A 57,671-nucleotide genomic window follows, 5' to 3' on the forward strand; every position below is an offset into this window, starting at 1 on the left:
CCTAGACACCCACTCGGTGTAGTGACCTCTGTCCCAACTCAGGCTCTTGCGAGGGCGGATGACCGTTTGTTTATCAGGTCGAGCAAACTCGTTGGCGTGACTTCTGCTTGAGGCGTTCGGTGGCTAGCCGTAGGGCGGTCAGCCGCTGAACGCCTTGTTCATATCGAATCGTTCGCCCTTGGCGATCACCACCCAGGCGATCCGGGCAAGTGTAGAGCGACACCCTAATCTGCCGCTAAGGCGACACCCAGATTTACGCGCCCCGGGGTGATTTTCTACGCTGCCTTCCTGTCCACTGCAGTACGGCGTTGCCAAGCCCGTGGAGGGCAGCGAGGCGGGACGAAGTGGGCGACGCGCTGGAGCGCCAGGATGAAGACGAGGACGAGGCGTAGTAGAATGAATCTCATGGCTGCCAATCTCCGAGAAACCCTGCACACCCTGGCCGAGCAGTTGCCGGAGGATGCGAGCATTGAGGATGTCATCGAGCGTCTGCGCTTCCTGCGCGCGGTCGAGGAAGGCAAGCGTGCGGCCGATCGTGGCGAGTTCGCCAGCGATGAGGAGGTCCGGCGCGTGTTCGCCAAGTACGGGCTCGAGGCTTGAAACTACGCTGGACCCGGCTGGCCCTGGCCGACTTCGAGCAAGTTCACGACCACATCGCCCAAGACAATCCCGAGGTCGCCCGGCAGATCGCCCAGCGTATCCTGGATGCCAGCGAAACCCTGCTTGACTATCCCCGCATCGGCCGCGTCGGCGAAGACGAAGACTCGCGTGAGTGGCGCATCGACAAGACGCCGTACTTGCTGGTCTACGCGATCAAGGGCGAGGTGATCGAGCTGTGGCGGGTCTGGCACCTGTCGCGCGATCCCTCAACCCGCTGATCAGCACCGCTAAGCTGACGCTCTAGCGGAGGCCGGAAGGCGCGGCGCCGACTCTTTCCTTAGTTGCCAGACCCGGATGCCGTCCGGCTCCGGACCGCTTGTCACGGTGCGGCATTGCCAAGCGGCGGCCATTTGCATCCTGAGGTTCCGGCCAAATGTAGCCTTAGTGCGACTTATCTGCCAGATTGGGCTGTGGGAGAACGGGACAAGGGTGATTGGTGCTCAGACTGAGTCCTCCAGGCCCGAGGGGAACTGGATGAAGGGCGTTTGTTGTTCCCTTGCATAGCGCTCGGCTCCAGGCATGGCGATAGACCCGCGCAGCGGGTGCCCGGTTAGTCGTCTCCAGTGCCCGGTTGCGGCATTCGAAACCCGGCTTGGGGGCCAACCTAGGAGCTACTCGGCGGAGGTGCCGGGGCACCGGTTGGAACAACGGTTTAGCGGTGCCCGTTCGCGAAAGCCGTTCGAAGCGGCGTGGAACCAGTAAAAATGTAGATACATTTGTTGACACGTAGCCCGAGGGCAGCTAATGTAACCCCCTAATCAGCTACAACCGTCAGCGAGAGGTTAACCATGCATAGCCGAATCAAGCGTTGGGGAAACAGCGCGGCTGTCCGACTTTCCAGCAAGATTATGGCCCAGGCGAAACTGGACGTCTCCAGCCCCGTCACCATTGTTGTGAAGGGGGGAAAGATTGTGATTGAGCCTGCGGAAAACGCGACACGCAAGGTCAATCTTCCGTTCTCGGAAGCTGATTTGCTGAAAGGGCTCGATGCGCACGGGGTTCATGCAGATGAGCTGGCCCAACCCACTTCAACTGAAATGGGGGGTTAATGGCTCGGTACGTCCCTGATCGAAACGATATTATCTGGCTGGACTTTGAGCCCACCAAAGGGAAAGAGATTGGTAAATACCGGCCAGCCCTCGTACTGTCGTCCAAACAGTACAACAAGCAAACCGGTCTCCTGATTTGCTGCCCAATTAGCACTAGCATTCGAGGTGCAGCCACTGAAGTTACCGTTGATAATCTGGATAACCCTTCTGTAGTGGCCGCAAGCCTCATCCAAACGCTATCCTGGAAAAATAGGAAGGCTGCCTTCATCACAAAAGCCGAAAACGGTGTGATGGATCAGGTGTTGGTCCGCCTTATCCCCCTGATCGGGGCGGATCGTGTGATCGAGAAATTCGTCGAGTAGTGGACTTACCTCGCTTCATAGACACGTTGAGCACTCACCAAAGGGTCCGCAACATCAATGCGGACAAGAGGTGCATCAGACGAAGCGATTCGCGCAGCTGATCTGAGCACCACTCAGCGAGCGGGTGGGCAGGAGTCAAAATTTCTCGTCTGGTGTCACGCGCCGGGCACGATTTGGGCACAAGCGACAATCTGAGGCCCGGGTTGGAGGCGCAAGGGGTGTGGTCGCGCTTCGGCCGGACACAAAAAAGCCCCTGAAAATCAGGGGCCTTTCGCGGCCTGGCGGCCAGATTCGGTGGTGGGCGATGCTGGACTTGAACCAGCGACCCCTGCCGTGTGAAGACAGTGCTCTCCCACTGAGCTAATCGCCCGAAGACCGGGTATTTTAGGCCCAATCGGGGTCGAGGGCAACCGCCGTGACTGCGCTGCGTGTTTTGCCCTGTCGCGATTTGCGCGCGGTTTTCGTAGTGCTAGGCTGAAAGCTCGTCAAATTCCGTTGTGGAGGGAAAAATGTCCAAGAAAACGCTTGTGATGCTGGTTCTGGTCGCTTTCTGGCTGGTCGGTTGTGCCACGACCGCCCCTGTGCTCGACAGTCCGCGCGCGATCGACGTGCCGGGCAACGCCAGCATGGAGGAAATCGAGGATGCCATCCTGGACGCCATGCGCAATCGCGGCTGGGCGGTGCACGAACGCAACCGGGGCGAGATCATCGCCGACCTGCATGTCCGAAGCCATTTCGCCCGCGTCGGGATCACCTACAACACCGGGGCGATCGCCATCGAGTACATGGACTCGGAGAACCTGGAATACGAGGTCGTCGACGGCCAGCAGCGCATTCACGGCAACTTCAACAGCTGGCTGACCAACCTTTCCAACGACATCCAGCGCAATCTCAGCTACGTCGAGTGATCTGTGCTTCGCCGCCTACCGGGCTGAGGGGTTGATCAGCCGGTAGGCGGCGGGAATCACCACCAGGGTCAGCAGGGTCGCGGCCAGCAGGCCGGAGATGATCGCCCAGGCCAGCGGCGGCCACAGCGTCGATTGCGTGAAGGTCAGGGGCAGCAGCCCGACGATGGTGGTGGCGGTGGTCAGCAGGATGGGCCGGATGCGCCGGCCCACGGCGCCGGAGACGGCCTGCTCGACGGTCAGGCCCTCGGCCTGGTTGGTCTGGATGACGTCGATCAGGACGATGGCGTTGTTGACCACGATGCCGATCAGGGCGACCACGCCCAGCGTGGCGGTGAAGCTGAACGGCTGACCCGACAGGATCAGCCCCGGGACCACGCCGACGGCCGCCAGCGGCACGGTCAGCAGGACCAGGCCGACCAGGCGGAAGGAATTGAACTGCCACAGCAGGAAGCCGATCAGCAGCACGACCCCGATCGGCAGCGAGCTGAACAGCGCGCTGTTGGCCGAGTCCGCTTCCGCGGCCGATCCCCCTTGTTCCATGCGCACGCCCGGCGGCAGCTCCAGCGCGTCCAGCCGGGGCTGGAGTTGCGTGACGACCTGGTTGTAGGTGACCTCGTCGGTGGTCTCGGCCAGCACCGAGGTCATGCGCTGGAGGTCGCGGTGATGGATCACGGCCGGTTCGAGGCCGAGCTCGATTTGCACGAACTGGTCGAGCGGTACCGGGCCGTCGGCCGTGGGCACCTGCAGGCCGGCCAGGGCGCGTTCGGGCAGGCCTTCGCCCTCTGGGCTGCGCAGTCGGATCGGCACGGGCTCGCGCCCGGCCCGCCAGGTGGAGACCTGGCGCCCGAAGCTGGCCTGGGTGAGCACGGCCGCAATATCGGATCGATTGACGCCGTGGCGCGCTGCTTGCGCGTCGTCGATGGTGAAGGTCAGCGTGGGCATGCCGTCGCCGAGTTTGTGGCGAACGTCGCGCGCGCCGGGCGTGGCGCGCACCGCGGCCATGACCTGCCGGGCCGCGCGGGCCAGTTCGGCCGAATCCTTCCCGTAGAGCCGTACTTCGACCGGCGCGTCCACCGGCGGCCCCTGGCCGAGGCGGTGGGCGACCACCTGCGCGTCTGGAATGCGCTCGGGCACGTGGCGATCGATCCAGTCCATGACGGCGGGCAGCTGGGAGTCGTTTTCGGTAATGACCACCAGGCGCGCCAGGTGGGGCGAGCGCGGAATCTCGATGAGGTTGTAGTAGAAGCGCGGTCCGCTGAAGCCGGCGAAGTGATGCACCGCCCGGACCTGGGGCAGCCCTTCGACGGAGGCCGCCAGGTCGCTGGCTTTCAGCGCGGTGTGCTCGAGTCGCGTGCCCTCGGCGAAGTAGAGATCGACGATCAGCTGGTTGCGGTCGGTGCTGGGAAAGAAATCGCGCTGCATGAAGCCGCTGATGGCGATCGCGCCGACGACCAGGAGGGCGGTGACGGCCATTACCGGCCAGGGGCGCGAGACGGCCACGCCGCCCAGCCGGCGGCCGACGCGCTCGAGCCCCGCGGAGGTATCGCCTTCTCCGGGCTTGAGGACGGCGGCCGCGACCGTCGGCGTGACCAGTACGGCGTAGACGTAGCTGACGACCAGGATGAGCATCACCATTGCCGGGATGGCGCGGGTGAAGTCGGCCGTGTCGCCGGTCGACAGCAGCAGCGGGGTGAACGCGGCCAGGGTCGTGCCGGTGGCCGCCGCCAGCGGTCCGGCCAGCTCCGTGACCGAGGCGACGGCGGCCTGTGCGCGGCTCTTGCCCCGGTCGAGATGCCACTGCAGGTTCTCCACCATCACGATGGCGTTGTCGACCAGCATGCCCAGGGCGATGACCATGCCGGCGACCGCCATCTGGTGGAGCACGCCGCCGCCCATGGCGTAGATGGCCAGGCCGCTGAGCGTGACCACCGGCAGCAGTGTGGCTACGACGAAGCCCAGCCGCGGCCCCATGGCCAGCAGCAGCACGACGGCCACCACGCCGACGCCGAGCAGCAGTGAGCGGCCCAGCTCGGTCAGGCGCTTTTCCACCCACTGCGGCTGGTAGAACATCTCGCGAATCTCCAGCGGCGCGTAGTCGGGGCGCAGCTCGTCGATCAGGGCCCGGGCGTTGCGGCCGAAGGCCACGGCGTTGAGCCGGTTCTCGGGGATGACGACGCCCAGCCCGATGGCAGTCTCGCCGTTGAACCACATTCGTTCGACGGCCGGTTCTTCCGGCCCCAGTTCGATGCTGGCGATTTCCGACAGCGGCACCATCTGCCCGGTGCGCGTGCGGATGGGCGTTTCGGCCAGCGCTTCGAGGTCCTCGAAGTCGGTCAGCGGCCGCACGACGAGGCTGCGCCCGCCGCTGGCCAGCGTGCCGCCGGGCAGGACGCGGTTGCGCTCGGCGAGTTGGTCGGCCAGTGATTGCACGTCGATGCCCGCGGCCATGGCCTCGGCGTCGTCGAGGCGGATGACGAGCTGCTCGCCGGGATCGGCCAGCAGGTCGATGCGGCCCACGTCGGGGATGCGGAACAGATCGCGGCGCAGCTTGCGCGCACCTTCGAGCAGTTCGAGCAGGTCGTCGGAACCGGTGACCGCCAGCACGATGCCGTGGGTCTCCATCGAGCGGTCTTCGATGGCGGCGGGTCCGGCGCCATCGGGAAAGCGGCGCTCGGCGCGCTCGACGGCGACGCGAATGCGATCCCAGACCGCGTCGGTGTCGTAGACGTGCTGGTGCATGCCGACGATGATGTGGGCGAAGCCCAGCCGGGCGGTGCCGCGAATCTCGTTGACTTCCTCGACTCCGGCGATCTCCTCCTCGAGCGGGTCGAGCACCAGGCGCTCGATCTCGGCGGGCTCGGCCCCGGGCCAGGCGACCTGGACATTGCCGTAGCGATACGGAAAGAAGGGGTCTTCCTGGCGATCCATGCCGAACCAGGCGGCCAGGCCGATGAGCGAGAGCATCACCACGCCGGTCAGGATCAGGCGCCGGCGGTTGAGGGCGGCTTGCATGACCTTCATCGCAGCACCCGCACCCGTTCGCCGTCGAGCAGCTGGCCGTGGCCGGCCACGATCACTTCGTCGCCGGGCTCGAGTTCGCCGTCGACGCGAACGCGGCCGGCGTCCAGTTCGCCGGGAATCACGCTGACCAGTTCGGCGTGCCCGTCACGCAGTCGAAAGACGTGCGGCAGACCGTCGCCGGTATCGATCAGGGCATCGAGGGGAACGGTGAGCATCTCGCCGTTGGTCCAGGACAGCTCCACGTGCACCGCCTGGCCGGGGGACCACTCGGGCCAGGCGCCTTCGGGCAGCTCGATGACCGCCGTGGCGGGCTGCCCGGGTTCGGGCAGGCCGATCTCGCGGACCCGTCCGGTCAGTCCCGAGCCGGCCTCGAGTCGGCGCACGGTTGCGGAATCGTCCACGGCCAGGGCGCGTGCCTGGCGGGCCGAGAGGTCGACCGCCACTTCGAGACGCTCGGGTGCGCTGATCGAGACCACGGCCTGACCCGGGCTGACGAACTGGCCCGGCTCGACCGGGAGGGCCACGACCCGTCCCGAAAATGGCGCGCGGATGGTGGCTTCGGCCAGTTGGTCGCGCGCCTCCTCGAGGCTGGCCTGGGCCTGGCTGCGCGCCTGGCGGGCGGCGTTTCTCTGCGCCCGTACCCGGTCGAGTTCGTCGGTGGCGATCAGGTCGCGCTCGTGCAGGTCGTTCAGGCGCCGGGTTTCGCGCTCGAGCCGCTGCAGTTGTTCGTCAAGCTCGCGAACGCGGGCCTCGGCGGCCGACACACCCGGCATCAGGGCGGGGTTGTGGAGGATGGCCAGCGGCTGGCCGACCTGTATCCGTTCACCGCGTTGAACCAGCCGTTCGGCCAACTGGCCGGCGTGCAGGAAGGCGAGGTCGGCGCGCTCGACCGCCCGCGTAACGCCGGGCAGGCGTGTTCTCACCGGCGGCCGGCCGTCGTCGACGGCGGCCACGCGTACCGGTTGGCCCGGCTCGGGGCCGCGGGCGGCGGCGTCCGGCTCAGCCGAGCAGCCGGTGGTGCCGGCGATGATCGCCAGAAGGGCGAACAGCCCCGCGGCAAGCGGCCCCGTGCCGTGCGAACTGGTCGGCCGGTCAGTTATTTGGGCGAGCGATTGGGTCGTGGCTTTCATGATTCGTCGAGCCTCAGTTGCTGTCGGTTTCGGGTCCCGCCGCGCCGGGCGCCAGGCCGTCCATGAAGATCTTCATGAAATCCTCGAGATATTCGTCGTCGCTGCCGATGCCTTCCCAGTTCTTGTGCTGGGGGCGCACCTCGAACCACTGCGAGCAGGCATGGATGAAGATGGTGACCACGTGCGTCGGGTTGACGTCGGCACGCAGCAGGCCGGCCTCCTGCGCTTCGCGCACGCGACGCGCGCCCAGCGCGACCAGCTCGGCGTCCATCTCACTGCAGGTCGAGTCGTTTTCCAGGTGCATCCAGGTGAACAGCCGGACGACCTGCGGATTCTCCTGGAGAAACCGGAAGTAGCGAATGACGCCGTTCCTGAGCAGGTTGGAGTCGGGCGCGTCGGCGCCTTCGAGTTCGTCCTTCTGGCCTTCGTAGTAGCGCGAGAAGGCGGCCTCCTTGACGGCGTCCCACAGCCCTTCCTTGGTGCCGAAGTGGTGGTGGATCAGGCTCTTGGTCACGCCCGAGCGCTGCGCCAGCTCGCGCATGCTCACCGCGGCGAAACCCTTGTCGACGAACAGCTCGAAGCCCGCCTGGAGAATGCGGGAACGCGTCAGGTCCGGATCGCGTGTGGTGGCTTCGTTCATGGCGGTGAACACTATCATTGATTGACCGACCGGTCAATTCGAGTCAGGTCGAGCGCGAATGGCAGGATTTGTCGAACTGCTTGTCATGTTCGGCGTGGTGTTCTCGTAGGGGGAGTCTGAAAGGCAATAGTTCCAGGCTTTAGCTAGGGAGGAGAAAGCGTGTCCAAGTATCAGTCCTCGACGAAGTATGAAATTCGACAGAACATTCGACCTCGAATCGCGCCGCTGACGGCGGCGGTCAGCGGCGCGATTGCCGCCGGCTCGCTGCAGGCTGCGACGATTACGGTCGATACCCTCAACGACGGCCTCAATTCGGGCGAATGCACGCTGCGTTCGGCGCTTTACGCGGCGACACGCAACAGCACCTCCAACGATTGTTCTGCCGGTGACGTCGGGGCGGACACGATCGTTTTCGCCTCCGGGCTGAGCGGTACCATCGCGCTCGGAACGGGCGGGCTGTACTACGACGGCTCGACGCTGCCCATCGGTGAATCGGTCACCATCGACGGCGACAATGAAATCACCATCCAGGGTACGGGTGATGCGCCGGTCTTCTACGCCAAGTACGACGACACGGCCGCCTACAATGCCGATATCGTCCAGATTGCCCAGGTGACCATTACCGGAGGCGGTGGCGATCGAGGCGGCGGCATTCTGTCGCGCGCCAACTCGCTGCAGCTTTCAGACGTTACGATCGACAGCAACGTTGCCACTGAAGCCGGCGCTGGTGTCTGGCACGAGCCCTACAACGGTGAAGGCGAGCTGCTGATGCTTCTCACCGAGGTCACCGGCAACACGGTCACCGGAGCCGACGGCTACGGTGGTGGTGTCGGGGTGAGCATGCTGACCGGATCGGATATCCAGATTGCCAGCAGCACGTTCTACGGCAACTCCGTCATCAGCGGCGGCGGTGGCGGTCTGCACCTGCAAGTGAACGACTATGCCTATGTCGACATCAAGTACAGCACTTTCGAGAACAACTCGGCCAAGTACGGTAACGGCGGCGGCATGCAGGCTGATCTTCGCTATGCCATTGTCGACCTTACCGACAACACATTTACAGGAAACGAGGCCTATTACAGCGGCGGCGGCCTTTACCTGAAGGAAGACGGGGCGGCCTTCCAGCGAGCGGAGATTTCACTCGACGAAAACAACTTTACTCACAACCGTGCAGGATCAAGCGGCGGCGGCGCGTCAATCAACGTGCTCTATGGCAGCGACGGCACACTTGCCGAGCCGGTCAAGTTCGTTGACTTCAGCGGTCTCAATATCTTCGACGATAATGAAGCCGGATCGGGTGGCGGAGCGCTGTTCCTGAATCTTGACGATACCATTAGCGGCAGCCTGGAGGGTGCTTCGTTCGCCGGTAACGTCAACGACGTCGGCGGCGGCGGTGCGCTGCTCGCCCAGGTCCAAGCCTCCGAGATCACCATGCAGAATGTCGCTTTCTTCGCCAACGAAACGTACTCCGGTGATGGCGGCGCTGTCCTTGCCGATGTCACCGACGGTGCCCTGTACGGCAGCGAAGTCGCCATGAGCCAGAACTCCGCCACCTCAGGTGCGGGTGGCGGCTTACAGGTCACCGCCAACAACTCCGATTTCGGCCTTGAATATTCCGAGTTCGTCGGCAATCAGGCTGACGGTTGCGGGGGCGGGCTTCGCCTGACGGGCACTCCACTTGAAGTCGGTCTCGGTCACTCGAATATGTACTACAATTCGGCCAGTTGCGGTGGCGCCATGAGTTTGTTCGCACCGTCAGCGCAAAATGTTCTTGTCGAGGTCAAATACAACTCGATGGTCGAAAACTACGCGACTTCCAGCGGAACGACTGGAGGCGGTGCAATCTTTGCCGACTTCGGTTCAGGCAGCCAGATCTTCGTCAAGAATTCGACCATTTCGGGCAACGACTCGGCGAACATCGGTGGCGGCATTCGCCTGCGCGGTGACATGACCGGCGAGATCAAGTACTCCACCATTGCCAACAATTACACCTACCAGGACGGCGGCGGCATCTACAACAGCCTGACCGGCTGCAATATCAACAACTCGATTCTGGCGGGCAACACGAACGAGACCGGCCTGTACCAGGACTTGCGAGGAACCGAGGATTGCACCGTTTCCAATACGGCCCTTGCCGGCGCCAAGTACTCCGACTACGTCGACGGCGGCAACAATATTCTCAACACCGATCCCTTGATCGAGCCGCTGGCGAACAACGGCGGCAACGCCGGATTCACCCATGCCCTGCAACCCGCCAGCCCGGCGATCGACGCTGGAGATGCAGGTGATTTCGCCCCCGACTACGACCAGCGCGGGCCGGGCTTTGCGCGAATTCAGGGCGGCGCCCTCGATATGGGGGCATTCGAGGCGGGGCCCGAGATCGACGAGATCTTTTCCGACCGCTTCGAGCAGCCCTGATGCGATCCGAAAGCCCCGCCGGCTGGGCGGGGCGGCGATGCTGGAATTATCATCGATGTTTTCGAGGGAGATGGGACTGATGCGCTTTGCCTGGATTTTTCTGATCGTTCTGACCATCGCCGCCTGCTCGTCGCAGGACGGCGCGGAGTCTGCCAAGGAGGCGGGGCAAGCGACCGAAGCCGATGATCCCGCCGCCCGGGCGGATGCCACTGAACCCGCGATCGACGACCTGTCCGAAGAGGATCTGCGAGCCTTGGCTCGCGATCCGGAGGCCCTGCGCGAAATCATGGCCGACCCCCAGCGGCGCCAGGCGGTCCGAGAGCGCATGCGTGAGCTGCGCCAGCAGCGTCGGGCCGAGTCCGGCCGGGAAGACCCCAGAGCCGCCATGCGCGAGCGCGCCCAGCGCCATCGCCAGACCCTCGAAGAGGGCGGTGACCGACAGCGGGGGCGCCGTTCGAGAACGGGACGTTGGTGGGAGAACGACGTCATTGCCCGTAATGTGGGGCTGTCCCCGGAGCAGGTCGGCGACATCGGCACCGCGCACGACCAGTTGACGGCCGCCGCGCGCGAGTCCCGCCAGCAGCTCGCACAAGTCGCATCGTCCATGCAGGAGGCCCTCAAGGCCAGTGATCGCGACCGGCTGGTGGAACTGGTCGACGCCCGTCAGGAAGCGCTGCAGGTCCGCGCGCAGGCGGAGGCCGAGTGGATGAAGCGCCTGCTCGAGATCCTCGAAGACGAGCAGATGACCAGGCTGGCCGAGGAGCGGCCCGAGCTGGTCAGCGCCTTGCTGGCGCCGGTTCGTTGACCCCGGCTGCCGTCGTGGCCGGCTACCGCGCCGGGTCGACCTGTCCGCCGACCGAGGCGTTCAGTCGGAACCAACCGGCGATGCTCGTGCGGTCGGTATGCGAGGTCAGGACCTCGTGGGGAATCTCTTCGCTGAGAAACAGCACGAACGTCCCGGCGCGGGGCTCGACCGTGGCCAGGATCTCGTCTCCCTGCTCGCCGTAGATCACCAACTCCCCACCGTCGCCCGGCTGCCAATCCTGCGTCAGGTAGGTCACGGAGGAGACGATCCGGTTGGCCGCTCCGCGAAAGCTGTCGAAGTGCTTGTTGTAGTGTCCGCCGGGCGGATAGTGGGCAAAGTGGGCCTCGAACTCGAACAGACCCAGGAAAAGCTCACGATTGAGTGCCAGGCGCAGTTCTTCCATGCGGTCGAGGAAGCGCGATTGGACGGGGCGCTGCCGGGTCAGCCAGAACACGCGGTCGCTGCGGATGCTGCGATCCAGGTGGAAATCGTGATCCCGCCCGATCCCGGCACGATGCAGGCGGTCGGCCTCCATGAGCTCGGCCAGTTCCGATCGCAAGGCTTCGACCAGGTCGCTGTCGAGGGCGTTCTCGCCGACCCACCAGCCGCGCTCGCGCAGCCCTGTGGCGGCGGATTCGAAAGCGTCCCGGCCGACGGGCAGGGCGGCTTCAGACATGTTCCAGGCTCAGGGGCGGTTCGGATAACTCGGCGAGCTGCTCTCGCAACTGGCCGATGACGGTTTCCCAGTGGCGATCGTCGCCGAACCACGGAAAGGCGGCCGGGAAAGCCGGGTCGTCCCAGCGGCGCGCCAGCCAGGCCTGGTAGTAGATCATGCGCAGGGTGCGCAGGGCCTCGACCAGGTGCAACTCGCGCGGGTCGAAGTCCTGGAAGGCGCGATACTCCTCGACCATCCACCCCAGCTGCTGCTCGCGGTCTTCCCGGCTGCCGGAAATCAGCATCCACAAATCCTGCACGGCCGGTCCGGTCAGGCAGTCGTCGAGGTCGACGAAGTGGGCCTGGTCGTCGCGCCACAGGATGTTGCCCGGGTGGCAGTCCCCGTGCAGCCGGATACGGCGATAGTCGCCGGCCCGCTCGAAGGCGGCGCCGATTGCTTCGAGAAGATGTTCGGCCAGGCTTGAGAAGGCCTGCTCCAGGGGAAGCGGCAGCCACTGGTTGTCGAGCAGCCAGTCGACCGGCTCGCGGCCGCGCTCGACGATCGTCAATTCCGGCCGATGCTCGAAACGACCGGCGGATCCGACGGCATGCAGGCGTCCCAGCGTCCGGCCTAAGTGACGCAGCGTGGGCTCGTGGGCCGGCTCCGGCGCGTGACCGCCGCGGCGCGGGAAAACGGCCAGGCGAAAACCCTCGTGCCGGTGCAGCGTGGTTTCGTGCAGCCGCAGCGGGGCCACCACCGACAGGCCGGCCTCGGCGAGTTCGAGCGAAAACGTGTGTTCTTCCTCGATCGCCTCGTCGCTCCAGCGCCCGGGGCGGTAGAACTTGACGACGACCGGCTCGGCCTCTTCGAGACCGACCTGCCAGACGCGGTTCTCGAAGCTGTTGAGCGCCAGCAGCCGGCCGTCGGTCACCAGCCCCAGCGCCTCGACGGCGTCGAGAACCACCTCCGGTCCGAGGTCGTCGTAGGGCCGCGTGTTGTCGTGCTCGTCGTTCATCGGCGACGCGCTCGAGGTGCCCGGTGTGCGCAGCCGCTCTGTTGTCGTATGATGCTTTGCATGCAGCTTCTATCCAGGATCTTGCCTGTCGTTTACCGATGTCCGGCGGGGATTGTGGCATGAAAAGCCGTGGCCTGGTCATGAGCCTGGCGGTCCTGCTCCTGGCGACCTGTCTGCCGGCTGTGGCGGCGGACGATCAGGCCGGAGAGGAAGCGCCCGCCGCTTCCGAACAGGCCGAAGAGGAGAAGCGTGCTGAGCGCAAAGCGCGCCAGCAGCGCCTCATGGAGATGTCTTGCCGCGACGAGCAGGGCCGACCCCAGAGCTGGCTCGACCTGACCCATTCCTACATCAACCAGCGCCTGTGCGAACCGGCCGCCTGGTTCGACGGCTTTTTCGGCGATCCGCGCACCCTGGAAGAGAATCCGGTGGGCAGCTTCATCCGCCTGCGCAATGCCGTGCGCTGGGACGAGACCGAAGGCCTGAAGTATCGTGCCTCGGTGCGGGCCAACCTGATCCTGCCGCGCCTGTCCGAGCGCGTTCGCCTGCTGGTCGCCCGCGACGAGGATCTCGAAGGCGATTACCCGGATACCGGCGCTTTCGACGATCCAGAGAATCGCACTCGCCTGGGCCTGCGCTACATTGCCAGCGAGCATGCGCGCAGCCGTTTTGATATCGACGGCACCGTTCGCGTCAGCAGCGGCTCGCTCAATCCTCGCATCCGTGGCCGTTATCGCTATGTACGCGGTCTGACCGACCGCAGTCTCGGTCGCTTCACCCAATCGGCCTTCTGGGAACGCGAAGAGGGTTTCGGCCTGACCACTCGCTTCGATTGGGAATGGCTGCCCGACCGTGACCGCCTGGTTCGCTGGAGCGCCCGGGGGACCTGGTCGCAGGAGTCCGACGGCATCGACTGGCGGACGGGGCTGGTTTCCTTTCGGCAGCTCGACATGCAGAGCGCGGTCCGCGCCGAGGTCGGCGCCTGGGGATACACCGAGCCGCGCTTCGAGACCGAAGAATACTTCGTGGCCGTGCGCTACCGGCGCCAGTTCCTGCGTCCCTGGCTGTACTGGGAGATCGAACCCGAACACGCCTGGCCCAAGGATTTCGACACCGGCGAGCGCCGCAGCGACTGGCGACTGACCTTTACCATCGAGATTCAGTTCGAGAACCAGCGCTCAAGGCAGCATCGGCTTCGCCAATACCTCGATGAAGATGCCGAAGCCGAAGACTGGGAAGACGAGCCCATTCCCGTCGACGCCCCGGGCGACCGCGTCGAGGATCCGCTGCTGGAAGGCGAGGAACAAAGCGAGGAAGACGACGGGAACGGAAACGGCGGCGGCTGAGGTTCTGTCCGGCGCCGTTTCGTTCCGGGATTGTCCCGCCGCCGCTTACGAACCGGCCCGCACGTGCCGTTCGAAGATTGTTTCAATCCTTTCCCGGTAGGCCTCGCGATCGAAGGGCGCACCGTCGGCGATTTCGTCTGCCATTCCGAACAGGGTCATCATCATCGACTCGCCGTCGACCTCGGCTTCGAGGTGGATGCGGTCGTGCGCCTCGAACTGCGCGGCCCAGGCGTCGCGGACCAGCGTCCAGAAATCGGCGGTCGCGTCCCAGTATTCATCCCCGGCGCTGAAATCGAAGCCGCTGACGCGCTCATATCGATTCACGCCGATCTCCCGCGCCAGGAAGGGGCGTTCTGGATCGAACCGGCCGTTCTCGTCGGTGATCGCCTTGAGGTTGTCCTGCTCATGGGTCCAGCCGGTGGGCAGGACAGTGTGGCGGTTGCTGCCGACGAGTACGTTGTAGTCGTCGCGCACGCTGAACTCGCGCCGGGGCAGGGGGCGGCGCGCCTCGCTGCCCAGCCAGACCGAGTGGGTCGGGTGATGTTCCCATTCGCCGTGGGATTCGTAGCGCGGCGAGTCGTCGACCTGGAACACCGCCTGGGTCCACTGGCCGTCGGCTTCTTCCTTGCTCAGCATCGTGCGTTGCCAGTTGCCGTGGCTGACGAACTCGTGCAGGTCGCGGTCCTCGTAACGCCAGTCCTGACGCCAGTGCTTGGTCACGAAGGGATCGCTCAGGCTGCCGTCTTCCTGTTCGAGAACCATCACGAGGACGTGCTGCAGGCTGACGAACCCGGGCTCGTCGGCGACGACGTAGACGTATTCCGTGCCCCAGGAGCGGTAAGGCTTCGCGGGCTCGAAGCCCGCTTCGAAGCCCACGGTTTCGAGAAAGTCGAAGCTGACGCGGTAGGCGCCGGCCATCGCCAGGATGGCGCGCCGGTCGCGCTCGCGCTTGTCGAGGTCGTCGGCCTGGAGCCTCTGCCAGGCCTCGGTCGGCTCCGTGACGGCTTCGGGTCGCGGTCCGGTCGTGGTGCCGCCGCGGGGCGCCATGTCGTCGGTTTCAATGAAGGGCCAGGCAAAGAGGTAGTCGATGGCCTGGTCTTCTTCGCCGGTCTCGTAGGCGGCCGCTGTCGGGACCGCGGCCAGCAGGAGAAGGGTGGTGGCGGTGGTCAGAAGGTATCGCATGATGTCGTCCATCCTGGCAGTTTGAAAAGAAGGCTGCGCCCCGGAAGGGTGAGGAGAGTCAGGCAGACGGAGAGATCCGGGGCGCAGGTGAAGCAAGTCTTTAGATTTGCCATGTCAGGCTGATGCCGGCGTTGAAGCCGGGCTGGGTGTAGCGGTCCAGGCCCGGGTCGCTGGCCGATCGGCCGCGAACGGTCGACCAGGACCAGTACTCGCGGTCGGTCAGGTTGAACAGGCCCAGGTGCAGGTGGCTGGCGTCGGAGATCTGCCAGCCGGCGAGCAGGTCGAGGGTGACGTAGCCCGGGGCCTGGAAGTCGGCCGGGTCGGCCACGTCGTCCTTGCCTGCCACGGCGGTAGCGACCAACTCGATATCGAGGGGCAGGCTCGTGGGCAGCCAGCGCAGGCCGACCACGCCGGTCAGCGGCTCGACGCTGTTGAGCGGCACGTCGCCGGAGAGATTCTCGCCATCCGACCAGGACGCTGAACTTCGCAGCTGGAAGTCGTCCAGCGCCGGCGTCAGGCTGCCCAGGTTCAGCGTGGCCGCGGCCTCGATGCCTTCGATGCGTACGTCGGTGAGGTTCTGCGACTGGAACACGAGCAGGCCGGTTTCGGGGTCGACGCCCAGGCTGACGAAACTCTCGATGAAGTCGTCGTAGTCGTTGCGGTAGGCGGCGAGGCTGAAGTGGCCCCAGCCGCCGCGGCCACGCAGGCCCAGTTCCCAGCCGCGGGATTCTTCCGGGTCGAGATCCGGATTCGGGATGGCGGTATAGCCGAACTGCAGGTTGGTGAAGCCCACGTTGACGTCGTTGTAAGGCGGGGAGCGGAAGCCGCGGGCGTACTGCGCGAAAACGTCGAGCTGGTCGGTCAGGGTATAGATGGCGCCCAGGCGCGGTGTGACGCTGGTCTCTTCGATATCGACCGGCTCGAAGCCGGGGTTGTCCCCGACGAAGATCGGATCGAGTTCCGGGTCGAGGTCGTAGTAATCGACTCGAAGCCCCGGAATCAGTCTGAATCGCTCGCCGAAGGCGATCCGGTCTTCGAGGTAGAGGCCGGCTTCGAGTGTGGTGCTGTTGGGGAAGTCGCGCACCGGGAAGTCGTCGGGTCCCACCGTGGTGCTCGTGGAGCCGTCGGTCAGGTCGCGCTCGAAGCCGTCACGGCGCTGCTCGGTCCGGGTTTCGAATACCTCGAAACCGCCGACGAGGTCGTGTTCGACCTGACCGGTGTTGAAGACCCACCGTGCGATCGCTTCGGTGCCCACGATCTCCTGTTCGAATTCGGCTCGACGAAAGCGGTAGACGGGGGCTGGCTGACCGTAGACGATCGTGTTGCGGCTCTCGAACGTCTCTTGCTCGGTCAGCGCGTCCTGGTAGTAGACCTGCCAGGAAAAATGGTCGGCCCAACCGGGTTGGCGCGCCTGGTAGTCGATGCTCACGCGGCGGCGGCGTGTGCCGTCATCGCCGCTGAGCGAGGTGGTTTCGACGATGTAGGGAAAGCCGAACATGGCGGAGAAGTCCTGCGTCCGCACCAGGGTGAGTACGTCGGTTTCGCTGTCGGTTTCGTTGTGCTCGAGGGTCAGGCGCCACTGGTTGTCGGTGCCTTCGTCGAGGAGGAGTTTGGCCAGGATGTTGCGGCCGTCGTATTCGTGCGGGTTCGGTTTGGTGCGGGTGGGCCCCGTGCCGCCGGTCTCGCCGGCGTTGTCGAGTTCGTTGCCGCTGCGTTCCACCCACTGGATGGCGCCGGACAGTCGTTCGCCGCGCGCGGCCAGGGTGCCGGAAGCGACCCAGCCCTCGTCGGCGCCGTAATAGCCGGCCCGCGTGCGAACGGTGACGTCGTTTCCCGTCTCGGCGAGCCAGTCGGCGGGATCCCTGGTGGTCAGTGCAACGACGCCGGCCAGTGCGCTGGAGCCGAACAGGCTCGAGGCCGGGCCGCGCAGGATCTCGACCTGCTTGAGCGAATCGGTGTCGATGTAGTTGCGCGAGGCGTTGGAGTAGTCGCCGATGGCGAAGCCGTCGGGAATGCGCACGCCGTCGACGGCCACCTGGACGCGGTTGCCGCCCAGGCTGCGGATGTTGAAGCCGGCCAGGCCGAAGCGCTGGCCCTGGAACGGCACGGTGACGCCGGGAATGTAGCGCACCATGTCGCGGATGCTCTCGGAGAGCGTGCGGGCGATTTCCTCGTCGTCGACGACGGTGACGGTGGCGGCGATCTCCGCGACGGGCCGTTCGCTCTTCGAGGCGGTGACGGTCATCGTCCCCAGGTCGGCCGAGTCGGCGGCGATTGCCGCGAAGCTGGCCGGAAGCAGCAGGGTAGCGCCCAGCCGGCGAATGAAGCAGGTCATATGAAACTCCTGTCGGTCATTCGGGTTGGCTGGCCGCATCCGCGGTTGGCTGGCCCAGTCGGTGGATTACTTGGTCAGAATCAGTTTGCCTTTGCGCGTGACTTGCAGCAGGTAGAGATCGCCGTCGTGCTCGAGACGTGCCTGTCCGTTCTCGTCCAGCAGTCGGCGCACCGGGATGGCCCGCTGACTACCTTCCTCGCGACGGTCTGGCGCAGCGGACGGCTTGGGCTGTCGTTCACGCATTTGCAAATAATAACGATTCGCATTACGTTTGACAAGCCTTCTCGGCTGGACGACCGTCCTGCGGCATGGCCGGTGAGGGCGGGTCGCCTCCCGGTGGATGGATGGGCGCAACGCAGGAAGGGGCTGCGCCCTTCTCGCCGGGGTCAGCGCGTCGGCGCCTCGAATCGATCGGAGAAGAGGATCTGGATTCCCGTGCCTTCGGTGACCGTACCGAAGATCAGGGAACCGATTTCGCCGCGGGCGTTGGCGAGGGGCTGGGGAACGACCACGTCGATGAGCGTGGCGGTGCCGCCGCTGAGGGTGGTGCCCCCGGCGTCGAGTTGTGCGGCGTCGATTTCGGCAATTGCGCCGACTTCGAGCAGGTCGAAGAACTGCTGCTCGGTGATCGGGTTGCCCAACTCGTCGGCGAATGTGCTGGAGGCGGTGTCGACGGTCAGCGTCAGAATGTCGAACAGCGGCTGTGCGATGTTGGACACCGGTCCACGCAGGGTCAGGGCGGTCGGCTCCGGTGCGCCGCGCTCGCGCACGCGATTGGCGAAGAGTTGGCCGGCCGAGTCGATCCAGCCGCGAATTTCCACCTGGGTCGGCTGACTGAGGCCGTTGGCGATGATGCCGTCTTCGTCGCGCAACTGCGGTCCGGCCTGGAAATCCAGCCCCAGCGCCGTGATGGACGCACCCACCGTCACGTTTTCGGGGTCGACCGGCGCGCGGACGCGCACGATGGGCCTGAAGAACTCGATTTCGCTCGCCAGCACCGTCGAGGCGTCCGAGAACGTGCCTTCGAGTTCGATCACTGCGCCGGGTTCCAGATCGTCGACATTGCCCTGGCCGAAAACGGTGGCGTCATCGTGCTGTATGGTCAATGCGCCCAGGAAGAAAGAGGTGTCGTCGATGATCTCGCCGACCACGCCTTCGAGTCCGCCGCCGGCGCCGGGCGTGCCCGGCGGCACGGGATCGGCGCATGCCAGGCGGGTGACCGTGTCGAGGGGGTCGCCGGCGCTGAATCCCGGGATGTCATCGGCTCTTGCGGTGATGAAATCGCCCGAGGCGAGCGGTCCCTCGCAGCCTTCCGGTGCGATGCCGGCATAGTCCAGCAGCTGGCCGCCGATGCTGAGCTGCTCGGCACCTGGCCCCAGTTCCGTGACGTAGCCGCCCAGCCGCCAGGTGCCTGGTGGCGCCTCCAGTCGCTCGACCAGGGTCGCGGCCAGGCTTCCGTTGACGTCGAACTGCCCGCTGACGACGACGGGGTCGCCGACCTGGATGTCGCCGGGCTGCTGGTAGCCGCCGAGCTCGGTGTCCCCGGTAATCGATAGCGGCTGTCCCAGGACTTCGACCGGCGCGAGCCCGGTGACGACGCCGCGCAGGTCGAAACTGAACACCAGGGTAAGGACCGGATCCGCCACGCCGCGCACGTTGCCCAGTTCGGCCGTGACCTTCATGCCCGGTCGCAGCACCAGCTGGCCGGCCGGGATGGCCTGGCCCTCGACGATGACCGTGGTCTGGTCGTCGATCTGTAGCGTGTGGCGGCCACTGACGGTGATCTCGACTGCCCGTGCCGGCAGCGCCATGCAGACAGCGGCGAGCACGATGATGGAAAAGCGAGCGACTGGGTTCATGCGTGCACCCCTCATCCGGGCGGCAGGCGTGTGCGAACCGATAGATTAGCCTTCAGCAGGACGAATTACTACATAAAAACGTATTCCGAGCGCCTATTTGCGAGACACAACAAACTGGCGCGGCGGAATGGAGACGGTACTCCCGAAAACTCCGGTTACTCAGCCTGTTTCAGTCGGTCACTTCGATCCCCACCAGCTGGCGGGATTTGATGACGGGTGCGCGCATCGTGTCGTCGTTGGCCAGCACCACGATCACCCAGCCTTCGGGGTCGACCGTGATGTCGAGGTTGGCGCTGATGCCGGTGAACCCGCCGCTGTGGCCATAGAGCGCCCGGCCGGGGTGGATGCCGAACCCGTAGCCGTAGTGTTCGGAGTTCAGTTCGGGCTTGCCGGTGGTCAGTGCTTCTGCCATCTCCTCGCCGACCAGCTTGCCGGCTTTCAATGCCTCGGCGAAGTGGAACAGGTCGCGGACGGTCGAATAGCAGCCGCCGGCCGGGCCGCCCTTGACGACGTGTTCGAACACGTTGTTCCTGAGCGTCATGCCGTCGACCGACCAGTCCTCCCAGTAGCCGACGGCGAGGTTGTCGTTGACCTCGTCGAGTGCGAAGCAGCCCGAACGCGTCATGCCCGCCGGCGTGAAGATATGTTCGGCGACGTAGCTGTCGTAGTCCTGCCCGCTGGCGAGTTCGATGATCCTGCCGGCGAGCATCATGCCGGTGTTGGAATACTGCCAGCCCTCGCCCGGCTCGAAGGCCAGGTCCTGGTCGGCCGAAAGCGCGAGAAAATCGTCGACCGTGCGCATGTCCTTGCGTGCGGTCGATGCATACTCTTCGGTGAAGTAGTTGCCTAGCCCGGAAGTGTGCGTCAAGAGGTGTTCGATCCGGATCTTCTGCGCCGCCTCGGCATTCGGGTAGTCGATGAACTTCGATACGGGATCGTCGAAGGCCAGCTTGCCGGCTTCCACCAGTTGCGCGACGGCGACCGCCGTCCAGGTCTTGTTGATCGAGCCGAGGTTGAAGCGGGTCTCGACGGTGTTGGGCGCGTCGAAGTCCCGATTGGCCAGTCCCCAGGCGCCTTCGCCGAGAATCTCGCCGTTGCGCCCGATCAGCACCGCGCCGGAGAACAGGCCCTTGTCGGCCAGGCCGGCGGTGTAGTCGATGAACTGCTCGGCGGCGTCCCGGTCGGAAAGCGGCGGGTCGATCACGGGCAGGGGAGCGCGGCCGAGCCGGATGGCCTCGATGCGATGCGGCTCGTCGCTTTCGACCGTTACCGAGAACAGCCACCGCTCGTCGCTGACCGGCTGGTGCATCACGGCTTCGATCTCGTTCGACTCGGAGCGGCGCACCTCGACGAGGTTCATGCCGCCGCGATCCTTCCAGTTCATGTAGCCGTCGATGCGGCCGCCCAGGGGCAGTCGCCCGGCGTATTCCTCGGTGTAGTGCGCCCCGATGTAGTCGGCCACGGTCTGCGGCGTCGCGTTGTCGATCAGTGTCATCAGCTCGCCCAGGCGCTGGCCGGCAGGGGTGTCGGGCAGCTCTTCAGCCGCGGCGGATGAAAGGCACAGGGCCAGGGCCAGGACGGCCGGCGCGAATCGCATCATGGAGGCTCCCTTCTCGATCGGCGTGTCTGTCCATCTTAGACGCACGCCGCGTCCGAAAGGTCGCACGGCCCCTGGCGAATCGACCCGGCAGCATGCAGGTGGCTGCCGGGGCCACGGAGCGGTCAGCCGGCCGCCGCGGCCGTTTCGTGCTGGGCGGTGGGGGCTTCGATGCCGAGGTTGGCCAGGATGCTGTGGGCGGCTTCGCGGCCCTCGTAGACGGCGGTGACCACCAGGTCGGCGCCTCGCACCATGTCGCCGCCGGCGTAGATCTTTTCGTGGCTGGTCTGGTATTCGCTGCGGCCCTCGGCGGCGACGATCAGGCGGCCGTCCTCGTGCGTTTGCACGCCGGCGGCGGTCAGCCATTCGGGCGGGTTGGGGCGAAAGCCGAAGGCGATGATGACGGTGTCGGCCTCGACCACCTGCTCGCTGCCTGCTACGGGCTCGGGGCGGCGGCGGCCGGCTTCGTCGGGGTCGCCGAGCTGCGTTTCGACCAGCTTGACGCCGGTCACCCTGTCGTCGCCGACGATGGCGACCGGCTGGCGGTTGAAAAGGAACTGCACGCCTTCGTCCCTGGCGTTCTTCACCTCGCGGCGGCTGCCGGGCATGTTTTCCTCGTCGCGGCGGTAGGCACAGGTCACCTCGCTCGCGCCCTGGCGGATGGCGGTGCGCACGCAGTCCATGGCGGTGTCGCCGCCGCCGAGCACGACTACGCGCTGATCCTTCAGGTTGACGTAGTCGAAGCCTTCCAGCGGTTCTTCGAGCACCTGCCCGATATTGCCGATCAGGTAGGGCAGGGAGGCGATCACGCCGGGCAGGTCCTGGTTCTCGAGCCGGCCGTCGACGTACTTGTAGGTGCCCATGCCCAGGAACACGGCGTCGTAGTCGGCGAGGAGCTCGTCGAGCTGGACGTCCTTGCCCACTTCCACGCCCAGATGGAAGCGGATGCCCATGCCTTCCATGATCTCGCGACGCGTTTCGACCACGTGCTTTTCGAGCTTGAAGGGCGGGATGCCGTAGGTCAGCAGGCCGCCGATGCGCGGGTACTTGTCAAACACGTGGGCCTCGACGCCGTGGCGCGTCAGGCGGTCGGCGCAGCCCAGTCCGGCGGGGCCGGCGCCGATGACGGCGACCTTCTTACCTGTGGGTTGCACGTCCGAAAGGTCCGGGCGCCAGCCCTGCTTGATGGCCTCGTCGGTGATGTACTTTTCGACCGAGCCGATGGTGACCGCGCCCAGGCCGTCGTTGAGCGTGCAAGCGCCTTCGCAAAGCCGGTCCTGCGGGCAGATGCGGCCGCACATCTCGGGCAGGGCGTTGGTCTGGTGGCACAGGTCGGCCGCCTCGAACAGACGACCCTGCCGCACCAGGCGCAGCCAGTCCGGGATGTAGTTGTGCACCGGGCATTGCCATTCGCAGTAGGGAATGCCGCAGTTGATGCAGCGCGCCGACTGGTCGGCCGCGCCTTCGTCTTCGAACTGCCCGTAGATCTCGCCCCATTCGCGAACGCGAATGGGGATCGCCACCTCTTCGGGGTTGCGGCGCGGGCTTTCGAGAAAATGCAGGTTGCTAGGCTTGTCCATGCTTGCTCGTCGGTAGGCCAGTTTCAGTGTTCTGTGCCGGGTGCCAGTGATTCCATTCCCCAGAACTCTGCTGCTTTGAGCAGCCTCTGGTCGAGCGTGACGAGGCAGTGACCGTGCCTGTGCGCGCAGGCCAGGTGCAGGGCGTCCAGAGTCCGCAATGCGGTCTTGAAGCTGCCCAGCCACTCCCTGGCCTTCTGAAATTCCGGCTGTCCGATCGCCGCTGTCAAGAGGCGCCCGGCGCGACGGTCATCGTAGAGTGCTGCTTCCATGCGGTGCGCCTGCGACTCTTCGAGTTCGCCGGTGCGAACCCAGCGCGCCAGGGCGGAGGCAAACTCCACTTCCACCAGATCACTGATCCATACCGGTTGCGCCTGGGCGCGCAGCAACCGCTCGACCGCATCGCTCGCCGCCTCGGCCCGGTAATAGGGCAGTAGCGCGCTGGTGTCGAAGTAGAGCAGCGAGGGGTTCACTAGAACCGTTCCTCGTCACGCAAGCGGCGCACCAGATCGCCGGCCGATTCTTGCGCTGGCGGAAGTTTGCTGCGCAATTCAGCTCGGCTGGGGAATCGCACGTTCTCTTCGTCGTACACGTGCACGAGCCTTGCGATCGGCTTGCCGCGCCGGCTGATGATCACTTCCTCCCCACGTTCGGCCTGCTCGAGCAGGGCCGAGAGATTCTTGCGGGCGTCACGAATGTTGGTTGCACTCATCTGCGGGCTCCATGTGTACACATAAAGTGTATCACGCTGCGTTCCTCAGAGACGCGATCAGGTCGTCGAGGTCGGCGGCCTTGGGCTTGACCAGCCAGAACTTGGGCAGCATGCGGCGGAAGTCGTCGAGTATCTCCGCGGCGTGGCGGCTGCCGGTCAGCTCCTGATGGCGCATGACCAACTCGCGCAGGTGATGGACGTGGTTTTCCATGCTCTCCGGCGCGATGTGGTGAATATCGATCAGCTCGTGGTTGTAGCGGTCGACGAAACCACGGTCGAGGTCGAGCACGTAGGCGAAGCCGCCGGTCATGCCGGCGCCGAAGTTGATGCCGGTCTTGCCCAGAACCACGACGACGCCGCCGGTCATGTACTCGCAGCAGTGGTCGCCGGCGCCCTCGATGACGGCCACGCAGCCGGAGTTGCGCACGGCAAATCGTTCTCCGGCGGTGCCTTCGGCGTAGAGCTCGCCGCCGGTGGCGCCGTACAGGCAGGTGTTGCCCATGACCGGCGTCTCGCAGGCTCGGTAACGGATGTCGGAGGGCACGCGCAGCACGATGCGGCCCCCGGTCATGCCCTTGCCGACGTAGTCGTTGGCCTCGCCGGTCAGCGTCAGTTCCAGCCCGCCGGCGTTGAAGGCGCCGAAGCTCTGGCCCGCCGTTCCCTCGAAGTCCAGGGCGATCGGATTTTCGGCCATGCCCTGGTTGCCATGATGGCGGGCAATGAAGCCTGACAGGCGCGCGCCGATGGAGCGGTCGCTGTTGCGAATGTCGTACTGGAAGCGGCCGCCGGTCTGGTTCCTGACCGCCTCGGCGGCATCGGCTTCGATGCGCTGCGCCAGTTCGCCCTTGTCGTGCGGCGGGTTGCGTTCGGCTACGCAGAATCTCTCGGCGCCAGTCCCGAGGCCGGTTTCGGCGAGGAGCGGAGCGAGGTCGAGGCGGTTCTGCCGTTCGGTCAGGCCCTCGATCCGCTCGAGATACTCGGTTCGCCCGATCAGGTCCTCGATTCGCGCCACGCCCAGTTCGGCCAGGATGGCGCGGACGTCTTCGGCCAGGAAGCGGAAGAAATGGACCAGCATCTCGGGCAGGCCGATGAAATGCTGTTTGCGCAGCACCTCGTGCTGGGTGGCCACGCCGGTGGCGCAGTTGTTGAGGTGACAGATGCGCAGGTATTTGCAGCCGATGGCGATCATGGGCGCGGTTCCGAAGCCGAAACTCTCGGCCCCCAGAATGGCGGCCTTGACCACATCCAGCGCGGTTTTCAACCCGCCGTCGGCCTGAATCCGGACCTGGCCCCTGAGATTGTTGGCCATCAGCACCTGGCGGACTTCCGACAGGCCCAGCTCCCACGGCGCGCCGGCGTACTTGACCGAGGTCAGCGGGCTCGCCCCCGTGCCGCCGTCGTAGCCCGAGACCGTGATCAGGTCGGCGTAGGCCTTGACCACGCCGGCGGCGACCGTGCCGATGCCGGGTTCGGAGACCAGCTTGACCGACACCAGCGCCTCGGGATTGACCTGTTTGAGGTCGAAAATCAGCTGCGCAAGGTCCTCGATGGAATAGATGTCGTGGTGCGGCGGCGGCGAGATCAGGCCCACGCCGGGCGTGGCGTATCTGAGCCGGGCAATCAGCTTGTCGACCTTGTGGCCGGGTAGCTGGCCGCCTTCGCCGGGTTTCGCGCCCTGGGCAATCTTGATCTGGATGACCTCGGCGTTGATCAGGTATTCGGGCGTGACGCCGAAACGGCCCGAGGCGATCTGCTTGATCTTCGATCGCTTCTCCGTGCCGTAGCGGTCTGGATCCTCGCCGCCCTCGCCCGAGTTCGAGCGCGCGCCGATGCGGTTCATGGCGATCGCGATCGCCTCGTGCGCTTCCGGCGACAGGGCGCCCAAACTCATGCCCGCCGAGTCGAAGCGTTTGTAGATGGCCTCGACCGGCTCGACTTCGTCGAGGTCGATCGGCTTGTTCGGGCTGGTCAGTTTCAACAGGTCGCGCAGGGTGGCCGGGTCGCGTTCGTCGACCAGGCGCGAATATTCCTCCCAGGCCGATCGGTCGTCGAACTGCACGGCCCGGTGCAGGGCCTTGACGACGTCCGGGTTCCAGGCGTGGTACTCACCGTGGTCGACATAGCGGTACAGGCCGCCGTGTTCGATCGGCACGCGCTTCTCCCAGGCCCAGCGGGCGAGCTTGCCCTGGTCTTCGTGCAGGTCGGCGAAGGTCGCACCCTGAATCCGGCTCACCGCGCCGGGGAAGCAGCGGTCGACTACCTCATCGGCCAGACCGACGATTTCGAACAGCTGGGCGCCGCGATAGGAGCCGATGGTCGAGATGCCCATCTTGGACATGATTTTGTACAGGCCCTTGCGGATGCCGCGGCGATACGCGCGTCCCAGCTGCAGCGCCTCGTTGCGCGGATTCTCGAACTCGCCGGCCGTCGCCATGGCCTGCAGAGTCTGGTAGACGAGATACGGGTACACGGCGGTGGCGCCGAAGCCGATGAGGCAGGCGAAGTGATGCGGATCGCGGGCGGTAGCGCTCTCGACGATCAGGTTGCACAGCGGCCGTTGGCCGGTCTCGAGCAGGTGGTGATGAATGGCGCCGGTGGCCAACAAGGCGTGCACCGGCAGGTGGTCGCGCTTGAGGTAGCGATCGGAGATCAGCAGTATCAGCGTGCCGTTGTCCACGGCCTCTTCGGCCTGGCGGCAAAGGTCGGCGAGCGCTTCATCCAGCGGCTTGTCGGCCGGGACGTTGAGATCCAGAAATTCCGATGACAGCCCGAACTGCGGCGTGTTGATCAGCTGCCGCAGTTTGCGTTGCGACAGGACCGGCGAGTTGAGTACCACGCGGTCGGCCAGATCGGGCCCGGGTTCGAACACGTTGCCCTTGCGGCCGATGCCGGTTTCGAGCGACATCACGATCTTCTCGCGCAGACTGTCGATCGGCGGGTTCGTGACCTGCGCGAACTGCTGGCGGAAGCAGTCGTAGAGCGAGCGCACCTTGGTCGAGAGCACCGGCATGGGCGTGTCGTCGCCCATCGAGCCGATCGCCTCGGCCTGGGTGTTGGCGAGCACGGCGATCACTTCGCGCCGCTCCTCGCGCGAGAGGTTGAACATTTTCTGGTAGCTCGCCAGGGTGTCGGCGTCGAAGGGCTCGGCCGCCATGTGCACATCGACTAGCTCGGAGTCGAGGTACTTCACGCCCGACTTGAGCCAGTCCTGCCAGGGATGGCGATTCTTGAGCATCTCATCGACGCCCTTGTGATCCAGCAAATCGCCGGTTTTCAGGTCGGCGACCAGGATCTGGCCCGGGCCGAGGCGGCCACGGGCGGCGACCTGCTCGATGTCGACGTCGACCACGCCGGTCTCGGAGGCGACGATCAGGCGGTTGTCGGTGGTGCGCGTCCAGCGGGCGGGCCGCAGGCCGTTGCGGTCGAGCGCGCAAACGGCGTGCCGGCCGTCGCACATCACCAGCCCGGCCGGGCCGTCCCAGGCTTCCTGATGGAAGGCGTAGAATTCGTGGAATGCGCGCAAGTCGGCGTCGAGGTTGTCGGCCGTCTGCCAGGCCGGAGGCACCAGGATGCGCACGGCCTGCGGCAGGTCCATACCGCCGGCGACCAGCAGCTCGAGCATGTTGTCGAGGGCGCTCGAGTCAGAGCCCTGCATGCCGACCGGCGGATCGATCTCGCCGAGCTCGGTGAGCAGGGGCGAGGCCAGCAGCTTGCGCCGGGCCCGGGTCCAGTTGCGGTTGCCGCGGATGGTGTTGATCTCGCCGTTGTGAGCGAGCATGCGGAATGGCTGGGCCAGCGACCACTTCGGCAGGGTGTTGGTCGAGAAGCGCTGGTGGAAGACTGCGACCGAGCTGGCCATGCGCTCGTCGGCCAGGTCCGGGTAGAACGCCTCCAGGTACTCGGGCATGACCATGCCCTTGTAGCTGATGGTCTGCCCCGAAAGGCTGGCGATGTAGTCCGGCTTCTCGCCCCGCGCCTGCTCACAGCGCCGGCGCGCGAGGAACAGGCGGCGCTCGAGTTCATCCGCATCGACATCCCTCGGCGCGTTGACGAAGACCTGTTCGATGCGCGGCAATGTCTGGCGCGCGGTTTCGCCGCAGGCGGTCGGGTCGACCGGCACGCGGCGCCAGCCGGCGACGGCCAGGCCGCGCTCGGCGATCTGCGCTTCGAGGATGGCCTTCTGGTCGGCGGCGCGCTCGTCGTGGTCGGCGATGAACACCATGCCGACGGCGAAGCGTTCGGCCAGCTCCAGGCCCGCCTCATCGGCGGCCGCGCGCAGGAAGGCAGCGGGCAGCTTCAGCAGCAGGCCGCAGCCGTCGCCGGTCTTGCCGTCGGGTGCGACCGCACCGCGGTGGGTCAGGCGCACCAGGGCCTGGACGGCGTCGGCGACCGTGTCGTGCGTGGCCTCGTCGTCCAGCCGGGCGATCAGCCCGAAGCCGCAGGAGTCCTTTTCGAAATCAGGATGATGGAGGGTCTTCAATCGGCTCTCCGGCCCCGTCTGCCATTGCGGGGCATACGTTGGCGTATGGTCAGCGAACCCCAAAGCATAACGTGTTCCGGCTCGCAATGCCTTCAGTATGCAGGAATTGCCTTGATTGTCGTGTAATGCAGCCCAACAATATTTGCCGAAACCCGCAAGATCTTTACCGATCAGGATGCCGAAGAATATGAGCCTCGACCCCGCCCTCAGGGAAAAAATCGAATCGCAGGTCGCCTCGCACCGCGTGGTGCTCTACATGAAGGGCACGCCCAAGATGCCGCAGTGCGGATTTTCCGCGAAGACCGCGGGCATCCTCGACCAGTTGCTTGCCGGCGACTACGCCAGCTACAACGTGCTCGAGGACGAGTCCGTCCGCGAGGGCATCAAGGTCTTCGGCGACTGGCCCACCATCCCGCAGCTCTACGTCGATGGAGAGCTGGTCGGCGGCAACGACATCATCGGCGAGATGTTCAACAGCGGTGAACTCCACGAGTTGTTCGGCCTGGAGAAGCCGGATCGCACACCGCCAGAGATCACGATTACCGACAAGGCGGCCGAGAAGATCCGGGAGTTTCTCGACGCTTATCCGGGCAATCACCTGCATTTCGCCATCGACGGCGGCTGGGACGCGCAGTTCCAGGTCGGGCCGAAGCAGGGCACGGAAATCGAGACCGAATCGAACGGTATCACCGTGCTGATGGACATCGGCAGTGCCCAGCGCGCGAAGGGCGCGACGATCGACTGGGTCGAGACCGTCCAGGGCGAAGGCCTCAAGCTCGACCTGCCGGGCGCGCCGGCGCCGGTCAGGCAGATGACGCCGGCCGAACTCCAGGAGCGGATGAATTCGGGAGAGAACCTGCGCGTTATCGACGTGCGCAGCGAAGCCGATCGCAATGAGAAGCCGCTGGACTTTGCCGAAGTGCTGGACGCCGACCTGATGGCCAAGCTCAAGGATGGTGATACCAACCAGCCGCTGGTGTTCGTGTGCAATGTGGGCCAGACCTCCATGCAGTACGCCGAGCACTACCGCAAGCAGGGCTACACCCAGGTCTATAACCTGGAGGGCGGAGCGAACGCCATCCTTTCCTGACACGACAGGAGCCCCGACCTTCATGCCCCTCGTGACGGGCTGAGGGCATCGACGCCGGCCGCAGAGCCGGCGTTTTTGTGCGTGGTTGGACAACTGGCCGTGCCGTTTTTTTGACTCGGCTCGCCGCCCCGGTATAATCTCGCGAGACATTTCACATTAATGAATGTGCCGCGACCCGGTCGTACCCGGAGCCATTCCGGTCGGCAAAAGGGGGGTCAACGGCCGGGAGAATCCAATGAAGCGAGTACTTGCGCTCGTCGCGCTTGCGGGCCTGTGCTGTGTGCAGCTGGCACAGGCCGAGGGGACCTTTGAACTGCGCCAGGGGGTATCGACCAGCAGCCCCATCTACCTGGAAGGCAGTCTTTCCACGGGCAACGTCAACTACGACCAGCACCGCGTGACCTTCTTGCGGGTCGATATTCTCGATCCGGCCAACGAGGTCATCGACCTCTACGGGCAGGCCCTGTCGGGCAGCCCCGACGTCCAGGTCTGGTGTCCGGGTCGGATTCCCCTGGTCACGCCGGACGCGCCGTACTCGGTGCCCACGCCGGACTTCACCGCCGATTTCACCTCCACGGTCGGGGATCTGACCAGCTTCGCGGATGTCCAGGCCGTCCAGTCCATCGGCACGCGCCCGCGTCCGCCACGGACCTACTCGCTGACCGGACTCGGGTCGTCTTCTTCCTGCGGAACGGCGGGGGTGTACACGATCCGTTACTCGAGCGCTGGAATCGACGGCAACGGCCAACCTTTCTTCGATATCCGGGTCAGGAACACGGCGACGGCTACGCTGGAGACCGGTCGGGTCTGGGCGGACAAATACGCATTCAGCATGACCAACAGCACGGGCCGCGTCGGGGCCGAGCTCTACGTGGTGGCCGGGACCGACCGCGGCGACGACTACCTGGGCATCGTGTGGTTGCTGGATCTCAACGACATCGCGCCCTTCGGCTTCCAGCTCTTCGCCAACGATCGCGGCATCGGCCCGTCGCAGTACAACTACCAGTCCATCGGGGGTTCGGCCTCGCCCCAGCCGCAGATGAATCCCCAGTATCCGATCTATCTCAACCCGCCGGCCAAGCCCGTGGTGACACCGGGCGCGCTGGGCAACATCGAGGCCATCGAGACCCAGTGCGTCGCCGGCGGGGCGACCGATGTCATCTTCCGCTTCGACACCGCGGGCGCGCTCCCCTACACCGTGCGCCTCGACGAAGACCTGAGCGGCACTTTCGATCTCGATGAGGTCATCGCCACGGGCACTTCCGTCGACGGCACCAACACCGTGGTCTGGGACGGCACGCTGCCCAGTGGCGGGACGATTCCCTCGGGGACGCCCTACCAGGTTGAGCTTTCCCTGACGACCGGCGAGGTGCACTTCCCCTTCTACGACGTCGAGGACGCCGATCCCGGCCCGGTGATCACGCCCTACAGCGTTCCGTCCACCTCGACGACCGCGCTCTACTACTGGGACGACACCGACCCGAGCATTACCAGCAGTTCCGGCGGCGGCACCACCAGCGGCCCGAACGGATCGACAGCCACGCATGACTGGGCCAACGGCACCAACGACTACAACGACGCCAACATGATCGACACCTGGAAGTACGCCGACGTACAGTCGATCCAGGATGTCTATCAACTGCCCGCCAGCTGCGTCGCCGCTCCCGTCATCGGCCTGGCCAAGGATGCCGCGATCACGGCCGATAACGGCGACGGCAGTGTCGAACTTACCCTCGATTTCCGCATCGAGAACCTGGGCAATATCGACCTGGCCGATGTCCAGCTCAGCGACGACATCGCGGCCGCGCTGCCCGCTCCCGTCGCCTGGAGTATCGACAGCGTCACAACCAACGCCAACCTGACGGCCAATGCCGGTTTCGACGGCGACACCGACACCGACCTGCTCGATGCGGCCAGCAGCACGCTGCCGCTCGGCGATGTCGGCCTGGTCTCGGTGGTGCTGAACGTGGACTTCAACGGCGCTGCGGGCCCGTTCACCAACACCGCCACGGTGACTGCGGATGACGGAACGACGCCGGTTTCCGACGATTCGACCGCCGGCACGGACCCGGACCCGGACGGAGACGGTGATCCCCTCGAGAACACGCCCACGCCGCTGCCGGTGGCCGAGTCCGACCTCGAAGTCACCAAGGGCATCGATGTGGCCAACCCTTATGTCGGCGAAACGGTCACCTGGACCGTCACCGTCACCAACAACGGGCCGGTGACCGAGACCGGCGCGCAGGTGATCGACGCCCTGCCGGCGGCCTTCAGTGTCACCAGCGTCACGCCCAGCGCCGGCACCTGGACGGCGCCGACCTGGACGCTGCCGACCCTGACCCCGGGGCAGTCCGAAACGCTCACGATCGTCGGCAACTTCACCGCCGACGGCGCGTTCAGCAACGTCGCGGAACTGACCGCGGCCACCAATCCCGACCCCGACAGCACGCCGGGCAACGGCCTGCCTGCCGAAGACGACCAGGATTCCAGTGCTGCCACGGTCGCGCCCCTGGCCGACCTCTCCGTGACCAAGACCGACGGCGGCGCATCCGTCGTTCCGGGTACGACCGTCACCTATCAGATCGAAGTGGCCAATTCCGGTCCCTCGCCGGTCATCGGCGCCACGCTGAACGACGCAACGCCCGCCGGCCTGGTGTTCGACAGCGCCACCGCGCCCTGCGCCGGCGGTTTCCCCTGCAGCCTTCCGGCAATCAATACCGGCGCTTCGATCACGGTGGGCGTGACCTTCTCCGTGCCGCCGGGCTACAGCGGCAGTGACCCGATCAGCAACACCGCGACCGTCACCAGTCCGGTCGACGATCCGGATTCGGGCAACGACTCGTCGACCGAAACGACGCCGCTCGCGCCGCCCGAGACCGATCTGGCGGTCACCAAGACCGTCGACGACGCCAGCCCGAACGAGGGCAGCGACGTCACCTTCACGATCGCCGTCGTCAACAACGGCCCCTCGAACGCCACCGGCGTCGAAGTGGCCGACCTGCTCCCGAGCGGCTACAGCTTCGTCAGCGCAGCCGAGTCGCAAGGCAGCTACAACAGCGGCACGGGCGTTTGGGCCGTCGGCGCACTCGCCGATGGTGGCACGGCTTCGCTGCAGATCACCGCGACGGTGCAGACCAGCGGCGACTACCTCAACAGCGCTTCGGTATCCGGCAACGAGACCGATCCCGACGGCAGCAACAACAGCGACGACGCCAGCGTTTCGCCCGTACCGGTCGCCGACCTGGCCATCACCAAGTCCGACGGCGGGAGCAGCGTAGTACCGGGCACCAGCGTCACCTACACCATCACGGTCGACAACCTCGGGCCTTCGGCGGCCGACAACGTCATCGTTTCCGATCCGACGCCGGCGGGCCTGACCCTCGTTTCGGTCTCGGCGCCCTGCGGCTCGCTGCCGTGCAACCTGGGCACGATCGCCGCTTCGGGTACGGCGGCTTTCACCGTGACGTATGGCGTGCCTTCCGGCTACACGGGCCCGGACCCGATCGTCAACGTCGCCAGCGTCGTCTCCGACGCCGCCGACCCCAACGCCGGCAACGACAGCGCCACGGACACCACGCCGCTGGCGACGCCCAGCGCCGACCTGGCGGTCAGCAAGAGCGTCGACGCAGCCGCTCCCGTGGTGGGCTCGAACGTCGTGTTCACCATCGACTTGGTCAACAACGGGCCCTCGGACGCCACGGGCGTCGAGCTGACCGACCTGTTGCCTTCCGGCTATGCCTTCGATTCGTCTGTTGCGAGCCAGGGTGCCTACGACGACGGCACCGGCGTATGGACGGTCGGCTCGCTCGTCGACGGCGGCAGCGCCTCGCTGAACATCACCGCCCAGGTGCTCGCTGCCGGGGACACGCTGAATACCGCGGCCGTCTCGGCCAGCGACGCGACCGACCCGGTGCCGGGCAACAATCAGGACAGCGCCGACACGGCGCCGGTCCCGAGCGCCGACCTATCGCTGACCAAGGTCGTCGATGACGCCACACCGAATGTCGGTGACTCGGTGAACTTCACGATTACCGTGACCAACAACGGTTTGTCCGACGCCACCAACGTCAGCGTCAACGACGCGTTGCCGAGCGGCTATACCCTTGTGTCGTCCTCGCCCAGCCAGGGCAGCTATACCGCCCCGACCTGGACGGTCGGCAACCTGGCCAACGGCGCTTCGGCCACGCTGGGCATCACCGCCACGGTCGAGAGTGCCGGCGATTACGACAACACGGCCGCGGTCACCGCCACCGAGGACGATCCCGATCCGTCCGACAACCAGGATTCTGCGACGACCACGCCGGTAGCGCAGGCCGACCTGGCCGTGACCAAGGTCGTCGACGACGCCACACCGAATGTCGGTGACACCGTGACCTTCACCGTGACCGTGACCAACAACGGCCCCTCGGATGCCACGAACGTGAGCGTGAACGACGCCTTGCCGGTCGGCTATACGCTCGACTCGGTCAATGAGAGCCAGGGCAGCTACAGCGCCCCGACCTGGACCGTGGGCAACCTGGCCGACGGCGCCTCGGCAACCCTCGACATCACGGCGACGGTCAATGCCAGCGGTCCCTATGCCAACACGGCCGCGGGCACGGCGACGGAGAACGATCCCGATTCGTCCAACAACGACGATACGGCAACGACCACGCCGGTGGCGCAGGCGGACATCGCGGTCAGCAAGGTCGTGGACGATGCGACGCCGAATGTCGGCGACCAGGTCACCTTCACCGTCACGGTGACCAACAACGGCCCGTCCGATGCCACCAACGTCAGCGTCAACGACGCCCTGCCGGCCGGCTATACGCTCGATTCGGTCAACCCGAGCCAGGGCAGCTACACCGCCCCGACCTGGACCGTGGGTAACCTGGCCAACGGTGCCTCGGCGACCCTCGGCATCACGGCAACCGTCGAAGCCAGCGGCTCTTATGCCAACACGGCCACGGGCACGGCGACGGAGAACGACCCGGACCCGTCCAACAACGACGACACGGCAACGACCACCCCCGTCGCGCAGGCGGACATCGCGGTCACCAAGATCGTCGACGACGCGACGCCCGATGTGGGTAATCAGGTGACCTTTACGATCACCGTTATGAACAACGGTCCGTCCGATGCCACCAACGTGAGCGTCAACGATGCCTTGCCCGCCGGCTACACGCTCGACTCGGTCAATCCCAGCCAGGGCGGTTATGCGGCCCCGACCTGGACGGTCGGTAACCTGGCCAACGGCGCGTCCGCCACTCTGGACATAACCGCCACCGTCAATGCGACCGGTCCCTACGACAACACCGCCACGGGCACAGCCACGGAGAATGATCCCGATCCGTCCAACAACGACGACACGGCAACGACCACGCCGGTCGCCCAGGCCGATATTGCGGTCACCAAGGTGGTCGACGACGCGACGCCGAATGTCGGCGACCAGGTGACCTTTACGATCACCGCCACCAACAACGGTCCGTCCGATGCCACGGGCGTGAACGTCAACGACGCCTTGCCGGCCGGCTACACGCTGGATTCGGTCAATCCGAGCCAGGGCAGCTACGCCGCCCCGACCTGGACGGTGGGTAGCCTGTCCAACGGCGCTTCGGCGACGCTCGACATCACCGCGACCGTCCAGGCCAGCGGCCCCTACGCCAATACGGCCAGCGGCTCCGCCAGCGAACAGGACCCGAACCCGTCGAACAACGACGACACGGCGACCACCAACCCAGTCGACCAGGCCGACCTGTCCGTCACCAAGGACGACGGCGGTGCGAGCGTGGTTCCGGGCGAGACGGTGAGTTACGCGATCGCGGTGACCAACAACGGCCCGTCGACGGCCACGAGCGTCACCCTCGACGATCCCACGCCGGCCGGCCTGGTGTTCGTCTCCGCCGATGCGCCGTGTGCCGGCGGCTTTCCCTGCAGCCTGGGCGACCTGGCCGACGGGGCGAGTGTCGCGGTCAACGTGGTCTTCGAAGTGCCTTCGGACTACAGCGGCGCCAACCCGATCAGCAATACCGCCAGCGTTTCGAGCCCGACCGGCGATCCGGACGGCTCGAACAACGACGCCACCGACACCACGCCGGTCGACCCGGCCGAAGCGGACCTGGCGGTGGTCAAGAGCGTCACGCCGGAAGAGCCCGGGGTGGGCGACACGGTGACGTTCACCATCGAGGTCAGCAACAACGGTCCGTCGGACGCCACCGGCGTGATCGTCAACGACCCGCTGCCGGCCGGCTACACCTTGGTGTCGTCGAGCGCCAGCCAGGGCAGCTACACCGCTCCGGACTGGACGGTCGGCGGCCTGGCCGACGGCGCGAGCGCGACGCTGACGATCGAGGCGACCGTCACCGACGTCGACGACTACCTCAACGTGGCCGCGGCGGCCGGCAACGAGACCGATCCCGACCCGTCGAACGACAGCGACGACGCCTCGATCCGGCGCATCGTGCTCGATCTCACGGCGGTGTGCATCGACGATGCGGCCTACGTGAACTACACGGTCACCCCGCTGGGCTTCGCGCCGGGCGCCAACCCGGTCGACCTCGAGTGGATCACCGAGGACGGCTCGGCGACGATCGTCGAGACGCTGACCGGCGAGCCGCTCACGGGCCAGCTGCTGTGGCCGGGCACGACGCTCGACGGCGGCGGCAACCCGATCGACTGGCCCGGCTGGGACTTCGTCGGCGGCGAATGGGTGGAGGTCAACGATGGCCTGCGCCCGGACATGCGCATTCGCGCGAGCGTCAACCCGGAAGACGAGCTGGTCGTGAGCTATCCGCCGGCCGAACCGCTGTGCTCGGCCAACCCGCCGGTCGCCGACCTGGCCGTCACCAAGGACGACGGCGGGGCCGTCGCACCGACCGGTGGCAGCGTGACCTACACCATCGAGGTCACCAACAACGGGCCCTCGGAGGCCGACAACGTGGTCGTCGACGATCTCACGCCGCCGGGGCTGGTGTTCAACGCCAACACGGGTGCCTGCTCCACGGCATTCCCGTGCTCGCTGGGCACGCTGGAGGTGAACGAGACGGTCACGATCCAGTCGACCTTCGACGTGCCGATCGACTACGCCGGCGCCGACCCGATCACCAATACCGCGAGCGTGAGCAGCGATACCCAGGAGCTCGACGAAGGCGACAATCAGGCCAGTGACACCACGCCGGTCGATTTCGACGGACAGAACCCGGTCATCGGGCTCGCCAAGGCCCTGAGCGCGGTGATTCCGTCGGATGGGCCCACTACCCTCGAGTTCACTTTCGCGGTCGAAAACCTCGGGAACGTGCCATTGGACAATATCCAGGTCGAAGACGACCTCGCGGCAGCATTTCCGCCGCCCGTCGTGTTCTTCGTGGAGAGCCTGGCAGCCTCCGGAACCCTCTCGGTCAATCCGGCCTTTGACGGGCAGTCCGATATCGGCCTGCTCGACAGCAGCAGTTCACTGGCACCCGGCGAAATGGCCACGATCACGCTGCGCATCACGCTGGACTTGAGCCAGACCCAGATTCGCGAGTTCGAGAACGTGGCGTTCGCCTCGGGTCAGGGTCCGATCGGGCAGGTTACGGAGGACGACTCCGACAATGGCTACAACCCCGATCCGAACGGCGACGGGGATCCGACCAGTCCGGAGGAAAACACGCCGACGCCCATCGAGGTGCGTGGCCTGCAGCCCTGGCCCGTCCCCGTGTTGGGGCTGCCGGGTATGCTCGTGCTTACGCTGATGGTGCTGGCGCTGGGCGCCGGGTTCAGCCGCCCTAGAGGCTGAACTCGGCCACTGCCGGCGCGTGGTCGCTGGGCCGCTCGTTTCTGCGCGGCTCGGCGTCCACGTAGCTGGTCGAGCAGACCGGCTTGAGTGCATCGCTGCACAGCACGAGGTCGATGCGCAGGCCAAGGCCCCGGCGGAACGCCGCGGCGCGATAGTCCCACCACGAAAACGTGGCTTCCGGCTGTTCGAACAACCGGAAGCTGTCGTGCAGACCCAGGCCGAGCATGCGTTCGAGCGCTTCACGCTCGGGCGTGGAGCACAGGATCTTCTCGCGCCAGGCCTCGGGGTCGTGCACGTCGCGGTCGTCCGGCGCGATGTTGAAATCGCCCATGACGACCAGCTTGTCGTGGCGCGTGAGTTCGTCGGCGATCCAGTTGTGCACGGCCTCGAGCCAGCGCAGCTTGTAATCGAATTTGTCCGAGCCGACTTCCTTGCCGTTGACCACGTAGAGATTGATCACGCGCACGTTGCCGACCGTTGCGGCGATGACGCGCCTCTGCTCGTCGGGGAAGTCGGGGATTTCGGTGACCACGTCGAGCGGCTCTTCGCGGGCGATCAGGGCCACGCCGTTGTAGGTCGGTTGGCCCGCGTAGGCGACGTGATAGCCGGCCGCTTCGATGGCTTCGACGGGGAACTTGTCGTCGGTGAGCTTGGTTTCCTGCAGCCCGAGCACGTCCGGGCGCTGGTGTTCCATCCAGTCGAGCACCTGCGGCAGGCGCACCTTGAGCGAGTTGACGTTCCAGCTGGCAATTTTCATGACAACGCAGTTTAGTCGATCGTTGGGCTCCCAGGGGCTCTGATTCCCGCGCTGCATTTGTGAGGCCGATTACTGTTTCGGGGCTGGCGGCATTGGCGGGTGAGTGCGTTTTGCCGCTATGATGGCTTGCAAAGCCATCTTTCGGGGGGAGGGTGATCGGTGGCGTCTGCACGGACGATCGGGTGACCCAGGTGACGCAATCCATGCCCAGCCGCAACCTCTTCAACGCGCTTCGAACCGAAGGAGCCGATCCGCAACTCGAACGGGCGTTGTTCCGAAGACTCTTCGACAGTTCCCCGGAAGGCATCGTCCTGCTCGATAACCAGGATTGCATCGTCCGCGTCAATTCACGATTCCTGGAGATGTTCGGCTACACCAAGGAGGAGGTGATCGGGCGGCCGATCAACAGCCTGATCGTCGATGAGTCCCAGAGCAAGGAGGCCAGCCAACTCACGCGTGCCGTCCTCGACAATCAGTCGATCCAGGAGGATACCGTGCGCTTCCGCAAGGACGGCAGCATGATCTACGTGTCCATCCTCGGCCATCCGATCATGGTCGGGGAGGGGCAGATCGGCGTCTACGGGATTTACCGCGATGTCACCCGACAGAAGCTGCAGGAAGAGATGCTCCGGCAGAGTGAAGACAAGTACCGCACGATCATCGAGACGATCGAGGACGGTTACTTCGAAGTCGATCTGGCAGGCAACTTCCTGTTCTTCAACGAAGCGCTTCCCCGAATGCTCGGCTATGATTCCGCTGCGTTCAAGGCGGTCACCTTCCGGGACTTCACGTCGCCCGAGACCGCGCAACGCGTCTTCGAACTCTTCAGTGAGGTATACGCAAGCGGCAAGTCCAATCCGGGGTTCTCATGGGAAGCGAGGGCCATGGACGGCACGACGCGCCACCTCGAGACTTCCGTCTCCCTGCTGCGGTCGGGCAACGGGGAGCCGGCCGGCTTCCGCGGTGTCGTCCGCGATGTGACGCAGCGAGTCCGCGCCGAGGCGGCATTGCGTGAGAGCGAGGAGCGATATCGCCTCATGGCCGAAAACACCGGTCAGCTCATCTACGACTACGACCTGGGAAGCGGCATGATCCGCTGGTCCGGCGCCATTCAGCGCGTGACCGGCCAGACGCCGGAAGAACTGGACAAGGTCAATATCGATGAATGGATGGAGCGCATTCATCCCGATGATCGCGACGAAGCCGTGGTCCTGCTTGAAAAGGCCGAAAAGGAGGGCAGTCAGTATCACGTCGAGTACCGATTCCGGAATGGCTCCGGTGACTACTTTCATGCCGAGGACAACGGTACCTTTCTGGTCGACGCTGCGGGCAGGGCCTACCGCATGGTCGGCACCCTGACCGATGTCAGCGAGCGCCACAGGATCAATCGGGAAATGGCCTACCAGGCCGCCCACGACGAACTGACCGGGCTCTACAACCGGCGCAGGTTCGAGCAGGTGCTCGGCGACCTGCTGGCACAAGGCGACGAGACCGGCGATTCTCATGCCGTGCTGTACATGGATCTCGACCAGTTCAAGGTGGTCAACGACACCTGCGGTCACCATGCGGGCGATGAACTGCTTCGGCAGCTCGGCGTGGCGCTCAAGAGCCTGGCGCGGAGCTCGGACACGCTGGCGCGCCTTGGTGGCGACGAGTTCGGCCTGATCCTGCACGGCTGTTCGCTGCCCAAGGCCGAGGAGGTCGGTCGCAAGATACTGCGCATGGTCAACGACTTCGCATTCACCTGGCAGGGGCGTTCGTTCACGATCGGAATCTCCATCGGAGTCGTGGACGTCTCTACGCTCGCAGGCGTGGCCGAGATTCTCATGGCGGCCGACCAGGCTTGTTACTCAGCCAAGAACCTGGGCCGAAACCGGCTCCACGTCTATCATTCCGAAGACTCCCACCTCTGCCGTCACCAGTCGGAAATCGACGCCGCGGCCGAGATTACCGATGCCCTGCGCGAGGACCGATTCGAACTCTACTACCAGCGGATCGAGTGCCTGACCGGGAACCCCGAGGAAAGTCACTGCGAGATCCTGCTGCGCATGCGAGACCGGCAGGGCGGACTCGTTTCGCCCGAGCGATTCATACCCGGCGCGGAGCGCTACAACATGATGTCCTCGATCGATCGCTGGGTCGTGTCACACGTCCTCGACGGTATTCGCCAGCGCATCGATGCCGGACGGCACCGTGAAGGCGGGCGCTACTCGATCAATCTTTCCGGCAGTTCCTTCGGCGAAGCGTCGTTTTCCGATTTCGTCGCGGACGAACTGAGGCGAACGGGCGTGCCGCCACGAGCGATCGCCTTCGAGATCACCGAGAACAGCGCCATTCTCAGCCTTGAGCGGGCGCTGGATTTCATGCGCTCGGTGAGAGCGATGGGGGTCAAGGTCATGCTCGACGATTTCGGCAGCGGGCTTTCGTCCTTCGGCTACCTGAAGACTTTGCCGGTGGATTACCTCAAGATCGACGGTGAATTGGTCAAGGACATCGCCGAGGGATCCATCGACCTGGCCATGGTCGAGGCGATTCACCGCGTTGGTGAAGTCATCGGGATTCCGACGGTCGCCGAGCACGTCAGCAGCCGGGAGATTCTCGAGCGGCTGGAAGAAGTGGGCGTGCAGTATGCGCAAGGGTTCTTCTTCCACGAACCCGAGCCCTGGCGCCTGGATTGAGCCCTTGCGCTCGGGCGGTTACCCGTGGGTGCCGGCGGCACGGACGAGCCAGCGACGCAGGTCGCCGGCCAGGGGCAGTCGGTGGTCGTCCGGATGCAGCGCCACGCGTAGCGGCAGTCGCCGGGCGAGCAGTCGGTTGAAGGCGTTGGACAGTTTCAGTACCGGCACCTGCCAGGCGCTTGCGGCCTCGAAACCGACGAGGGCGCTGCGCTGGAATCGTGCGGTGGCGATGTCGAGGTAACCGCTCATGGTCTCCACTCGGGCGAAGCCCGTCTCACTCAGGTCGGGCGCCCGGACAGGTCCCAGCGCCCAGGCGGGCGGCACGTAGAGTTCGGGAGCGGGCAGGTCGTGGTCGACGAACCATTGACGGTTTCGCTTCATCAGGTCGACGATGCCCCCACGATCCAGCGCAAGATGCTCGGCGCAATCGCGCGAGACGAACAGGCTGTGCAAGCGGTGTTTGATGCCCTTGATGCGCTGCGCCCTGTGATTCCAGCCGTGCCCTGCCAGAGCATGGCCCTCGGCGCTCCAGGCCCGCAGCCGTTCGAGATCGTCCTGGCGCCACTGCTTCCCCGGGACGACCAGCAGGGTGACCGGGCCGGGGCAGGCGCGGGCGATCATCTCCATCTGTTCGTCCACCCGGTGGAGGGTTTCGGGCATGACGTCGTGGATGGAGATGTCAGGCCGCACGGGCGACCTCGAGAAGGGTCTCCAGCCAGGCCTGGCGGCCCTCGTCGCGAATCCTGGCATAGGCAGCGACGCCGGCATTCGCCCGCTCGCGGCGCTGTGTCTCCGGCAGGGCGACCAGCCGGTCCAGGGCCTCGATCATCGCGTCCGGCTCATCCGGGTCGAAGCGGTAGAGCACCTCGTCGAGCTGCGGCCATTCGCCGATGCCGCAGTGCGTGGAGACGAGGGCGGGCCGCGCGCAGGCGATCGCCTCCAGGGCCACCGTGCCGAAGGACTCCACGTCCGAAGGCAGCACCAGCACGTCGTGCTCGGCCAGCAGTCTGGGGATGCGTTCGCGCTCGATCCAGCCCAGGTGTCGCACGTTGTCGCGGGTCTGCGCTGCCGAAGCAACGGTTTCGCTCAGTGGGCCCTGTCCGGCGAAGCTGAACACCAGGTCCGGGCGCTTCGCGGCGGCATCCAGCAGACGGTCGATGCGTTTCTCCGCCGCCAGGCGACCGACGAAGAGGATGTCTCTGACCGGTCCGGTCGCGGGTTCGGGCGCCCGGTCGAAGCGTCCCGGCAGAAGCGTGGCCGCGAGTTCCGCGCGGCGGGCACCCAGCCGGCGCGCGAGTTCGACCATGCTGTCCGAATGCGCCAGCGTCAGCGCAGCGCGGTGGAACAGCTTGCGGTTCCTGGATTCCAGGTAGCGGGTGGCCACGGCCGTCATCAGGCGATTCCAGTAGAGCTCGCTGAGCGCCTCGAAGTGCGTGTGGAAACCGTAGATGAACGGAATGCCGCGTCGCCTCGCCAGCCTGGCGCCGGTCATGCCGTACGGCCCCGGCGTGGCGATGATGACCACGTGCGGGCGCAACGAGTCGAAAACGCGTGCCAGGCGCCAGCCGGCCGGCAGGGCAGCCTGCTGTGTGCTGTCTCCGGGCAGTGGGAAGCTCAGCAGCGGCTCGGGGCCGTGGCCCGGGGCGAGCAGCTCGATGGTGTCGACCGAAGGTCCGATCTGCTCGATGAGGTCGCCGTAGTAAGAGCCCACGCCGTTGCGCTCGATCGCTGCGTCGCAGCAGATCAGGATGCGCAGCCGACTCGGGTCGGCGAGCTCAGTCATGGGAGGCGAAGCGGTCGTGGCCGAAGTCATGACGCGCAAGGATATCGGCAAATCGATCGGCAAGCCATTCCGGGTCGAGGCCGTTGTCGGAGAGTTGGTGCCGATGGGGAGAACGATGTTGCCGCGATTCGCCCGCCAACGACTGCAGTCGCTCGGCAAAGGAGTCCGCCGGCTCGATCTCCAGCCGGGAAAGCGTCGTGTCGACCGCCTCGGCGAGGTGGGCGCGGATCTCGCCATTGTTGAGCAGGGCGATGCGGTTGTCGGGCAGGCGTTCGGCCTGGTCGAAAAGGTTGCGGAAGTAGTACGCGAACAGGTCCACGAAGTACCGGTTGAAGCGGTCGGGGTCGGCATCGCTGCCGAAGAAGCGCAGCGAATCGGACAGGGTGCTCAGCTGCGAGGACAGCGCGCGTTCGGGCTCGCGCAGGCAGACGATGAAGCGTCCGTCGGGAAAGCGCTCCGACAGGCTGCCGACCAGGCCGGCGAACGAAGCGTTCTTCGACAGGAAGCGCCTGTCGGCGCCGTGCACGAACAGGTGCCGCTGGACGGCGCGGTGGTAGTAGTCGATCTGGCGGCGCCGGAAACCCGCATCGGCTTCCGAATCGAGCCGGGCCATGCGCCACAGATCCGGGCTGTCGGGAAACAGCACCACGAGCACGAAGCAGGTCATCGGCGGCAGCAGGCAGAAGAAGTCCTCCTCGGGCTGGTCGAGGCGCACCGGGTGGGTGTCCTCGAAGCCGCCGGCGAGTTGGCGAGCGAGCCAGTCCGCACCGCGACCCAGCGGTCGTCCGAGCACGCCGTCGATCCGGCCGACCGCGCGCCAGAGCTTGCGCCAGGTGACCGACAGGGCGAAAAAGCACTCCCAGGTGCTGAAGGTCGTGGTGCGCTCGTCGGCGGCCAGGACGCCGTGGAGAAATGTCGTGCCGCTGCGCGGGACGCCGACGACGAACAGGGGGCGTCGAACCTCGACCTTGCGGTAGCCGCGGAAGAAGACCTCGTCGAGTGCCAGCCCGAGCCAGTGATAGAGGTTGACGGCGAACAGGCCCGGCACGACGCCGAGCATGATCAGGCCTCGGCGCAGGGAGCGGCGCCCCATGCCGTCCGCCGGCGGCCGGAACGCGCGCCATCCCAGCCGCGCGAGCCGCCATTGCGATTCCAGGAACAGGCGCCACATGGCGGCTATTGTCGCCTACGCCGTGGTCCGGCGGGCGTTGATGCTCTCGATCACCGCCGGTACCCGCTCGGGCGGCACGGCCCGGTCGAACAGGAACCCCTGCCCGAAGCGGCATCCGATCGACTGCAGGCGCTCCCGCTGGGCCCGGGTTTCAACCCCTTCGGCCAGGGTGCGGAAGCCGAGCGCCTGGCTCAGTGCCACGATCGCCTGGCAGATGGCCGCGTCGCGTTGGTTGTTCTCGAGGCTTCGGGTAAAGCTCTGGTCGATCTTGAGCGTGTCGACCGGCAGTTCCTTGAGGTAGGCGAGCGAGGAATAGCCGGTGCCGAAATCGTCCATGGCGATGCACAGGCCGAGCTGCTTGAGGCCTCCGAGCAGTTCCGCGGCGGATTCGCCCGTGCCCATGATGAAGCTCTCGGTCAGTTCCAGTTCGAGGTGCCGGGCGGGCAGGTCGTGTTCGAAGAGAATGCGTTCGACCGTCCCCTGCAGGTCGCTGCGCTGGACCTGGATGCCCGAGACGTTGACCGAGATCCGGCCGAAATCGATGCCCGCATCCAGCCAGGCCCGCGCCTGGCCGCAGGCCGTATCGAGCACCAGCTCGCCCAGGTCCGTGATCAGCCCGGTGTCCTCCGCGATCGGGATGAAGCGCTCGGGCGAGAGCAGGCCGAGGTCAGGGTGCAGCCAGCGCACCAGCGCCTCCAGGCCCACCACCTGCCCGGTCTCGAGGTCGACCTGCGGCTGGTAGTGAACGATCAGTTCGCGGTCTTCGATCGCCTGGCGCAACTGTGCGGCAAGCAGAACGCGGTCCCTGGCGTACTGACCGAGTTCCTCGTTGTAGTGCCTGACCAGGTTGCCGCCGTCCGATTGCGCCTGATGCGAGGCCGCGTCGCTCTGTTGCAGCAGGGTCTCGGGGTCGGAGCCGGCCTGCGTGCAGGCAGCGATGCCGACGCTGGCGGTCGCGAACAGGACCCGGTTGTTGATCGAGATTGGCTCGGCCAGGGCGCTGCGGACCGATTCGGCCATCGCTTCGGGCGGCGCGCCGCCGCCGATGAGCACGGCGAATTCGTCGGCGCCGATCCGCGCAACCAGGTGATGCGAGGAAAGCACGCCCTGCAGGCGCCTGGCCGTTTCCTGAAGGACCTGGTCGCCGGCCTGCAGGCCCAGGCTTTCGTTGATGTGCTTGAAACCGTCGAGATCGATGTGGAGCACGTGAACCGGGTTGCGACCGCCGGATACGCGGCCCAGGGCCGCCTTGAGCCGGTCGAGGAACATCACCCGGTTGGGCAGGCCGGTGAGCAGATCGTGGTAGTAGAGCCGCTCGATCTTGCGCTGCGAGCTGTGCAGTTCGCTCAGGTCGGTGATGACCGCGACGTAGTGCGTGAGCGCGCCTTGTTCGTCGCTGACCGCGTTGATGCGGGTCAGTTGGGGGTAGATGCTGCCGTCCTTGCGACGGTTCCACAATTCGCCCTGCCATCGCCCGCGCTCCTGCAGTGTCTTCCACATTCGCCGATAGAAGGAGCGGCCCTGGCGTCCGGACTGAAGCAGGTTCGGGTTCTGGCCGAGGACGTCCTGTTCTGCGTAGCCGGTGATCCGCGAGAAGGCCCGGTTGACGCCGACGATGCGGCTCTCATGGTCGGTGATGATGATGCCTTCCCCGGTGTTCTCGAACACCGTGGCCGAGAGCCGAAGGCGCTGGATGCCCTTTCGCCTGAGGGTGATGTCGCGAGCGATGACGAGGATGCCTTCGCGGCCTTCGTGCTCGATCGGCACCGAAGAGACTTCGACGTGGATGATGCTGCCGTCGGCGTGCAGCATGTCGACTTCCACGGGCGGCGCGCCGTCGCCTGTGTCGGTCATCTGGGAGATGCGTGAGCGGGCGAGATCGCGAAACTCCGGATGCACGTAATCGAGGACCGGCTGCCCGATAAGCGACTTCTCGTTGTCGAGGCCGAGCAGGCGGGCCGTCTGGTGATTGGCGTATCCGAAGGTCAGGTCGCAGTGGATGAAAATGGCGTCGGGCGCGGTCTCGATGACCTGCTGAAACTTGTGCTCACTCTTCTCCAGTGCCCGCAGCGTTGCCAGGTACTCCCCGGCGTCCTGAATGATGGAGTAGAGCAGTTTGCGACCGTCGTGGTCGATCAGGCCGCTGTTGACCTGGACGTCGCGCACCGAGCCGTCGGCGGTTCGATGACGGAACAGGAAGGAATTCCGCCGGGCCTGTCGCGCCTCGTCCATGCGGCGGCGGATCTCGGCGTCGTCGAGCAGGTTGATCTCCGAGATCCGCATGCTCCGCAGGGTCTCGCGCGACCAGCCGTAGAAGCGCTCGGCCGCGGGATTGGCGTCCACGATCCGACCGTCGCTGGGGTCGAGCAGCAGCATGACCGAATAGTTGTTTTCGAAGACGCTGCCGGGACCGTTGCTCATGTCGATGGATTCGGAAGGGGTGCCGGCGAGATCCGGGCCACGGGACAGCCGCGCCTGTCGGATCGATCAGGCGATGCGCTCATCCCCGAATGAAACCCCTTGATGTCGTAAAGAAGGAATTGCGTTCAAAGCAAGATATCACGCCACACTGTCCCGTGGTGGGCGCGCTGCGCCCGGACCGTGAGCGGCTTCACGAATCGGGCCGGCGGCTGAGACGGCGGGCCGTCGGGGGTCAGTCCAGTCGGGGCAGCAGCTCCCGCCCTTCTCGGCGGCAGCGGTTGATTGCGTCTTCGAGGCGCTGGGTCATGTCGGGCGAGCGGGCGTCGCCGTCGCGGTCGACGATGATGGGCTCGCCCCAGTAAATCAGCACCTTGGCGAAGGGTGTGGGCAGGTCGGTCAGGTCCCAGGAGCGGTGCAGGGCGACATGGCGACTGCAGGCCATGGCGCAGGGGAAAACGGGCAGCCCGGTCACCCGGGCGAGTTCGAGCACACCGGGTTTGGCCTTGTGGACCGGTCCGCGCGGGCCGTCCACGGCGATGACCGGCGACCAGCCCTTGCGGGACAGGCGCATGAGCCCCCGCAGTGCACCCGACCCGCCCCGGCTCGAGGAGCCGCGCGCCGTCTCGAAGCCGAACTTGCGCAGGACGTAGTTCATCAACTCCCCGTCCTTGCTCCACGAGGCCATGGTGGCCAGGTGGTAGTAGCGGGAGAAGCAGACCAGGCCCAGTTCGTCGCCGTGCCACATGGCGACGACGAAGGGCTGGCCGGCCTCGAGGCGAGCCACCATCTCGGGCGGTTCGCGGCGACGCAGGCGCCAGGTCGCGCTGAGGCTGCGATAGACGGCGTAGACCAGGCGGGGAAGGATGACGCGGCGAAACATGATGCCGCGCATGATACCCCGGCGGCGCCCCGGAGGACGCCGCCGGAGTGGTTGCTTACTCTTCCGATGCGTCATTCGACGCATCATCGTCCGAGGAGTCCTCGAAGTCGCCGGCAACCGCGTAGCTGAGCTTCTCGGGCGCCAGGTGCTCGCGAACCGCCGCGCTGACTTCCTCGGCGGTGAGTTCGCTGACCTTCTGCTCGAAGTCGGCGCGGTGGTACATGTCGCGACCGAGGTAGAGGTTGTTGGCGAGCATGGAAAGCAGCTGGCTGTCGTTGCTGCGCGCCAGTTCCAGCTGGCGCAGGTAGCCGGTGCGACCTTCAGCGACCTCCTCTTGCCCGAAGCCGTTCTCCACGGCGTCGTCGAGCTCTTCGAACAACACCTCGACCAGGCGCTCCCGGTTCTCCGGTGCGTACATGGCGTAGACGTAGAACGAGCCGCGCTCGTCGATGCTGTTGGCATTGACGCCGCCGCCGACGCCGTAGCTCAGGCCTTCCTCGTCGCGGATCCGGTCGGCCAGGCGCGAGCTCAGGAAACCGCCGCCGAGCAAGTGCCCGGCCAGCGAGAGCGCCGGGTAGTCGGGGTGTTCGTCGCTCATGGCAATGCCGTGCATGCCGATCAGGCCCGCGTTGGCCTTGTCGTCCATCTGCATTTCCAGCGCGGCCGGCTCGGTCTCCCGGTAGGGTCGGTCGTAGCGTTCGAATGCCACCTGCTGTTCCCAGTCGGCGAAGTGCGCCTCGAGCTCCTCGCGCAGCGCATCGGGATCGAAATCGCCCACGAAGGAAATGGTCGTGCCCGGGCCGAAGCCGTAGAAGCGGCTGTGGAATTCGGCGAGCTGGTCACGCTCGACGGCTTCGATGCGCGCTTCGGCTTCCTCCCAGCTGGGCGTGTACTCGGGGTGTTCGGGCGGATAGTGATTGCTGTGCCGACCGATCATGCGCGAGGCCACCGACATGGGATTGTCGCGGGCCTGGTCCAGGCTGGTCAGCTGCTGGCGGCGCATTTCTTCGAGCTCGGAGGCCTCGAAGGTCGGGTTGCGCAGCACCTCGGCCGTCAACGCCAGCACATCGTGCAGGTTGTCCCGGGTACTCTCCATCGCCACACCCACATTGGCGCCGCCGCTGATCGAGAGCGTCGACTGCAGTTCGCTGATGCGGTCGCGAATGGCCTGTCGATCGTACTTCTCGGACCCGCGCATGAGCATGCTGGCGGTAAAGCCCGGTACGTTGTCGAGGCCGGAGAGGGTCTCCAGGGTCCCCATGCGCATCGTGATGCCGCCTTCAACCCGGTCGCCGCGCGTTTCCTTCGGCAGCAGCGCCACCTTCGCGCCGTTGGGCAGCTCGAAGCGCACCAGGCGGTTCTCGATGTTCTCGGCGGTGGGGTCGAAGGCCTCGCCTTCGCTGCGCGCCTCGCCGCCTTCGTAGCCGGCCAGGAGTTGCTCGGGGTCGGGCGCGTCCGGAATCTCGGCGCGCTGCGGATCGTCTTCGGGGATGAACTGGCCGACCGTGCGGTTATCCCGTTTGAGATAGGTGTTGGCCACGCGCACGACGTCGTCGACGGTGACTTCCCCGAGACGGTCGCGGTTGAGGAACATCAGCCGCCAGTCGCCGGTGGCCGCCCATTCGCTGAGTTCGATGCCGACGCGTTCGGAGTCGTTGAGCGTGACCTCGATGTTGCGCTGCAGGGCGTTGACGGCGCGTTCGACTTCTTCGCTCGTCGGCGGGTTGTCCTCGAGTGCGTCGATCGTCTCGATCAGGGCATCGCGGGCGGCCGCCAGGTCGTCGTCCTGGTCGACTTGCGCGTAGGTCATGAGAAGGGAGGGCTCACCCAGGGCCATGGAAAAGGCGCCGGTCCGGCTGGCCAGCTCCTCCTCGACCAGGGCCTGGTGCAAGCGGCCCGAGGGCGCTTCGCCCAGCACATGACTCAACACTTCGATGGCCGGGTAGTCCTCGTGGGCGGCGGCCGGGACGTGCCAGGCGCCCATCGCCATCTGGAACTTTCCGACGCGGCGCACATTGACCGTTCTCTCGCCGTCCTGGACGGGATCGCGGGTGTAGGTCGGCCACAGCTTCATGTCGCCGCTGCGCTCCGGCGCCGGGATGCTGCCGAATTCTTCCGCGATCAGACCCAGGGCCTCTTCGGGCTCGAAGTTGCCCGACAGGATCAGCATGGCGTTGTCGGGCTGGTAGTAGCGGCGGTAGAAGTCCTGCAGGCGCTCGACCGGCACGTTCTCGATGTCGGCGCGCGCTCCGATGGTGGACCGGCCGTAGCCGTGCCACAGGTAGGCGGTGGCCATGACGCGCTGCATGAGCACGCGGAACGGGCTGGTCTCGCCGATCTCGAATTCGTTGCGGACCACGGTCATTTCCGACTCGAGGTCCTCGCCGTCGATCAGCGAATTGACCATCCGGTCGGCTTCCATGCGAATGGCCCACTCGAGATTCTCCTCGCCGGCGGGCAGGGTCTGGAAGTAATTGGTGCGGTCGTACCAGGTCGTGCCGTTGGCCGAGCCGCCGCGTTCGGAGATCTCGGCCTTGATGTCCTGGTGGTCGGGCGTGCCGTAGAACAGCATGTGCTCGAGCAGGTGGGCCATGCCCGTCTCGCCGTAGCTCTCGTGCTTGGAACCGACGAAGTAGGTGACGTTGATGGTCGTGGTCGGTCGGCTGCGGTCGGGCATGAGCAATACCTTCATGCCGTTGTCGAGCCGGTATTCGGTGATGCCTTCGACGCTGGTGACTTGCTCGATGCCGTCCGGCTGGGCGGTTGCGAGAAGCGGCAGGGCCAACAAGAGGGCGACAAGAAGTCGCCTGCAGTGACACGCAAGTTGCTGCATGGAGCTGTCTCCGTCTTTTGGGGAAGATCGATGAACCGACCATGATGCCCGATTCAGGGCCGGCTCACGTGTGAAGAAAGTCACGGTTGGGGCGCCGCCCCGCCCGTGCGATCAACCGCCGGCGCGCTCGCCCCAGACTTCCTCGAGCCGGTCGTCGCGACCGCAGCGCCAACGGTAGTACTTGTAGCGAATCGGGTTCTTGTCGTAGTAGTCCTGGTGGTAGTCCTCGGCCGCGTAGAAGGCTTCGAACGGTTCGATCGTGACTTCGATCGGCTGCCCGAAACGCGCCTGGACGTCGCGCAGGCTCTGGCGGGCCAGGCGCCCCTGCTCCTCACCATTCACGAAGATGGCCGGCCGGTAGCTTTCGCCGCGGTCGCAGAACTGGCCGCCGCCGTCGAAGGGATCGACGTTGCGCCAGTAGATGTCGAGCAGCTTTTCGTAGCCGACCTTTCCGGGATCGTAGACCACCTGAACCACCTCGAGGTGCCCGGTGCCGCCGCGGACGACCTGCTCGTAGGACGGATCGACCACGTGTCCGCCGCTGAAGCCCGAAATGGTCTCGACCACGCCGTCGACCTTGTCGTAGGGCGGTTCCATGCACCAGAAACACCCGCCGGCGAAGGTGGCGCGCTCGAGGCCGTCCTCGGACTGGGCGACCGCGAGACCCGACGCCAGGGTCAGGCCCAGGGCCATCAGAGCGAGCGCGGATCGAAGGCCCGGGCGGCTCACGACGACCTCAGTTCGGGCAGGTCCTCGCCCTCGGGCACGAAGTCCAACGCGGCGCCGTTGTTGCACCAGCGTTTGCCGGTCGGTTGTGGACCGTCGTCGAACACGTGCCCCTGGTGGCCGCCGCAGCGGGCGCAATGGTACTCGGTGCGCGGCCAGATCAGGCGGAAGTCCTTCCTGGTGCCGATGTGGTCGGGATGAATCGGTTGGTAGAAGCTGGGCCAGCCGGTACCGGACTCGAACTTGTGCTCGCTGGAGAACAGCGCCAGGTTGCAGCCGGCGCAGATGTAGGTGCCGGCGCGCTTTTCCTCGTTGAGCGGGCTCGAGCCCGAGCGCTCGGTCGCCTCGCGCCGGAGCACCCGGTATTCGTCCGGCGTGAGGATCTCGCGCCAGCGCGAGTCATCGAGTTCCAGCGGTTCGAACGACATCGGTAGCGAAGACATGGGCTCTCCTGCAAAGCTGCAAGTGGGCAGGCCGCCGAGCCAGAGCAGCGGCAGCGATCCCGCTGCCAGCCCCATCAGGCGCCTGCGAGAGGAATTGCGGATTGACGTCTTCATACCCGGATTGGATCAGATCCGGCGTCAGGAGTTCGTCAAGGCTCAAACCTCGATCTCGGCCAGGTTGCCCTTTTCCTCGAGCCAGGCGCGGCGATCGGCGGCGCGCTTCTTGCCCAGCAGCATGTCCATGATGGCGTCGGTGCCGACGGGATCGTCGACGGTCAGCTGCAGCAGGCGGCGGGTGTCCGGGTCGATCGTGGTTTCCCTCAGCTGTAGCGGGCTCATCTCGCCGAGGCCCTTGAAGCGGGTCTCGGTGACCTTGCCCTTGAGCTTTTCAGCCTCGATGCGCGCCATGATGCCGTGGCGCTCCTCTTGGTCGAGCGCGTAGAAGGTCTGCTTGCCCACGTCGATGCGAAACAGCGGCGGCATGGCGACGAACACGCGGCCGGCGTCGACCAGCGGCCGGAAGTGCTTGAGGAAAAGCGCCGACAGCAGGGTGGCGATGTGCAGGCCGTCGGAGTCGGCGTCGGCCAGGATGATGACCTTGCCGTAGCGCAGCTTCGTCAGGTCGTCGGAGCTGGGATCGACGCCGATGGCGATCGCCAGGTCGTGGACTTCCTGCGACTGCAGCACCTGGGCCGGGTCGGTCTCCCATGTGTTGAGGATCTTGCCCCTCAGCGGCATGATCGCCTGGAACTCGCGGTTTCGGGCCTGCTTGGCGCTGCCGCCGGCCGAGTCGCCCTCGACCAGAAACAGTTCGGTTTCTTCCAGGTCGGTCGAGGCGCAGTCGGCCAGCTTGCCCGGCAGGGCAGGGCCGGCGGTGACCTTGCGCCGGGCGACCTTCTTGCGCGCTTTCTGGCGCTTGAGCGCGTTGTCGATGGCGAGCTTGGCGATCGTCTCACCGTCACTCACGTGCTTGTTCAGCCACAACGCGAAGGCGTCCTTGACCACGCCGGAGACGAAGCTGGCGGCCGAGCGCGAAGACAGCCGTTCCTTGGTCTGGCCCGAGAATTGCGGATCCTCGAGCTTGATCGACAGCAGGAAGCTCAGCCTTTCCCAGACGTCCTCTGGAGCCAGCTTGACGCCGCGGGGCAGCAGGCTGCGAATCTCGCAGAATTCGCGCAGGGCCTCGATCAGGCCGGTGCGCAGGCCGTTGGTGTGCGTGCCGCCGGCCGGTGTGGGGATCAGGTTGACGTAGGATTCCTGGACCAGCTCGCCCTCGGGCACCCAGCTCAGCGCCCATTCGGCCTCCTGGTCGGCGCCGGAAAACTCGCCGGTAAAGGGCTTTTCGGGCACGCGGTCCAGGCCTTCGAGGCTCTCGGTGAGGTAGTCGGTCAATCCGTCCTCGAACTGCCAGGTCTCGCTCTCGTTGTTGGCGCGGTCGTCGAGCTTGACCTCCAGGCCCGGGCAGAGAATGGCCTTGGCCTTGAGCAGGTGCTTGAGTCTCGGCCGCGAGATGTTGGGCGAATCGAAGTATTGCGGGTCGGGCCAGAAATGCACCTTGGTGCCGGTGTTGCGCTTGCCCACCGAGTCGACGACCGTCAGCGGCTGTTCGGTCTCGCCGCCGGCGAAGGCGATCTCGTGCTCTTCCCCGTTGCGCTTGATGCGGCAGACCAGCCGCTTCGACAGGGCATTGACGACCGATACGCCCACCCCGTGCAGGCCGCCGGAGAACTTGTAGTTCTTGCCCGAGAACTTGCCGCCGGCGTGCAGGCGGGTGAGGATCAGTTCCACGCCGGGCAGCTTGTGCTCGGGATGCGGGTCGACCGGCATGCCGCGGCCGTCGTCGGTGACTTCGACCGAGCCGTCCTCGTGGAGGACCACTTCGATATGCTTCGCGTGTCCGGCCAGGGCCTCGTCGACGGCGTTGTCGACCACTTCGGCGACCAGGTGGTTGGGCCGCACGGTGTCGGTATACATCCCGGGCCGGCGACGGACCGGCTCGAGCCCCTGGAGGACCTCGATGTCGGACGCTTGATACTGATTGCTCATATGTGCGAATGCGGTGGACTATGGCGCAAATGTCCAGCAGATTAACCCAGATCACGACCCGGCGGGTCGGGGATGCGTCGTGAGAATCATCCTGAGCCGCAAGGGCTTCGACTCATCGGCCGGCGGCGTGCCCAGCCCGATCCTGCCGGACGGGCGGATGGTGTCGCTGCCGATTCCCGATTCGCGCTCGCCGTTGCGTTATGGCGATATCGGCGGCGAGGGGCGTGACATCGGCGCCCTCGTTTCCAACCTGACGCGGGGGCGCATTCGTCGAAGTTCGCGCGCGCACCTGGATCCCGACCTGGTGGCCGGTGATCTCGAGCGGCCGGCCGGCTGGCGGCCGGTTTTCGGCCAGGAAGGCGCCGCACAGGGTCACCTGCGCAACGAGGGCGTCGGTCCGGGTGACCTGTTCGTCTTCTTCGGGCTGTTTCAGCGCGTCACCAGGACACGCGGACGCTACGTATTCGATGCGCAAGCGCCGCGCATTCACGTGATCTGGGGCTGGCTGCGGGTCGAATCCGTGGTTCCGGTGGCCGATTGCCCCGAGGCGATCCGCCGCTGGGCCGGCCGACATCCGCACTTCCACCACGACCGCGTGCCCGGCAACGTGCTCTACGTCGGGCGCCGCCGGCTGGCTCTGTCGGAAGGCGCGTCGCGCGAGTTGCCGGGCAGCGGCGTGTTTTCCCGCCACTCCCGCTTGCTTCAGCTCAGCGACCCCGCCGCCCGGCGTCCGAGCGACTGGCGCCTGCCGACCTGGATGTATCCGCAAGCGGGACGAAAGGCCCTGTCCTATCACCGTCAGTGGGCGCGCTGGTCGCGCGACGGCGGTGTAACCCGGCTGCGTTCGGCGGCTCGGGGCCAGGAGTTCGTGTTTCCGGCCGGACAGTACCCGCTGTCGGCGGCCTGGATGGAGGCGCTCATCGGACGCCTGGGAAGCGACCGCAACAGTTGAAAGCGGGTCGATGCGCGCGTTTTGCTTTCACGAATGTGATTTTTTCGGCATGATCGGGGGCGAAATTACGTGATGTGTCTGTAAGGGGCCCGGTTTCGAGGCGAGATGTTCGCGAGCCGGGCATCAACGCTCACACGGACGGAGGTCCACCATGAAAAGAGGATTCACTACCCAAGCGGATTCACCGCGCAACCGGGGACTGATCCCGGCCATCGCGCTGGCCGCATGTCTGGCGACCGGCCAGCTGCACGCGGCCATTGCGCTGATCGTGGTGCCTGACGAGGCGTTCGATTCGCCGGGCAACAGTTCGACGTCGGAACCTTTCGGCGCCACCAGCCAGTGCACGGACGGCATGCGCTTCCAGCAGATCATCGACGGCGACACCATCGGCGGCGGCAATATCAGCGGGCTGGGGTTCCGACTGGACGACGGGCAGCCAGCGCTCGGCTCGGTGACCTACGGCGATACCACGATCAAGCTTTCGTCGACCACGCGCAACCCCGGCAATATGAGCAAGACGTTTGCCGACAATATCGGCTCGGATGAAACGCTGGTTTTCCAGGGCGACTTCACGGTGTCGGCAGGGACCGGTTCGCCGACCAATCCGTTCGATTTCCAGCTTCCCATCGACGTGCCTTTCGAGTTCGACGGCTCGTCGCACAACCTGCTCATCGACGTCACGGTCGAGAACTGCCCCGCCGGCGCCGACGGCTACGTCTTCGACGCCGACACGCGCGACGTCAAGAGCGAGTATGCCTTCGACAAGGATGCCGGAACGGCCGCGGGCACGACCAGCGCCGGCGGCCTCGTGACCGAGGTGGTCCTTACCTCACCACCGCCGATCCCGCCGCTGTATTCCTGCCCCTTCAATGGCACGGGCGGTGATTTCCTCGACCGCGGCTTCTATGTCCAGGATTTTCCGGGCGAGCGACTGGATCGCGTCACGCTCCAGTACTATCCGCACGCGGCCGGTCTCTACACGCTCGAGCTCACCGCCCGGGAAGGCGGATACGACGGCCGCCTGATCGGCCGCCGAACCGTCACCTTCGACGCTTCGGGGAGCAGCGACGTCCAGCGTCAGACCTACGATTTCGGCGGCGCGACGGTGACCGAGGGCGCCGTGGTGGCCTTCAGCCACGAGATCATCCGTCGCCCGGGAAGTGCCGGCATCAGCTATGACACGGCCAGCAATTCCGGCGGCTGCCCCGATATCGTCCAGACCCATGGGACCTCGCCGCCGCTTGACAGCGTGCGTCGCGACAGCGTCGGCCTGCAGATCACCCACGTCAGCCGGCCGCGCGGGCTCGGCGGCAACTGGTCGGTCTTCGGCCACAGCGGCGAAGGCTTCATGGTCGACGTCACCGCGAGCAACCAACTCGTCGCGATCTGGTTCACCTACGACGATGCGGGCAACCAGATGTGGCTGACCGGCGTGGCCGAGGACTTCGACGGCAACCAGGCCACCATGAGCGTCAACGAGGTGACCGGACCGGTGTTCGGGCCCGACTTCGATCCCGGTGACGTGGTCATCGACGACTGGGGCACGCTGTCGTTCACCTTCGACAACTGCGAGGAAGGCACGGTCCACTACAACTCGACCACCGGTTTCGGCTCGGGGGTCTACGAGATCGTGAAGGTCTACAACACCGAACAGCAGATGTGTCCGTGACTTGCTGATCCAGGGCGGGCCGCCGACCGGCGGCCCGCTCTCTCCGGGCGCTCCCGGAATTGTGTGGCAAACTGCAGGTCGACCCCGCTTTCCGGATTGCCGCCATGTCCAGAACGATTCCAATCGCGCTCAACGCGCTGATCTTCCTCGTTGTCGTCGCGTTCGCCCCGGATGCGCAGGGCAGAGGCGGTGACGCCACGCAGCCCGAAGCCGCATTCGATGCCCGACTCGCCGAAGAACTGGGGGCCGATGCATACGGCATGCGCCGCTACGTCATGGTGTTGCTCAAATCGGGCGACAACCGGGATCACGCCCCCGAGCGGGTGGCGGAATTGCAGCGCGGACACCTCGACAACATGCAGCGACTGGCCGAGGAGGGCGTCCTGGTGCTGGCCGGTCCCTTTCTGGACGGGGGTGATCGCCGCGGCATCTTCGTGTTCGCGGTGAACACCATCGAAGAGGCGAAGGACTTGACCGCGTCGGATCCGGCCATCCAGGCGGGTCGCCTGGAGGCCGAGTACTGGCCCTGGTACGGCTCGGCGGCGCTGCTGCAACTTGGCGACATCCACGAGCGAATCGCGCGCGAAAATCCCTGATTGGCGGCCGGCCGTCGCCGGGCCGATCAGCCCACCAGGTGGGCGCTGCCGCGGTGCGCCTGCGGATCGAAGGAATCCACCTTGATCGTGACCAGCGCGTCGATTTGATCGGCCCGCGCACCGGAGACTTCGATGATCGAATCGCCGATGCGAGCTTCACCGCGTCCGCTGCTTTCGTCGAAGGCCGTCAGGTAGACGGTCAGTTCCTCGCCCGCTTCGAACGTCGGATGGGCGCTGCGGAAAGTCCAGGTCTTGAACAGGCTCATATCGTGCTCGCTCCCTTGCTGATTCGGTCGGAGGTGTATTCACGGCCGAAGCCGGTAATGGCGGCGAACAGGAAGATGAACACCAGTAGCCAGCCGTGGAATACCCAGGGCCAGGCGGCCACCGGGCTGACGACCATCTCCTGAGTGAACCAGGGATAGATGCCGACCAGTTCGTTCATCTGGGTAAAGGCCACGAGTACGCCGCCGGACCACGGAAAGATATAGCCCAGCGCCGAGGTATTGGCATCCAGGATGTTGGCGCGGCGGTAGCCGTTGATGTTGAATTTCTTGCCGATCTTGGCGATGTAGGGGGCAATCGCGATTTCCGCCGCGGTGTTGATGGTGACCGCCGCGTTGATGCCGGCGGTGACGGTGACCATGGTCACCTCGGCTGAGCGGACGGTCTTGGCCACCGAACGCAGCAGGAAGTCCTGCAGGGCCTGGAAGCCGCCGCCGCGGATCATGATCTGCGCGCCGGCGATGACCAGCAGGATCAGAACGCTGAGTGTCACGAAGCCGAAGGCGCCGTCGTAGATGCTGCCGCCGACGCTGGCCGACTCGGCCGTGGCGATCAGCGGCCATCCGGCGAACGTTTCGGCCGCCCAGCTGCCTTCCGGTACGTTGAACACCAGCATGTCGCTGCCGGGCGCCAGTCCGAAGACCACGTTGATCACGATGGCCACGATCAGGCCCCAGGAAATGGCCTCGATGATGTGCCGCCCCGCGATGGCCGTGAAGATCACCGTGCCCATCGACAGCAGGTGCAGCAGCCCCGCCGGGTTGCTGGTTTCTTCGAACAGTTCGCGAGCGCTGGCCGAGACGTTGCTCTCGGGCGCCATGCTGGCGGCGATCACATAGGCGATCAGCGACAGGATGGCGGCCGTGATCGCGTACTTGAAGCGGCTTGCGACGACACCGCCCACGTCCGAGTCCTGGGTGACGGCGCTGACGATCGTGGTGTCGGAAACCGGCGCGAGATTGTCGCCGAAGACAGCGCCCGAAAGGATCGCGCCGAGCATCAGGACGGGATCGGCGCCCAGGGCGACGCCGGCCGGGAAGAACAGCGCCACGAAGGCGATGGTGGTCCCGTAGCCGGTGCCGATGCCGGTGGCCAGCAGCCCGGCCAGGATGAACGTGATGGCCGGGAACAGGGTCGGCCCCACTCCGGTGACCTGCGCCAGCCAGCCCAACCCGTCGACGAAGCCGCCGACCTGCAGGGTGGCCGAAAACATGCCGGCCCACAGCCAGGCCACGATGGCCGTGACCGCCACCGGCTGCGACATCCCCTCGAAGATGGCGTCGGCGTAGCTCTTCCAGGGACCCTTGACGAAAAGCATCCCGATGACCAGGCCGATGAGCATGCCGGCGATCAGCCCGGCGGTGTCGCCGATGGCCAGGATGCCCGATTGGAAGATGGCCCAGGCGATGAAGAAGACGATCGGCAGGGCACTCAGCGCCTTGCCGCCGCGAAACTCGATAGTGGTCTGAGACGCCGGGTCGGGCCCGGTCGTTGCTGGCTGGTTCATGGAAGCGCTCCCTCCTGGCTGCTTCTTCGTGGCAGTTTTGCGAAACTGGATCAACCTGCGGAGAATAGCCTTGATCTGCAGCGGGGTTCAAGGCGAAGCATCCGGCGGGCGGCAGGCAAGAGGATCGCATTCGTTCTTGCACCGAGCCGCTGCGCCGCACTGCCGCAGCCGTTCGGGGGCGTTGACCCCGTCGCAACGACATCGGAGGACGAAGCATGTGGATCGATCTGCTCCTGGTCATCGTCGGCATCGGCCTGCTGACCCTCGGCGGCGAGGTGCTGATCAGCGGCGCGCTGGGGCTGGCGCGTCGCATGCAGATCAGTTCGCTGC

The 57,671-nt window shown here is 65.8% G+C and carries 41 protein-coding genes and 1 tRNA gene (1 of these 42 running past the window's edge); 15 read left to right on the plus strand and 27 right to left on the minus strand.

What is annotated here, in order from left to right; genetic code table 11:
- Nucleotides 1–405: 405 nt before the first annotated feature.
- The 4 genes from DZC52_RS04605 (at nt 406) to DZC52_RS04620 (ending at nt 2,071) form a co-directional block, all read left to right on the plus strand.
- On the plus strand, nt 406–600 hold the full coding sequence (locus tag DZC52_RS04605; RefSeq protein WP_116649954.1) for an SAM domain-containing protein: 195 nt from the start codon (nt 406–408) through the stop codon (nt 598–600).
- Nucleotides 597–878, plus strand: coding sequence for a type II toxin-antitoxin system RelE/ParE family toxin (locus DZC52_RS04610; RefSeq protein WP_116649955.1), 282 nt, complete (start codon nt 597–599; stop codon nt 876–878). The genes DZC52_RS04605 and DZC52_RS04610 overlap by 4 nt, the downstream gene beginning before the upstream one ends.
- A gap of 570 nt (nt 879–1,448) precedes the next feature.
- Nucleotides 1,449–1,709 carry an AbrB/MazE/SpoVT family DNA-binding domain-containing protein gene (locus tag DZC52_RS04615; RefSeq protein WP_245960759.1) on the plus strand — a complete coding sequence of 87 codons (261 nt, stop codon included), beginning with the start codon at nt 1,449–1,451 and terminating at the stop codon, nt 1,707–1,709.
- Nucleotides 1,709–2,071, plus strand: coding sequence for a type II toxin-antitoxin system PemK/MazF family toxin (locus DZC52_RS04620; RefSeq protein WP_116649956.1), 363 nt, complete (start codon nt 1,709–1,711; stop codon nt 2,069–2,071). The genes DZC52_RS04615 and DZC52_RS04620 overlap by 1 nt, the downstream gene beginning before the upstream one ends.
- Nucleotides 2,072–2,366: 295 nt before the next feature.
- Here the strand turns inward: DZC52_RS04620 and DZC52_RS04625 are convergent.
- A tRNA-Val gene (locus tag DZC52_RS04625) sits at nt 2,367–2,441 on the minus strand.
- Nucleotides 2,442–2,580: 139 nt separating this feature from the next.
- Between DZC52_RS04625 and DZC52_RS04630 the strand changes: the two genes are divergently transcribed.
- Entirely contained in the window at nt 2,581–2,979 is a 399-nt protein-coding gene (locus DZC52_RS04630; RefSeq protein ID WP_116649957.1) for a hypothetical protein, read from the plus strand.
- 15 nt (nt 2,980–2,994) lie between these two features.
- Here DZC52_RS04630 and DZC52_RS04635 read toward each other — a convergent pair whose 3' ends face one another.
- Genes DZC52_RS04635 through DZC52_RS04645 form a run of 3 tightly spaced genes read right to left on the minus strand, consistent with a single transcriptional unit; the run spans nt 2,995 to nt 7,770 of the window.
- A complete protein-coding gene (locus DZC52_RS04635) occupies nt 2,995–6,000 on the minus strand; it encodes an efflux RND transporter permease subunit (protein WP_116649958.1) in 3,006 nt (1,001 codons plus the stop codon).
- Complete coding sequence (locus DZC52_RS04640; protein ID WP_116649959.1) at nt 5,997–7,130, minus strand: efflux RND transporter periplasmic adaptor subunit; 1,134 nt, start codon at nt 7,128–7,130, stop codon at nt 5,997–5,999. Before DZC52_RS04640 ends, DZC52_RS04635 begins: the two co-directional genes overlap by 4 nt.
- A gap of 13 nt (nt 7,131–7,143) precedes the next feature.
- Nucleotides 7,144–7,770, minus strand: a complete 627-nt coding sequence (locus tag DZC52_RS04645; RefSeq protein ID WP_181918781.1) for a TetR/AcrR family transcriptional regulator — start codon at nt 7,768–7,770, stop codon at nt 7,144–7,146.
- Between the two features lie 159 nt (nt 7,771–7,929).
- On the opposite strand from DZC52_RS04645, the gene DZC52_RS04650 reads away from it, so the two are divergent.
- Both DZC52_RS04650 and DZC52_RS04655 read left to right on the plus strand, forming a co-directional pair.
- Complete coding sequence (locus tag DZC52_RS04650; protein ID WP_116649961.1) at nt 7,930–10,188, plus strand: choice-of-anchor Q domain-containing protein; 2,259 nt, start codon at nt 7,930–7,932, stop codon at nt 10,186–10,188.
- Between the two features lie 55 nt (nt 10,189–10,243).
- Nucleotides 10,244–10,993 (plus strand): hypothetical protein, encoded by a 750-nt coding sequence (locus DZC52_RS04655; protein WP_147307605.1) that lies wholly within the window; start codon nt 10,244–10,246, stop codon nt 10,991–10,993.
- A gap of 22 nt (nt 10,994–11,015) precedes the next feature.
- On the opposite strand, the gene DZC52_RS04660 is transcribed toward DZC52_RS04655, so the two are convergent.
- A complete protein-coding gene (locus tag DZC52_RS04660; RefSeq protein ID WP_116649963.1) occupies nt 11,016–11,669 on the minus strand; it encodes a 2OG-Fe(II) oxygenase in 654 nt (217 codons plus the stop codon).
- Nucleotides 11,662–12,663: a serine/threonine protein kinase gene (locus DZC52_RS04665; protein ID WP_116649964.1), complete on the minus strand. Its 1,002-nt coding sequence runs from the start codon at nt 12,661–12,663 to the stop codon at nt 11,662–11,664. The genes DZC52_RS04660 and DZC52_RS04665 overlap by 8 nt, the downstream gene beginning before the upstream one ends.
- Before the next feature lie 119 nt (nt 12,664–12,782).
- Here DZC52_RS04665 and DZC52_RS04670 point away from each other — a divergent pair, with 119 nt between their 5' ends.
- Nucleotides 12,783–14,006, plus strand: a complete 1,224-nt coding sequence (locus DZC52_RS04670; protein ID WP_116649965.1) for a hypothetical protein — start codon at nt 12,783–12,785, stop codon at nt 14,004–14,006.
- A 45-nt stretch (nt 14,007–14,051) separates the two neighbouring features.
- Here DZC52_RS04670 and DZC52_RS04675 read toward each other — a convergent pair whose 3' ends face one another.
- The 9 genes from DZC52_RS04675 to gltB form a co-directional block, all read right to left on the minus strand.
- Nucleotides 14,052–15,188, minus strand: a complete 1,137-nt coding sequence (locus tag DZC52_RS04675) for a DUF6607 family protein (RefSeq protein ID WP_147307606.1) — start codon at nt 15,186–15,188, stop codon at nt 14,052–14,054.
- A 100-nt stretch (nt 15,189–15,288) separates the two neighbouring features.
- Complete coding sequence (locus DZC52_RS04680) at nt 15,289–17,523, minus strand: TonB-dependent hemoglobin/transferrin/lactoferrin family receptor (protein ID WP_181918782.1); 2,235 nt, start codon at nt 17,521–17,523, stop codon at nt 15,289–15,291.
- Between the two features lie 66 nt (nt 17,524–17,589).
- Nucleotides 17,590–17,766 (minus strand): hemin uptake protein HemP, encoded by a 177-nt coding sequence (hemP, locus tag DZC52_RS04685; protein ID WP_116649968.1) that lies wholly within the window; start codon nt 17,764–17,766, stop codon nt 17,590–17,592.
- 143 nt (nt 17,767–17,909) lie between these two features.
- On the minus strand, nt 17,910–19,382 hold the full coding sequence (locus tag DZC52_RS04690; protein WP_116649969.1) for a DUF5666 domain-containing protein: 1,473 nt from the start codon (nt 19,380–19,382) through the stop codon (nt 17,910–17,912).
- A gap of 169 nt (nt 19,383–19,551) precedes the next feature.
- Nucleotides 19,552–20,982, minus strand: coding sequence for a serine hydrolase domain-containing protein (locus tag DZC52_RS04695; RefSeq protein ID WP_116649970.1), 1,431 nt, complete (start codon nt 20,980–20,982; stop codon nt 19,552–19,554).
- Between the two features lie 122 nt (nt 20,983–21,104).
- On the minus strand, nt 21,105–22,559 hold the full coding sequence (locus tag DZC52_RS04700) for an FAD-dependent oxidoreductase (protein WP_116649971.1): 1,455 nt from the start codon (nt 22,557–22,559) through the stop codon (nt 21,105–21,107).
- Between the two features lie 23 nt (nt 22,560–22,582).
- Nucleotides 22,583–23,017, minus strand: a complete 435-nt coding sequence (locus DZC52_RS04705) for a type II toxin-antitoxin system VapC family toxin (protein WP_116650003.1) — start codon at nt 23,015–23,017, stop codon at nt 22,583–22,585.
- 11 nt (nt 23,018–23,028) lie between these two features.
- On the minus strand, nt 23,029–23,268 hold the full coding sequence (locus DZC52_RS04710; protein ID WP_116649972.1) for a type II toxin-antitoxin system Phd/YefM family antitoxin: 240 nt from the start codon (nt 23,266–23,268) through the stop codon (nt 23,029–23,031).
- Nucleotides 23,269–23,299: 31 nt separating this feature from the next.
- Nucleotides 23,300–27,748 (minus strand): glutamate synthase large subunit, encoded by a 4,449-nt coding sequence (gltB, locus tag DZC52_RS04715; protein ID WP_116649973.1) that lies wholly within the window; start codon nt 27,746–27,748, stop codon nt 23,300–23,302.
- 187 nt (nt 27,749–27,935) lie between these two features.
- Here gltB and grxD point away from each other — a divergent pair, with 187 nt between their 5' ends.
- On the plus strand, nt 27,936–28,838 hold the full coding sequence (gene grxD, locus DZC52_RS15895) for a Grx4 family monothiol glutaredoxin (protein ID WP_116650004.1): 903 nt from the start codon (nt 27,936–27,938) through the stop codon (nt 28,836–28,838).
- 235 nt (nt 28,839–29,073) lie between these two features.
- Nucleotides 29,074–36,594, plus strand: coding sequence for a DUF11 domain-containing protein (locus DZC52_RS04725; protein ID WP_116649974.1), 7,521 nt, complete (start codon nt 29,074–29,076; stop codon nt 36,592–36,594).
- On the opposite strand, the gene xth is transcribed toward DZC52_RS04725, so the two are convergent.
- The gene (gene xth / locus DZC52_RS04730) at nt 36,584–37,351 is read right to left on the minus strand and encodes an exodeoxyribonuclease III (protein WP_116649975.1); all 768 of its coding nucleotides are present in this window, start codon (nt 37,349–37,351) and stop codon (nt 36,584–36,586) included. The two genes, DZC52_RS04725 and xth, sit on opposite strands and share 11 nt — an antisense overlap.
- Before the next feature lie 203 nt (nt 37,352–37,554).
- On the opposite strand from xth, the gene DZC52_RS04735 reads away from it, so the two are divergent.
- Complete coding sequence (locus DZC52_RS04735) at nt 37,555–40,029, plus strand: PAS domain S-box protein (RefSeq protein WP_147307607.1); 2,475 nt, start codon at nt 37,555–37,557, stop codon at nt 40,027–40,029.
- An 18-nt stretch (nt 40,030–40,047) separates the two neighbouring features.
- On the opposite strand, the gene DZC52_RS04740 is transcribed toward DZC52_RS04735, so the two are convergent.
- From DZC52_RS04740 to parE, 9 genes are all read right to left on the minus strand, one after another.
- Nucleotides 40,048–40,719 carry a polysaccharide deacetylase family protein gene (locus DZC52_RS04740; protein ID WP_116649977.1) on the minus strand — a complete coding sequence of 224 codons (672 nt, stop codon included), beginning with the start codon at nt 40,717–40,719 and terminating at the stop codon, nt 40,048–40,050.
- Complete coding sequence (locus DZC52_RS04745; protein ID WP_181918783.1) at nt 40,709–41,812, minus strand: glycosyltransferase; 1,104 nt, start codon at nt 41,810–41,812, stop codon at nt 40,709–40,711. Before DZC52_RS04745 ends, DZC52_RS04740 begins: the two co-directional genes overlap by 11 nt.
- Nucleotides 41,805–42,983 carry a sulfotransferase gene (locus DZC52_RS04750; RefSeq protein ID WP_116649979.1) on the minus strand — a complete coding sequence of 393 codons (1,179 nt, stop codon included), beginning with the start codon at nt 42,981–42,983 and terminating at the stop codon, nt 41,805–41,807. The genes DZC52_RS04745 and DZC52_RS04750 overlap by 8 nt, the downstream gene beginning before the upstream one ends.
- 15 nt (nt 42,984–42,998) lie before the next feature.
- Nucleotides 42,999–45,404, minus strand: coding sequence for a sensor domain-containing protein (locus DZC52_RS04755; RefSeq protein WP_116649980.1), 2,406 nt, complete (start codon nt 45,402–45,404; stop codon nt 42,999–43,001).
- A gap of 232 nt (nt 45,405–45,636) precedes the next feature.
- Nucleotides 45,637–46,296: a lysophospholipid acyltransferase family protein gene (locus DZC52_RS04760; RefSeq protein WP_181918784.1), complete on the minus strand. Its 660-nt coding sequence runs from the start codon at nt 46,294–46,296 to the stop codon at nt 45,637–45,639.
- A gap of 43 nt (nt 46,297–46,339) precedes the next feature.
- Entirely contained in the window at nt 46,340–49,117 is a 2,778-nt protein-coding gene (locus DZC52_RS04765; protein ID WP_116649982.1) for a M16 family metallopeptidase, read from the minus strand.
- A gap of 111 nt (nt 49,118–49,228) precedes the next feature.
- Entirely contained in the window at nt 49,229–49,846 is a 618-nt protein-coding gene (gene msrA, locus DZC52_RS04770) for a peptide-methionine (S)-S-oxide reductase MsrA (protein ID WP_245960760.1), read from the minus strand.
- On the minus strand, nt 49,843–50,400 hold the full coding sequence (gene msrB, locus DZC52_RS04775; RefSeq protein ID WP_116649984.1) for a peptide-methionine (R)-S-oxide reductase MsrB: 558 nt from the start codon (nt 50,398–50,400) through the stop codon (nt 49,843–49,845). Before msrB ends, msrA begins: the two co-directional genes overlap by 4 nt.
- Nucleotides 50,401–50,442: 42 nt before the next feature.
- Complete coding sequence (gene parE, locus DZC52_RS04780) at nt 50,443–52,332, minus strand: DNA topoisomerase IV subunit B (RefSeq protein ID WP_116649985.1); 1,890 nt, start codon at nt 52,330–52,332, stop codon at nt 50,443–50,445.
- A 79-nt stretch (nt 52,333–52,411) separates the two neighbouring features.
- Here parE and DZC52_RS04785 point away from each other — a divergent pair, with 79 nt between their 5' ends.
- The 3 genes from DZC52_RS04785 (at nt 52,412) to DZC52_RS04795 (ending at nt 55,549) form a co-directional block, all read left to right on the plus strand.
- Nucleotides 52,412–53,284 carry an Nmad3 family putative nucleotide modification protein gene (locus tag DZC52_RS04785; protein WP_116649986.1) on the plus strand — a complete coding sequence of 291 codons (873 nt, stop codon included), beginning with the start codon at nt 52,412–52,414 and terminating at the stop codon, nt 53,282–53,284.
- A 151-nt stretch (nt 53,285–53,435) separates the two neighbouring features.
- Nucleotides 53,436–54,953 carry a hypothetical protein gene (locus DZC52_RS04790; protein ID WP_116649987.1) on the plus strand — a complete coding sequence of 506 codons (1,518 nt, stop codon included), beginning with the start codon at nt 53,436–53,438 and terminating at the stop codon, nt 54,951–54,953.
- A gap of 104 nt (nt 54,954–55,057) precedes the next feature.
- A complete protein-coding gene (locus DZC52_RS04795; RefSeq protein ID WP_116649988.1) occupies nt 55,058–55,549 on the plus strand; it encodes a YciI family protein in 492 nt (163 codons plus the stop codon).
- A gap of 26 nt (nt 55,550–55,575) precedes the next feature.
- On the opposite strand, the gene DZC52_RS04800 is transcribed toward DZC52_RS04795, so the two are convergent.
- Both DZC52_RS04800 and DZC52_RS04805 read right to left on the minus strand, forming a co-directional pair.
- Complete coding sequence (locus DZC52_RS04800) at nt 55,576–55,815, minus strand: DUF7513 family protein (protein ID WP_116649989.1); 240 nt, start codon at nt 55,813–55,815, stop codon at nt 55,576–55,578.
- Nucleotides 55,812–57,341: a Na+/H+ antiporter NhaC family protein gene (locus tag DZC52_RS04805; RefSeq protein WP_116649990.1), complete on the minus strand. Its 1,530-nt coding sequence runs from the start codon at nt 57,339–57,341 to the stop codon at nt 55,812–55,814. The genes DZC52_RS04800 and DZC52_RS04805 overlap by 4 nt, the downstream gene beginning before the upstream one ends.
- Nucleotides 57,342–57,556: 215 nt before the next feature.
- Here DZC52_RS04805 and DZC52_RS04810 point away from each other — a divergent pair, with 215 nt between their 5' ends.
- Nucleotides 57,557–57,671, plus strand: partial view of a calcium/sodium antiporter gene (locus DZC52_RS04810; RefSeq protein WP_116649991.1) — the 5' end (the start) only. Its footprint extends 848 nt past the window's final position; the window shows 115 of its 963 coding nt (coding positions 1–115); its start codon is at nt 57,557–57,559; its stop codon lies beyond the right edge, outside the window.

Origin of the sequence: Wenzhouxiangella sediminis, assembly GCF_003410055.1 — a bacterium.
Lineage (GTDB): Bacteria > Pseudomonadota > Gammaproteobacteria > Xanthomonadales > Wenzhouxiangellaceae > Wenzhouxiangella > Wenzhouxiangella sediminis.

Bases quoted from the DNA above. Each gene is read 5' to 3' on its own strand.
- hemP (WP_116649968.1), bottom strand. From the start codon at position 17,766: ATGCGTGAACGACAGCCCAAGCCGTCCGCTGCGCCAGACCGTCGCGAG.
- DZC52_RS04665 (WP_116649964.1), bottom strand. From the start codon at position 12,663: ATGAACGACGAGCACGACAACACGCGGCCCTACGACGACCTCGGACCG.
- DZC52_RS04800 (WP_116649989.1), bottom strand. From the start codon at position 55,815: ATGAGCCTGTTCAAGACCTGGACTTTCCGCAGCGCCCATCCGACGTTC.
- DZC52_RS04790 (WP_116649987.1), top strand. From the start codon at position 53,436: ATGAAAAGAGGATTCACTACCCAAGCGGATTCACCGCGCAACCGGGGA.
- DZC52_RS04795 (WP_116649988.1), top strand. From the start codon at position 55,058: ATGTCCAGAACGATTCCAATCGCGCTCAACGCGCTGATCTTCCTCGTT.
- DZC52_RS04755 (WP_116649980.1), bottom strand. From the start codon at position 45,404: ATGAGCAACGGTCCCGGCAGCGTCTTCGAAAACAACTATTCGGTCATG.
- DZC52_RS04605 (WP_116649954.1), top strand. From the start codon at position 406: ATGGCTGCCAATCTCCGAGAAACCCTGCACACCCTGGCCGAGCAGTTG.
- grxD (WP_116650004.1), top strand. From the start codon at position 27,936: ATGAGCCTCGACCCCGCCCTCAGGGAAAAAATCGAATCGCAGGTCGCC.
- DZC52_RS04750 (WP_116649979.1), bottom strand. From the start codon at position 42,983: ATGTGGCGCCTGTTCCTGGAATCGCAATGGCGGCTCGCGCGGCTGGGA.
- DZC52_RS04630 (WP_116649957.1), top strand. From the start codon at position 2,581: ATGTCCAAGAAAACGCTTGTGATGCTGGTTCTGGTCGCTTTCTGGCTG.
- DZC52_RS04680 (WP_181918782.1), bottom strand. From the start codon at position 17,523: ATGACCTGCTTCATTCGCCGGCTGGGCGCTACCCTGCTGCTTCCGGCC.
- DZC52_RS04655 (WP_147307605.1), top strand. From the start codon at position 10,244: ATGTTTTCGAGGGAGATGGGACTGATGCGCTTTGCCTGGATTTTTCTG.
- msrB (WP_116649984.1), bottom strand. From the start codon at position 50,400: ATGAAGACGTCAATCCGCAATTCCTCTCGCAGGCGCCTGATGGGGCTG.
- DZC52_RS04690 (WP_116649969.1), bottom strand. From the start codon at position 19,382: ATGAACCCAGTCGCTCGCTTTTCCATCATCGTGCTCGCCGCTGTCTGC.
- DZC52_RS04675 (WP_147307606.1), bottom strand. From the start codon at position 15,188: ATGCGATACCTTCTGACCACCGCCACCACCCTTCTCCTGCTGGCCGCG.
- DZC52_RS04615 (WP_245960759.1), top strand. From the start codon at position 1,449: ATGCATAGCCGAATCAAGCGTTGGGGAAACAGCGCGGCTGTCCGACTT.
- DZC52_RS04645 (WP_181918781.1), bottom strand. From the start codon at position 7,770: ATGAACGAAGCCACCACACGCGATCCGGACCTGACGCGTTCCCGCATT.
- DZC52_RS04765 (WP_116649982.1), bottom strand. From the start codon at position 49,117: ATGCAGCAACTTGCGTGTCACTGCAGGCGACTTCTTGTCGCCCTCTTG.
- DZC52_RS04635 (WP_116649958.1), bottom strand. From the start codon at position 6,000: ATGAAGGTCATGCAAGCCGCCCTCAACCGCCGGCGCCTGATCCTGACC.
- DZC52_RS04735 (WP_147307607.1), top strand. From the start codon at position 37,555: ATGCCCAGCCGCAACCTCTTCAACGCGCTTCGAACCGAAGGAGCCGAT.
- DZC52_RS04805 (WP_116649990.1), bottom strand. From the start codon at position 57,341: ATGAACCAGCCAGCAACGACCGGGCCCGACCCGGCGTCTCAGACCACT.
- DZC52_RS04695 (WP_116649970.1), bottom strand. From the start codon at position 20,982: ATGATGCGATTCGCGCCGGCCGTCCTGGCCCTGGCCCTGTGCCTTTCA.
- xth (WP_116649975.1), bottom strand. From the start codon at position 37,351: ATGAAAATTGCCAGCTGGAACGTCAACTCGCTCAAGGTGCGCCTGCCG.
- DZC52_RS04725 (WP_116649974.1), top strand. From the start codon at position 29,074: ATGAAGCGAGTACTTGCGCTCGTCGCGCTTGCGGGCCTGTGCTGTGTG.
- parE (WP_116649985.1), bottom strand. From the start codon at position 52,332: ATGAGCAATCAGTATCAAGCGTCCGACATCGAGGTCCTCCAGGGGCTC.
- DZC52_RS04710 (WP_116649972.1), bottom strand. From the start codon at position 23,268: ATGAGTGCAACCAACATTCGTGACGCCCGCAAGAATCTCTCGGCCCTG.
- DZC52_RS04620 (WP_116649956.1), top strand. From the start codon at position 1,709: ATGGCTCGGTACGTCCCTGATCGAAACGATATTATCTGGCTGGACTTT.
- DZC52_RS04760 (WP_181918784.1), bottom strand. From the start codon at position 46,296: ATGCGCGGCATCATGTTTCGCCGCGTCATCCTTCCCCGCCTGGTCTAC.
- DZC52_RS04745 (WP_181918783.1), bottom strand. From the start codon at position 41,812: ATGACTGAGCTCGCCGACCCGAGTCGGCTGCGCATCCTGATCTGCTGC.
- DZC52_RS04640 (WP_116649959.1), bottom strand. From the start codon at position 7,130: ATGAAAGCCACGACCCAATCGCTCGCCCAAATAACTGACCGGCCGACC.
- DZC52_RS04670 (WP_116649965.1), top strand. From the start codon at position 12,783: ATGAAAAGCCGTGGCCTGGTCATGAGCCTGGCGGTCCTGCTCCTGGCG.
- DZC52_RS04700 (WP_116649971.1), bottom strand. From the start codon at position 22,559: ATGGACAAGCCTAGCAACCTGCATTTTCTCGAAAGCCCGCGCCGCAAC.
- DZC52_RS04660 (WP_116649963.1), bottom strand. From the start codon at position 11,669: ATGTCTGAAGCCGCCCTGCCCGTCGGCCGGGACGCTTTCGAATCCGCC.